This window comes from Pantoea cypripedii (genome assembly GCF_011395035.1).
In the GTDB taxonomy this organism is placed as follows: Bacteria; Pseudomonadota; Gammaproteobacteria; order Enterobacterales; family Enterobacteriaceae; genus Pantoea; species Pantoea cypripedii_A.
Map to the genome: position 1 here is coordinate 564,650 of NZ_CP024769.1, position 57,671 is coordinate 622,320.

The 57,671-nt window shown below is 51.4% G+C and carries 36 protein-coding genes (2 of these 36 running past the window's edge); 17 read left to right on the top strand and 19 right to left on the bottom strand.

Annotated features, from left to right (window positions below):
• The 5 genes from CUN67_RS22940 to glgX all read left to right on the top strand — a co-directional run.
• On the top strand, positions 1-1,178 hold the 3' portion of the coding sequence (locus tag CUN67_RS22940; RefSeq protein WP_208717762.1) for a TonB-dependent siderophore receptor. It extends 952 nt beyond the left edge of the window; only the last 1,178 of its 2,130 coding nucleotides appear in the window; its start codon lies off the left edge, out of view; it ends in the stop codon at positions 1,176-1,178.
• A gap of 16 nt (positions 1,179-1,194) precedes the next feature.
• Positions 1,195-2,283 (top strand): ABC transporter substrate-binding protein, encoded by a 1,089-nt coding sequence (locus CUN67_RS22945; RefSeq protein ID WP_208717763.1) that lies wholly within the window; start codon positions 1,195-1,197, stop codon positions 2,281-2,283.
• A gap of 100 nt (positions 2,284-2,383) precedes the next feature.
• A complete protein-coding gene (gene treZ, locus CUN67_RS22950; protein ID WP_208717764.1) occupies positions 2,384-4,171 on the top strand; it encodes a malto-oligosyltrehalose trehalohydrolase in 1,788 nt (595 codons plus the stop codon).
• Positions 4,168-6,609: a malto-oligosyltrehalose synthase gene (gene treY / locus CUN67_RS22955; protein WP_208717765.1), complete on the top strand. Its 2,442-nt coding sequence runs from the start codon at positions 4,168-4,170 to the stop codon at positions 6,607-6,609. The genes treZ and treY overlap by 4 nt, the downstream gene beginning before the upstream one ends.
• A 101-nt stretch (positions 6,610-6,710) precedes the next feature.
• The gene (glgX, locus tag CUN67_RS22960; RefSeq protein ID WP_208717766.1) at positions 6,711-8,792 is read left to right on the top strand and encodes a glycogen debranching protein GlgX; all 2,082 of its coding nucleotides are present in this window, start codon (positions 6,711-6,713) and stop codon (positions 8,790-8,792) included.
• Here glgX and CUN67_RS22965 read toward each other — a convergent pair.
• Positions 8,779-9,687 carry a LysR family transcriptional regulator gene (locus CUN67_RS22965; protein WP_208717767.1) on the bottom strand — a complete coding sequence of 303 codons (909 nt, stop codon included), beginning with the start codon at positions 9,685-9,687 and terminating at the stop codon, positions 8,779-8,781. The two genes, glgX and CUN67_RS22965, sit on opposite strands and share 14 nt — an antisense overlap.
• Before the next feature lie 139 nt (positions 9,688-9,826).
• Between CUN67_RS22965 and CUN67_RS22970 the strand changes: the two genes are divergently transcribed.
• Positions 9,827-10,576 carry an SDR family NAD(P)-dependent oxidoreductase gene (locus CUN67_RS22970; protein ID WP_208717768.1) on the top strand — a complete coding sequence of 250 codons (750 nt, stop codon included), beginning with the start codon at positions 9,827-9,829 and terminating at the stop codon, positions 10,574-10,576.
• Between the two features lie 6 nt (positions 10,577-10,582).
• Here CUN67_RS22970 and CUN67_RS22975 read toward each other — a convergent pair whose 3' ends face one another.
• Positions 10,583-11,308, bottom strand: a complete 726-nt coding sequence (locus CUN67_RS22975) for an SDR family NAD(P)-dependent oxidoreductase (protein WP_208717862.1) — start codon at positions 11,306-11,308, stop codon at positions 10,583-10,585.
• A gap of 18 nt (positions 11,309-11,326) precedes the next feature.
• Positions 11,327-11,866: a 2,4'-dihydroxyacetophenone dioxygenase family protein gene (locus tag CUN67_RS22980; RefSeq protein WP_208717769.1), complete on the bottom strand. Its 540-nt coding sequence runs from the start codon at positions 11,864-11,866 to the stop codon at positions 11,327-11,329.
• A 283-nt stretch (positions 11,867-12,149) separates the two neighbouring features.
• Here CUN67_RS22980 and CUN67_RS22985 point away from each other — a divergent pair, with 283 nt between their 5' ends.
• Complete coding sequence (locus CUN67_RS22985; RefSeq protein ID WP_208717770.1) at positions 12,150-13,472, top strand: MFS transporter; 1,323 nt, start codon at positions 12,150-12,152, stop codon at positions 13,470-13,472.
• On the opposite strand, the gene CUN67_RS30435 is transcribed toward CUN67_RS22985, so the two are convergent.
• The 11 genes from CUN67_RS30435 to CUN67_RS23035 form a co-directional block, all read right to left on the bottom strand.
• Positions 13,469-13,603, bottom strand: a complete 135-nt coding sequence (locus CUN67_RS30435; RefSeq protein ID WP_439332286.1) for a hypothetical protein — start codon at positions 13,601-13,603, stop codon at positions 13,469-13,471. The two genes, CUN67_RS22985 and CUN67_RS30435, sit on opposite strands and share 4 nt — an antisense overlap.
• A gap of 264 nt (positions 13,604-13,867) precedes the next feature.
• Positions 13,868-14,092, bottom strand: coding sequence for a hypothetical protein (locus tag CUN67_RS22990; protein WP_208717771.1), 225 nt, complete (start codon positions 14,090-14,092; stop codon positions 13,868-13,870).
• A 93-nt stretch (positions 14,093-14,185) separates the two neighbouring features.
• Complete coding sequence (locus tag CUN67_RS22995) at positions 14,186-14,545, bottom strand: hypothetical protein (RefSeq protein WP_208717772.1); 360 nt, start codon at positions 14,543-14,545, stop codon at positions 14,186-14,188.
• 257 nt (positions 14,546-14,802) lie between these two features.
• Positions 14,803-15,582: a MipA/OmpV family protein gene (locus CUN67_RS23000; RefSeq protein WP_208717773.1), complete on the bottom strand. Its 780-nt coding sequence runs from the start codon at positions 15,580-15,582 to the stop codon at positions 14,803-14,805.
• Between the two features lie 71 nt (positions 15,583-15,653).
• Positions 15,654-16,928, bottom strand: coding sequence for a HAMP domain-containing sensor histidine kinase (locus tag CUN67_RS23005; protein WP_208717774.1), 1,275 nt, complete (start codon positions 16,926-16,928; stop codon positions 15,654-15,656).
• 4 nt (positions 16,929-16,932) lie between these two features.
• Positions 16,933-17,634 (bottom strand): response regulator, encoded by a 702-nt coding sequence (locus CUN67_RS23010; protein WP_208717775.1) that lies wholly within the window; start codon positions 17,632-17,634, stop codon positions 16,933-16,935.
• 87 nt (positions 17,635-17,721) lie between these two features.
• The gene (gene fetB / locus CUN67_RS23015) at positions 17,722-18,483 is read right to left on the bottom strand and encodes an iron efflux ABC transporter permease subunit FetB (RefSeq protein ID WP_208717776.1); all 762 of its coding nucleotides are present in this window, start codon (positions 18,481-18,483) and stop codon (positions 17,722-17,724) included.
• Positions 18,470-19,135 (bottom strand): iron efflux ABC transporter ATP-binding subunit FetA, encoded by a 666-nt coding sequence (gene fetA / locus CUN67_RS23020; protein WP_208717777.1) that lies wholly within the window; start codon positions 19,133-19,135, stop codon positions 18,470-18,472. The genes fetB and fetA overlap by 14 nt, the downstream gene beginning before the upstream one ends.
• Positions 19,136-19,222: 87 nt before the next feature.
• Positions 19,223-20,881, bottom strand: coding sequence for a lipid IV(A) 4-amino-4-deoxy-L-arabinosyltransferase (gene arnT, locus CUN67_RS23025; protein ID WP_208717778.1), 1,659 nt, complete (start codon positions 20,879-20,881; stop codon positions 19,223-19,225).
• A gap of 485 nt (positions 20,882-21,366) precedes the next feature.
• Complete coding sequence (gene pmrB, locus CUN67_RS23030; RefSeq protein WP_208717779.1) at positions 21,367-22,446, bottom strand: two-component system sensor histidine kinase PmrB; 1,080 nt, start codon at positions 22,444-22,446, stop codon at positions 21,367-21,369.
• A 278-nt stretch (positions 22,447-22,724) separates the two neighbouring features.
• Positions 22,725-23,657: a formyltransferase family protein gene (locus tag CUN67_RS23035; protein WP_208717780.1), complete on the bottom strand. Its 933-nt coding sequence runs from the start codon at positions 23,655-23,657 to the stop codon at positions 22,725-22,727.
• Positions 23,658-23,891: 234 nt separating this feature from the next.
• On the opposite strand from CUN67_RS23035, the gene CUN67_RS23040 reads away from it, so the two are divergent.
• From CUN67_RS23040 to CUN67_RS23065, 6 genes are all read left to right on the top strand, one after another.
• On the top strand, positions 23,892-25,067 hold the full coding sequence (locus CUN67_RS23040; RefSeq protein ID WP_208717781.1) for an efflux RND transporter periplasmic adaptor subunit: 1,176 nt from the start codon (positions 23,892-23,894) through the stop codon (positions 25,065-25,067).
• Positions 25,064-27,001, top strand: a complete 1,938-nt coding sequence (locus CUN67_RS23045; RefSeq protein ID WP_254711418.1) for a MacB family efflux pump subunit — start codon at positions 25,064-25,066, stop codon at positions 26,999-27,001. Before CUN67_RS23040 ends, CUN67_RS23045 begins: the two co-directional genes overlap by 4 nt.
• 191 nt (positions 27,002-27,192) lie before the next feature.
• Complete coding sequence (locus tag CUN67_RS23050; protein ID WP_208717782.1) at positions 27,193-35,874, top strand: hypothetical protein; 8,682 nt, start codon at positions 27,193-27,195, stop codon at positions 35,872-35,874.
• A gap of 93 nt (positions 35,875-35,967) precedes the next feature.
• Entirely contained in the window at positions 35,968-44,601 is an 8,634-nt protein-coding gene (locus CUN67_RS23055) for a hypothetical protein (protein ID WP_208717783.1), read from the top strand.
• A gap of 233 nt (positions 44,602-44,834) precedes the next feature.
• Positions 44,835-46,208, top strand: a complete 1,374-nt coding sequence (locus tag CUN67_RS23060; RefSeq protein ID WP_208717784.1) for a glycoside-pentoside-hexuronide (GPH):cation symporter — start codon at positions 44,835-44,837, stop codon at positions 46,206-46,208.
• A 2-nt stretch (positions 46,209-46,210) separates the two neighbouring features.
• Positions 46,211-48,241, top strand: a complete 2,031-nt coding sequence (locus CUN67_RS23065; protein ID WP_208717785.1) for a glycoside hydrolase family 31 protein — start codon at positions 46,211-46,213, stop codon at positions 48,239-48,241.
• A 187-nt stretch (positions 48,242-48,428) separates the two neighbouring features.
• Here CUN67_RS23065 and CUN67_RS23070 read toward each other — a convergent pair whose 3' ends face one another.
• From CUN67_RS23070 to galB, 4 genes are read right to left on the bottom strand one after another with little or no spacing between them, the layout of a single operon-like run.
• Positions 48,429-49,313 (bottom strand): NAD(P)-dependent oxidoreductase, encoded by an 885-nt coding sequence (locus tag CUN67_RS23070; protein ID WP_208717786.1) that lies wholly within the window; start codon positions 49,311-49,313, stop codon positions 48,429-48,431.
• A complete protein-coding gene (locus CUN67_RS23075; protein ID WP_208717787.1) occupies positions 49,306-50,397 on the bottom strand; it encodes a 4-oxalomesaconate tautomerase in 1,092 nt (363 codons plus the stop codon). Before CUN67_RS23075 ends, CUN67_RS23070 begins: the two co-directional genes overlap by 8 nt.
• A 2-nt stretch (positions 50,398-50,399) precedes the next feature.
• Entirely contained in the window at positions 50,400-51,116 is a 717-nt protein-coding gene (locus CUN67_RS23080) for a 4-carboxy-4-hydroxy-2-oxoadipate aldolase/oxaloacetate decarboxylase (protein WP_208717788.1), read from the bottom strand.
• Positions 51,113-51,850, bottom strand: coding sequence for a PIG-L deacetylase family protein (gene galB / locus CUN67_RS23085; RefSeq protein WP_208717789.1), 738 nt, complete (start codon positions 51,848-51,850; stop codon positions 51,113-51,115). Before galB ends, CUN67_RS23080 begins: the two co-directional genes overlap by 4 nt.
• 136 nt (positions 51,851-51,986) lie before the next feature.
• Here galB and CUN67_RS23090 point away from each other — a divergent pair, with 136 nt between their 5' ends.
• The 4 genes from CUN67_RS23090 (at position 51,987) to CUN67_RS23105 (ending at position 57,157) form a co-directional block, all read left to right on the top strand.
• Positions 51,987-53,210: a LysR family transcriptional regulator gene (locus CUN67_RS23090; RefSeq protein WP_254711419.1), complete on the top strand. Its 1,224-nt coding sequence runs from the start codon at positions 51,987-51,989 to the stop codon at positions 53,208-53,210.
• A 225-nt stretch (positions 53,211-53,435) separates the two neighbouring features.
• Positions 53,436-54,182, top strand: a complete 747-nt coding sequence (locus CUN67_RS23095) for a gluconate 2-dehydrogenase subunit 3 family protein (protein ID WP_208717791.1) — start codon at positions 53,436-53,438, stop codon at positions 54,180-54,182.
• A gap of 3 nt (positions 54,183-54,185) precedes the next feature.
• Positions 54,186-55,943 (top strand): GMC family oxidoreductase, encoded by a 1,758-nt coding sequence (locus tag CUN67_RS23100; RefSeq protein ID WP_208717792.1) that lies wholly within the window; start codon positions 54,186-54,188, stop codon positions 55,941-55,943.
• Complete coding sequence (locus CUN67_RS23105) at positions 55,940-57,157, top strand: c-type cytochrome (RefSeq protein ID WP_208717793.1); 1,218 nt, start codon at positions 55,940-55,942, stop codon at positions 57,155-57,157. The genes CUN67_RS23100 and CUN67_RS23105 overlap by 4 nt, the downstream gene beginning before the upstream one ends.
• 110 nt (positions 57,158-57,267) lie before the next feature.
• Here CUN67_RS23105 and CUN67_RS23110 read toward each other — a convergent pair whose 3' ends face one another.
• Positions 57,268-57,671: the 3' portion of an IclR family transcriptional regulator gene (locus tag CUN67_RS23110; RefSeq protein WP_208717794.1), read on the bottom strand. Its footprint extends 397 nt past the window's final position; only the last 404 of its 801 coding nucleotides appear in the window; its start codon lies off the right edge, out of view; it ends in the stop codon at positions 57,268-57,270.

The window sequence follows — 57,671 nt, forward strand, 5'->3', positions numbered from 1 at the left end:
ACAACGAAGTCAGGGTGACGGCGATCAACACCACCACCGGTGCCGTAACGCGCCGCGCTGATGCCAACCGTGGTTTCAACCACAAAACCAAATATGTTTCGTGGGATGTGATGGGCACGCCGGAAATCTTCGGCATGACGCACAACCTGGTGGTCGGTACCGATTATGAAATGAACCAGACCTATCGTGCGCATCAGTATCAGGGCAAATCCAACAGCGATTTCAATCTGTACGATCCGCAATACGATTTGATGTCGCCGGTGACCGATAGCAGCACCGAGAAAACCGCCAACGCCAATCTGCTGAACCGTATTCACAGCCGTTCGGTGTACGCCAAGGACAGCATCTCTCTGACCTCAAACTGGATCGCCGTCGTCGGCGGACGTTACCAGCATTATGAGCAACGTGCTTCACAAGGCTGGGACCCGGTTGTCGAGACCATGAACGATGAAGGCAACAAGTTCCTGCCGCAGGCCGGGTTAATCTACAAACTGACGCCAGATGTGTCGCTGTATGGCAGCGTCAGCAAATCCTTCACCCCGTCGACAGATGTGGATGATGATGGCAATGTCGGCAAACCTGAGCAGGGCACCACCTGGGAAGTGGGCAGCAAGTGGCAAATTTCGCCACGCCTGTTCGCCAGCGTGGCGCTGTATCGCATCGATGAACGCGATATGTCGCTCAGCATCAACGGTGAAACCCGCGCCATCGACAAAGCACGTTCCAGTGGTGCCGAATTTGAGTTGAATGGTGAAGTCCTGCCGGGCTGGGATCTGAGCGCCAACTACAGCTACGACAAGGCGGAAATCGTCAATGATGGCGTGAACTCAGCCAATAACGGCAACCGTCTGCAAAATGCGCCGCGTCATTCTGGTGCGCTATATCTGAGCCATAATCTGACGTTTAACGCGATCCCGGGTGATTTCCGCGTCGGTGGCGGTGCACGCTATGTGGGCGCGCGTGCGGGTGATCCCGAGAACAGCTTCACCATGCCGGATTACGTCGTCGCCGATAGCTTTATTGCCTGGAACAATCGTCTGCTGGGCAACAAAACCCAGCTGAAACTGAACCTGAATAACCTGTTTAATAAACATTATTACACCTCAAGCGGCGGCAATCTGCGCGTGCGTGAAGGTGCCACCCGTAACTTTATGCTAGAGGCCAGCGTTGAATTCTAAGGCGATAATTCTCAGGATGGTGGCGCTGCTGCTGCTGACGTTCAGCAGCGCCGCGCTGGCAAAAACTATCACCGATATCGACGGTAACCCGGTGACGATTCCCGATAACCCCCAGCGTATCGTGCTGGGGGAAAGTCGCATGCTGTATACGCTGGCGATGCTGGAACCTGGCGATCCCTTTCAGCGCATCATCGGCTGGCCGCAGGATCTGAAAAGATACGACAGCCAGATGTGGGACATTTTCGCCCGCAAGTTCCCGCAGATGCTGAAGATCCCGGTATTGGGTGCGGGCGGCACCAACGACATAAACCCGGAACAGGTGCTGGCGCTCAAACCGGATGTGGTGATCCTGCCCAGCCTGGCGCGTTATGACGATGGGGATTTACGTCTGGTGGCGATGCTGAAAGCCGCGCACATCCCGGTGGTGAAGATCGATCTGCGTGTGCATTTGCTGAAAAACACCACGCGCAGCGTGCAGATCCTCGGTGAAGTGCTGAACCAGACGGCGCGCGCCGAATCGTTCAACCGATTCTATCAGGCGCATTTACAGGTGATTCAGCAACGGCTGGCGAGTTATCACGGACCAAAACCAACGGTACTGCTGCAACTGCATCTTGGACGACGCAATGAATGCTGTGTCACTGCCGTCAAAGGCAGCCTGGGCGAGTTACTGCATGCCGCAGGCGGCGACAACATTGCCAGCAAAACTGTGCAGGGGGTGTTTGGTCGGCTGAGTGAGGAAACCGTGATCGCCACGCAGCCGGAATATTACTTCGCCACCGGCGCGGGCGATAACGATGCGCAAGGCGTGTTAAAACTGGGTCCGGCGGTTGCGCCCGCAGCGGTACAAAGCAGCTTCAGCGCCATGACAACAAAACAGAATGGTCTGCGCGAATTGCAGGCGTTACATAACGGCCATGCGGCGGTGATCTGGATGAATTTCTATCTCAGCCCGTGGCACATCGCTGCGACTGAATTTATGGCTAAGACGTTATATCCGCAGCTGTTTAACGATGTGCAGCCTGAACAGACGTTAAAGCAAATCTTCCACGATTATCTGCCCATTCCCTACAGCGGAACTTATTTCCTTCAAATGCGCCCGTAGCGGCGCAACTATCCCGCACAGACTGGCTGCCCAGCCAGCTCCCGCTTCGTAGTCTATGCTTGACTGTCACAGGTTATTTCCTGACCCACGAGGCGATAAAATGCAGTCCTGTTTATTTCATAAAAGCTGGGGGGCTGATTACGCACCTGATGGCAGTGTGCATTTCCGTCTCTGGGCCTCCGGCCAGCCCCAGGTGACGTTACAGCTGGCGGGTGTTGACATACCGATGCAACCCCGTGGAGATGGCTGGTTTGAATCGCAGCAGACCCAGGTTGTGCCCGGTACGCCTTATCAATTTCTCCTTGCCGACGGCACCCAGCTAGCCGATCCCGCCTCGCGCGCCCAGCAGGCGGGGGTGAATGGCCCCTCTCTGGTTATTGACCCCACCCGCTATGCCTGGCAGCACCGCAACTGGGCAGGTCGTCCGTGGGAAGAAACCGTGGTGTATGAACTGCATATCGGCACCTTCACGCCTCAAGGCACCTTCCAGGCAGCAATAGAAAAGCTGCCACAGCTGGCGGCCCTGGGTATCACCATGATCGAGGTGTTACCGGTTGCACAGTTCGGCGGCAACCGTGGCTGGGGCTATGATGGCGTACTGTTGTACGCGCCGCACGCTGCCTACGGCACCCCGGATGATTTCCGTGCCTTCGTGGACGCCGCGCACGGCTCTGGTCTGTCGGTGGTACTGGATATCGTGCTCAACCATTTTGGTCCGGAAGGTAACTATCTGCCGTTGCTGTCACCTGACTTCTTCGATCAGGAAAGAAGGACCCCGTGGGGCGCAGGCATTGCTTACGATGTCGATGCTGCCCGACGCTATATCACCGAAGCCCCGCTGTACTGGCTGACAGAGTTTAACCTTGATGGCCTGCGTTTCGATGCCATCGACCAGATCAAGGATCAGACCGAACAACACGTTCTGATTGAAATTGCCGAACGCATCCGTCGCGACATCCCTGACCGGCCTATCCACCTCACGACCGAAGACAGCCGCAACGTCATTTTTCTCCACCCGCGCACCTCAGAGGGTGCCGCACCGCTGTTTACCGGCGAATGGAATGATGATTTTCACAACGCCATTCATGTCTGTGCGACGGGAGAAACCCATGCTTACTATCAGGATTTCGCCAACCAGCCGGAAAAACATCTGGCACGAATCCTGACTGAAGGCTTCGCTTACCAGGGGGAAGTGTCACCCCACAGCGGCAAAAAGCGCGGTGTCGCCAGTACCGGCCAGCCACCGGTCGCCTTTGTCGATTTTATTCAGAATCATGATCAGGTTGGCAACCGCGCTCAGGGGGAAAGGTTGATTACCCTTGCCGGGGCCGGGCGAACCCAGGCATTGCTCGCCACCCTGCTGCTTTCCCCCCACATCCCGCTGCTGTTTATGGGCGAGGAATATGGCGAGACGCATCCGTTTTTGTTCTTCACTGACTTTCACGGCGATCTCGCCAGGGCGGTACGCGAAGGGCGTGCGCGTGAGTTTACTGACCACGCCGGTCATGCGGAGGACAGCGTGCCCGATCCGAATGCACCGGGCACCTTTGAGAGTTCAAAACTCGACTGGTCAAAACCCGGCAGCCACGAGGGCCAGCAATGGCTGGCGCTGACAAAACAGCTGCTGGTTGTGCGTCAGCAATTTATCGCGCCCTTGATCCGTGACGCTGTCACGCATAACGGCAGCGTGATCGCCGCAACCAGTGGCTTTGTCGCGGTCAGCTGGCGCTTCCCTGGCGGCACCCTGTCACTGGCGCTGAATTTAAGCCATAGCGCGCAGCCGCTGCCGGCGCTACCAGGAACAACCCTGTTTGCCTGGCCGCAGGCAGCCAATCCGCTGCCAGCCAATGGCGTTATCGTGCGTTTGTCTGCCGGAGATACGCCATGACTATACCAACCGCGACTTACCGCATTCAGTTCCGCACCGGCATGACCTTTGATCGCGCTGCCGCCCTGGTGCCGTATTTAAAACAGCTCGGCATCAGCCATCTGTATGCCTCGCCCATCTTTACCGCGACCCGCGATTCAACCCATGGCTATGACGTCACACATGCCACACAAATCGATCCCTCACTCGGTGGCCGTGCGGGTTTCGAGCGCATGGTGCAGGCGCTGAAAAGCGCCGGGCTCGGCCTGATACTCGATATCGTCCCTAATCATATGGCGGCCTCGCTGGAAAATCCGTGGTGGCGTGATGTGATTGCCCACGGCGAACACAGCCGCTACGCCCACTATTTTGATATCGACTGGTCACGCCCGCTGACGCTGCCGTTTCTGGGCGATACCTTTACTGAAGCACTGGAAAAAGGGGAGATTAGCGTTCGCCCCGATCCCCATAGCGGCTTACCGGCGCTCGCTTACTACGACAATCTTTACCCGCTGGCGCTCGACAGCTGGCAGGGACTCAATCTTCAGGACAAGGTCGATATTGCCGCCCTGCACGAACGCCAGGCTTATCGTTTGCTGTGCTGGCGTGATGCCGCAACGGACCTTTCATACCGTCGTTTCTTTGAAATCACCGGTCTGGTGGGGGTGCGGGTGGAAGACCCCGAGGTCTTTGCCGCCACACATCGGTTGATTCTGGAGCTGGTACACAGCGGTGCCGTTAATGGCCTGCGCATCGATCACATTGACGGACTTGCCGATCCACAGGGATATCTGGAGCGTCTGCGCCAGCAGGCCGGGCCAGACTGCTATATCACGGTGGAAAAAATCCTCGGCGCGGAGGAGACGCTGCCCGCAGACTGGCCCGTTTCCGGCACCACTGGCTATGAATTTATCGTCGCCCTGACGGATGCGTTGGTTGCCAGTGATGGCATCAACGCCCTGCGCCAGGCCTATCCTGCCAGGAACAATATGGCCGCTGAATTACGTGCGGCAAAAGCGTTAATGGTTGATCGAAACTTTGCCGGAGAATTCACCCGCCTGCTGGCGCTGGCAAAGGAAATCGCTCAGGAGACGATCGCTGATAACGCACTCCGCAGCACGCTACGTGAACTGTTGCTGGCTTTTCCGGTTTACCGCACTTACGCCACTGCTGAGGGCTTACCGGCTGCCGATGAGGCACGCCTGCAAGCTGTGGCGGCAACTATTGGCGCAGAAACATCCCGCGAGGCCCTTGCCTTTCTCACCGGTCTTTTTCATGGCAAAGCCGGTGACAGCCAGACCGCGCTGTTCCGCAGCCGTTTTCAACAATTAAGCGGGCCGTTAATGGCAAAGTCGGTGGAAGATACCCTGTTCTTTCGCCAATGTGCGGCGCTGGCGTTAAATGAAGTCGGCGGCGAACCCATGCCGCAACGCTATTCTCTGGCGGGTTTCCACGCCGCGATGCAGGCACGGCAGCAGCAGCAACCACAAGGACTTTCCAGCACGTCAACCCATGATACCAAGCGCGGTGAGGACGCCCGTGCGCGGTTGTATACCCTGAGCGAAGCCCCCGAACGCTGGTCGGCAGCCATCAGCCGCTGGCGGCAGATGCATCAGGAGCATGTCAGGCCACTGCCGTCGGGTCCGGCACCCGGACCCGCGGTGGAATGGATGCTGTATCAGGCACTGGCGGGTGTCTGGCCGGTGTCGCTACAGCCGGATGATTGTGGCGGATTGCAGGCGCTGGAAACGCGTTTTGTTGCCTTTGTGGAAAAAGCGCTGCGTGAGGCAAAGCTGCGTACTGATTGGGCTGAGAACAATGAATCCTATGAAGAGGCGGTACTGGCCTATGCCCGCCAGCTACTTTCGCCCGCCAGCCAGGCTTTTTTGCAGGATTTTACTGCCACGCTACGCCCGTTTATCCATGCCGGGCTGGCGAACAGCTTGAGCCAAACCATCATTAAACTGCTGGCACCGGGCGTGCCGGATATTTATCAGGGCAGTGAGACGCTGAATTTCAGCCTTGTCGATCCTGACAATCGGCAACCCACGGATTTTGCCCAGCTGGCACAGCTGCTGACCCGCCACCCGCCGCAGCCCGACAACTGGCTAAGCGGCCAATTGAAGCAGCAGATGATCGCGACCCTGCTGCCGCTACGTCAGCAGCATCCGGGGTTGTTTCATGACGGCGATTATCTGCCACTGGCGGCCAGCAGCGAACATCTGATTGCCTTTGCGCGGGTGGACGCACAAGCGGCGTTGATCGTGGTGGTGCCTCGCCTGCCGTTAACCGCCTTTGACGGTAACCTGCCGCAGCCGTTGCCGTCGTGGCAAATTGCCCTGCCTGCGCCACTTGCCGATCGGCGATATGACGACGTTATCAACCATAAAGAGTTGGCCCTCGCCGATGTTCTCACCAGCGTTCAGCCGTACCTGGTGTTAATCAGCAGAGGAAAATAATTGCGCGATAAATCGCGCCGCTACAACCCATGCATAACCCGTAGCGGCGCGATTTATCGCGCAGGTTTTTAAAAAGTGCTTATTTAAAGGAGTGGGGAAAAATGTCGCACGCTAAGCCTTTAGTGATTACCGCCGGTTACAGCTACCCGCTGGGGGCCAATTTCGATGGTGAAGGAGTCAACTTCGCCCTCTTTTCAGCCCACGCCGAACGCGTTGAACTGTGCCTGTACGATGACAGTGGCCGCCATGAAATCGCCAGATTTGATTTGCCCGAATTCACCCACGAAGTCTGGCATGGCTATATCCCCGGCCTGCGCCCTGGTGCGCTGTATGGCTATCGGGTACATGGCCCCTTCGATCCGGAAAATGGGCACCGCTTTAATCCGCACAAGTTGTTGCTTGACCCCTATGCGCGCGACCTCTCGGGAGATATTGCCTGGAACGAAGCGCATTTCGCCTACGATTTACAGCACGACGGCGAAGACAAAGACCTGACCTTTGATACCCACGACAGTGCCGATTTCACCCCTAAATGTCGGGTGATCGATACCAACGAATTTGACTGGCACGACCAGAATCGCCCGGTTATCCCCTGGGCCAATACCATCATTTATGAAACCCATGTTAAAGGCTTTACCCAGCTTAACAGCGCGATCCCCCAGCCCCTGCGTGGGACTTATGAAGGCATGGCGCATAAGTCCACGGTCGATTATCTCAAAAGCTTAGGGATTACCTCCGTCGAGTTGCTGCCGGTGCATTGGTTCCCCGATGATCAGCACCTGCTGGATAAAGGGCTGAAAAATTTCTGGGGCTACAACACGCTCAACTTTTTCGCCCCCGCCGCGCGCTATTTCGGTCCGCGAGGTATTCAGGGCTTTCGTGACATGGTGCGCGCACTGCATGATGCGGGGATCGAAGTGATTCTCGATGTGGTCTACAACCACACCGCAGAGGGCAATGAACTGGGACCCACGCTGTCGTTTAAAGGCATCGACAACTATTCCTACTATCGCACCCTGGCTGACCAGCATCGTTACTACGTTAATGACACCGGCACTGGCAACACTGTCAACACCTCACATCCCCGCGTACTACAGATGATCATGGATTCCCTGCGTTACTGGGCCGAATCGATGCATATCGACGGTTTTCGCTTCGATCTGGGCACGATTCTGGGCCGGGAACCGGGCGGCTTCGATCCGCGCGGCGGCTTTTTTGACGCCATGACGCAGGACCCGGTATTAGGAAAACTGAAACTGATCGGTGAACCCTGGGACATCGGTCCGGGCGGTTATCAGGTCGGTGCGTTCCCGCCGGGATGGGCGGAATGGAACGACAAATATCGCGATACGGTGCGGGAATACTGGAAAGGCGACAATGTCTCCAGTGATTTTGCCGCCCGTCTGCTGGGTTCTGGCGATCTCTATGATCAGCGCGGACGCCGCCCCTGGGCCAGCATCAACTTTATTACCGCCCATGACGGTTTCACCCTTAATGACCTGGTGTCCTACAACGAGAAGCATAACGAGGCTAACGGCGAGGATAACAACGACGGTCACAACGACAACCGCTCCTGTAATTACGGCGCGGAAGGTCCGACCGATGATCCGCAAATCATTGATATCCGCGAACGGCAGAAACGTAATTTCCTCGCCACCCTGCTGTTTTCCCACGGCACACCGATGATGCTGGCCGGTGATGAGTTTGGCCGCAGCCAGATGGGCAACAATAACGGTTATTGTCAGGACAGCGAGATTTCGTGGTTCCACTGGGATGAGCTGCCTGCCAGTGCCGAAGCGCTGCGTGAATTCACCCGCCAGATTATCCACCTGCGTGCCAGTCAGCCGTTGCTGCATCGGGAGAACTGGCGTGATGGCATGGAGATTGAATGGTTCAATGCCGGTGGCGGTTTGCAACAGCCCGAACATTGGGATGACGGCACCACACTGGGCATGTACATTGGCCGCCCGGACTTACAAGAGACCGAGGGGGTCTGGCATGACGTGCTGATGCTGTTTAACCCGTTTGAAGGCGAAGTGCCCTTCCGCATCCCACAATTTGGCGAAGGTGGCTGGGTACTGGAACTCACCACCAGCGATGGCAGCAAAAAGGGGCTGGTGATCACCAAAGAAAAAGACTTTACGCTGGAGGGCCGTAGCATCGCCTTGTTCAGACGGCCCTGAGCCGTTGCGGGAACACTTCCATCAGCCAGCTGATAAACACCCGCAGCCGTTGCGTAACGTGGCGGTTCTGCGGGTACACCACATGAAACGGATAGGGTGCGGGCCGCCATCCGGCGAGGATCTCCACCAGCGCCCCGCGTTGCTGGGCTTCAAAGGTGGCATAGGTGAAGGTCTGAATAATCCCCAGCCCGGCCAGCGCTGCCGCCAGATGCGCGTTGCTTTCGTTAATCCCGATACGGTGTTCGGTTTTGATCTCGGTCTTTTCGCCGTTGCGCGCGAAGCGGAACGGAAACGGACGGCCGGTTTGCGGTGACAGATAACTCACCAGCCGGTGGCCATTTTTTAATTCGTCAGGATAAGCAGGGACACCAAAGGCTTTCAGATAACCCGGTGTTGCACAGGTGATCAGGGTGGCATCACCAATATGACGCGCGATCAGGGAAGAATCACTGAGCGGCCCGCCACGAATCACGCAATCGACGTTGTCACTGATCAGATCAACTGGCCGGTCCGAAACCCCAAGATCGAGACGAATATCCGGGTAGCGCGCCATAAAATCAGGCAGTGCCGGTATCAGCACATCACGCGCTGTTGAACCACCGACATCAACGCGCAGATAGCCACGTAACCGACCACTGACCACGTTAAACGACGCGTCGATATCCTCCAGGTCACGCACGATGCGCAAGGCTTTTTCGTAGTAATCCCGCCCCTCTGCCGTCACCGTCACGCGCCGGGTGGTGCGTTGCAGCAAACGAATCCCCAGATGGGCCTCCAGCTCCTGCACCATCTTACTGAGCGTGGCGTTGGGCATATCGAGCGAATCCGCCGCACGGGTAAAATTTCCGGCCTCCACCACACGCGCAAAAGCCTTGATTGCCATCAGTTGGTCCATCGTTCCTTACCTATTATCCACACACATGAATAGTTATTTCCATTTTACACAATTTATCGATAAACGTCGCCACGTTACATTGCGTCCATGCACTACGCAGCAGTTGAAAATCACTTAATCACTTACTGGAGAGACAAACATGAACGCATCACTGAAAGGTAAAATTGCTTTGGTTACCGGCGGCACCACCGGTATTGGCCTGGCTGCGGCGCAGACGCTGGCGGCACGAGGCGCGCAGGTGTTTATTACTGGCCGTCGCCAGGCAGAATTGGACGCCGCCGTCGCCAGCATCGGCGCAGCGGCAACCGGGATTCGCGCCGATGCGGCGCAGCTGAGCGACCTCGACGCCGTTTATGCGCAGATCGCCCGTCAGGCAGGTCGTCTTGATGTCCTGTTTGCTAACGCCGGTGGCGGCGATATGCAGCCGTTGGGTAGCATCACCGAAGAACATTTTGATCGTATCTTTGGTACCAACGTGCGTGGCGTGTTGTTTACCGTACAAAAGGCGCTGCCGCTGCTGAGTGACAAGGCTTCAGTGATCCTCACCGCTTCGACCACCTCGGTTAAGGGCACCGCTGGCTTTAGCGTCTACAGCGCCAGTAAAGCAGCCGTGCGTAACTTTGCCCGTTCCTGGGCGCTGGATGTGAAAGATCGCGGTATCCGTATCAACGTCGTCAGCCCTGGTCCGATTCGTACCCCAGGTTTAGGCGGTCTGGTCAGCGAAGAACAACGTCAGGGATTGTTTGACGCGCTGGCAGCGCAGGTGCCGCTCGGTCGTCTGGGTGAACCTGAAGAGATTGGTAAAGTGGTGGCATTCCTCGCTTCTGATGATTCCAGCTTTATCAACGCCACCGAGTTGTTTGTCGATGGCGGTATGGCGCAGATTTAATCGTACTCAGGCGATTAAGTACCCCCCGTCTACCGGCAAAATAACGCCGGTAATAAAAGAGGCGGCCGGGCTGCACAGAAAAGCGACCGCCTGTGCCACATCATCCGGCTGTCCCCAGCGCTGCAACGGCGTGCGGGACAGAATCGGTTGCGCACGTTGCGGATCGTCCTGTAACGCCTGAGTTAATGCCGTGGCAATCCATCCCGGTGCGACGGCATTAACGCGAATTCCCTGATCTGCCCAGGCAATCGCCAGCGATTTAGTCAGCTGCATAATGCCCCCCTTACTGGCGCTATAGCCCGGTACTAATCCACCACCGAAAAAACTCAGCATTGATGCAGTATTCACAATGCAACCCTGGCTTTGCGCCAGTTTTTCTTTGGCCGCACGGCAGCAACGCAGGGTGCCGGTGAGGTTAATATCCACCACCTGCTCAAACACTTCGACTTCATGCTCCTTCCCCCGGCTGATAATTCCGGCGCAGTTCACCAGCAGATCCAGCTGTGGTAATGCCGCGAAAAGGGCAATAATCGCCTGATTATCACGTACATCCAGTTCCTGGATCCGAATGTCGGGATTTTCAGCGAGCTGATGATTGGCACTCCCCACCCCGGCGGCAATCACGTTGGCACCGAGGCTCGCCAGACAACGCGCGATACCTGCGCCAATGCCACTGGTGCCACCGGTGACCAGCGCCGTTTTGCCTTTGAACAACGCCGCATTAAAAGTCATCATTCTGGCTCTCCCTGTCTAGCGAATAAACTGATCGACAAAATCACTGCCCAGCCCTGTCGCGGCATAATGCTTACGGCACATTTCGATCTTGGTAAACACATCCTCAAAACCAATGTGTTCGCCCCAGGGATCGACGTAATACATGCAGCCATGCACCTGAAACAAGGTGATCATCTCTTCTACATCCGGGTCAACCACCAGCGTGTGCGTTTCGCCCGGCGGTTCAAACACGTAACCGCCCTCTACCGCTTCCCAGTCATGTTCGAGGTAACGCCAGCGTCCCTTAATCACATAGGCATGCACCGGTGCCGGATGACGATGGCGGCTCAGCACCCCGGATTTACGCACTTTCAGCAGGTTCATCCAGTACCCGGCAGAGCGATTCAGGCACAACGGGCGAAACCAGACGTTTTCTGCCTGTGGCACCCAGATGCGGTCGTCGAGCGGCACCGCGTGCGGCACCACCAGATCCGGCACCATCTCCGCAGGTTGATTGAATTGATAAGGCATGCGGCGCAGGGTTTCTGCGTCGGGTGGGTTGTCACGCTGACTCATAACTGGCTCCCGTTTTTAAATAACAATCCCGTAACAGGGTTGATTTAGTCCCGACTGACCACCGCTGACAACATTCCAATGCTTATTATGTGGCCGTCATCACGAAAACTGACATGTTATAAATTTCAGGATGATTTACAACCATCGGGTAAACCCTCATCTAAATCGCCTCATATTGGGCATTTGTGATCGATATCTAAACAATAAACTTTGCCACTTGCTGACATGTCAGTCGTGATGACTAATATTCTGACATGTCAGTTAATCATAACGGGAACCTTCTATGTCATCGCACCAGGTTGTGGGTAAAAAACGCTGGTTTGTTGCCTTTGTGTTACTTATTGGCGGCTTCATCAACTATCTCGACCGTGCCAGCCTGGCGGTGGCTGCACCCTCGATGATGAGCGACCTTCATCTCAGCAACACGGATATCGGCCTGATGGGATCGGTATTTTCGCTGTTCTTTGCCTTTAGCCAGTTCCCTGCCGGCTGGCTGGCGGATCGCTTTGGTCCACGCAAGGTTTATGCTTCCGCCGCGTCACTGTGGGGGTTATCGACCATGATCACCGGGTTATGCAGCACCCTGCCCGCACTGCTCTGCGCACGCGCCCTGCTCGGTATGACAGAAGCGCCCGGCTGGCCAACATCCGCCAAAATCACCTCGATCTGGTTTCCACGTAAAGAGCGGGCGCTGGCCAGTTCAATCTGGGATGCCTCTTCCCGCTGGGGGCTGGCCTTCGCCCCACCGTTGCTGGTACTGATGAGCATCCATTTTGGCTGGGGAGCCTTGTTTTATCTGGCGGGAAGCCTCGGGGTCATTTTCGGCCTGATCTTCTTCTTTATCTATCGCCACCCGGAACAGCATCAGGGACTTAGCCGTGCGGAGAAGCAGTACATTCTGACAGGCGGAGGCGGCAGCGTTTCGGCGATTCCCGCCGGGCAACGCGTGAAGTGGCGTGAGTTATTTCGCTACCAATCGATGTGGGGCATGATGCTGGGCTGGTTTTGCTACATCTGGTTATTCAATATCTTCGTCACCTTTTTGCCGCTCTATCTGATGAAAACCCAGCATTTGTCCCTGAGTAGCATGGGTGTGTACGCCAGTATCCCTTATCTGGCCGGGATTATCGGCGCGGCGCTGGGTGGCTATGCGGTGAAATGGCTGATCGACCAGCGTAAAGTGGCGGAACCGCTCAAAGCAAAGAAAGTGGTGATTATGGTCGCCGCATTGATCAGCGGTGCCACCACTATCGCTGTCCCGTTCTGTGATTCGCTGGTGGCCGCGCTCAGCATGATGACGATAGCGATGTTTTTCCTGTCAGCGGTTTCCTGTACCTGCTGGGCGATCCCGGGAGATGTCGCACCTAACGATATTGTGGGTTCGGTGTGTGGTATCCAAAACTTCGGCGGCTTCTTCGCCGGAGCGTTATCGCCGCTGGTGACGGGTTATATCGCCGATATCACCGGATCTTATGCCCTGGCGTTTATCAGTGGCGGGGGGATCGCCGCCCTGACTGGGTTGTGTTACTGGTTTCTGGTGCGTAAACCCATCGAGCATCGTGACGCGACGACGGTCCGCAATCCCCTGCCCGCCAGCGACCTCTAAGCCGGCAGACAACCGAGCGAACGCTGCGTCATCTCAACCGCACGATCCAACGGCGTATGCGGTTCGTCGCCCAGCAATGACAGCAGCCTGGTGTTCAACAAACGCACCGGCTGTTGCCAGAGATATTGCATCTCCTTTAGCTCGCGAAATATTGGCAGGTATGTAAGTCTGATATCCCTGTGTGTGCATCTTCCTTATCTATTTCCAGTATTTTCTGATAACAATAAAATCAACGATTGCAATTACCACGATAAAAGAAGCAGTGCCCCCCCATTCGCGACCGGGCCAAAACTTATTAACAAAAATACAGAACAGAAATGTAAGGATAATTGGAATCCACACAGTCAAAGTAATCCAAATCAGGTCCCTTATTCGAGCCTTAAAAAACTCCTTCATTAATCCCCCAGCAAAGAACGTAGCTCGTAAATAGCTCCATCTACATCACCTTTCCAGGGATGACGAATCCTTTTGAAAGCCGGTTCAATCAGAAAGTACATCATTTCAAGCCGCTGCTGGTGAAGTAACTTGTAATAAAAAGGCGCTGAGTTTCTAAGCCTGTTTGCAGCGTCTGCAGCTTCCTGAACAATGCCATAGTTACTCAGCACAAAGGCGGCTGTCATGCTGGTTTTTCCAATGATTGGGCTACTGATATGGAAGCTAACGGATATAGATCTGGAAATAGCCATGGCTAATGAGAATCTGGTTGCCTGATTTTAAGAAAAGCGCGAACCACCTTTTGATAAGATTGCAGCGATCTTTTCAAGATCCTGCTCAGTGAAACCAGATAGCCGCCTATCCACATAGATTTTAATCATGTCGAATATGATATCCCGCCGCTTTATCAGCTCATATACTCCAAACCAAAACCTTACGTCTTCATCCTTTAATTTCGAACATACATCCTGATAATTTTCGGTGACGCAAGAAGAATACCAGGTGAGACGAGTTAGCCCATCATCCATCTGTTTCAACTGTGTCTCCATGTTTTCAACAACATCCTTGAGGGCACTATCCAGGCGCTGCGCTAACGATTTGTCAGACTGGACTTTGGTGATTATCCTGTGGTTATACATGCCATATCCTTTTGCACGCTTGAGGTAATTAATCCCTATATCTCGTTAATTATATTCCGCGATGGAGAACCCGTCGTCAACCATAACCAGGCTACCACTCTCTCATTTTGCAACAATACTTCAGTAGCGGCGCGATTTATCGCGCGTCTTTTGCATCTATGCACCGGAAAATACGCGCGATAAATCGCGCCGCTACGGATCCATGCGGTTATTGGCCTGGTCGGCAAAAAGGTACAAACCGGGCACATGGGTAACAGTTAAAAACGCCAGGCGAGGAACAGGGCGTAGCTCAGCTGATCCTTCTGCTGGGTCAGGGGGCTGTCAGCTGCATCACCTTCCAGGCGCTGGGCCATCACACGCGCCCCCACCTGCCATGCGGCTGTCATGTCATAATCCATCCCCACTTCCCAGCCAATTTTTTCCAGCCCGGACCCGGCATCATAGCGGGCAAAACCGCTGCGGGAAGATTGCTGCGCCGAAACGCCATACTGGGTCTGCATATAATCGCTATTGGCCCAGCTCAGGCTCGGACCGGTAAACAAACGCAGATCTTCCCAGGGACGCCATGACAGATTCGCGTAGGACGTCAGCCGAAACCCCTGCTGATTGCCGCCTATATCCTGGGTCAGGATCACCCCGGCGTTGAACAGGTCGTTGCGGTAAATAGCTGAAGTAAACGCGTGCGGCGAGCGTTTGATATCACCCATGCCGCGCAGGTAGTCATCATCTGACTCCTCGCGGGGGAAGAGGTCCAACCCTGCGCCAACAGATAAAGTCCAGTGTTCGGTTCTGGCAAATTGCCAGCCCAGCGCGGTCAGAGTGTCGATACCACCGAGGAAAAAGGGTCCATAGTTCAGCCTTGCCACCGGCAGAAACCGGGTCTCATTGTGCTTCGACCCGGCGTATTTGGGTTGAACACTGACACCTGCGCCAAGCAAGCCGTTGAAGTTTTGATCGGATTGATCAGCAAAAACAGGTAATGCGACGGCGGAAAACAGCAATATCAGCGGAAGGGATTTCGCTGGAGTGAAACGCATGTGACTTCTTCCTTATGGTGACGGTTGACCGCCAGCCATTACACCAGCCTCCTGTAACGCCTCTTTTTACCTCAGGTAAAGTTATGTAACAGCGGGATGCGTACCCTAAAGCTGGCTCCGCCGCCAGAACGGTTCTGTACGCTAACATCGCCGCCGTGATATTGGCTAATGGAGCGCACCAGCGCCAGGCCAAGCCCGGAGCCGTTGCCGGTTCGCGTCAGGCGATAAAAAGGTTCAAAAATACGCGCCATTTCCGATTCGGGGATCCCCGGACCTCGGTCGTTCACCGTGAGCAAAAAACCATGATCTGGCGTGCGCTTAAGCTTGACCGTCACGTCTCGCCCCGCATAACGCAACGCGTTTTCAATCAGGTTACGCATCAGGCGACGCATCAGACGGGCATCGACCTGCGCCACAATGTGCTCGGCATGCAGCTCCACCTCAACGCTGGCGCATTCCTCAGCCGCCAGTGCCGTGATATCGGTGGCAAGTAACTCACCCACGATAACGTTATCCGCCATCTCCAGCCGACTCAGGGTGAGGATTTCCTCCACCAACGCGTCCAGTTCCCTGACGCTGCGTTGCAATTCATTGCTCGCCTGTGAATGTTCAGCACTGAGCAACGCCGACGCCATCTGAATTCGCATCAGTGGTGAACGCAGTTCATGTGAAGCATTGGCCAGCATGCTTTTCTGTGACTGAACCAGGGCCTCGATTTGTGTCGCGGAACGATTAAAACTGGCGGCCAGCTGGCCAACTTCATCGCGGCCCGTCACCTGCACCCGCGCCGCCAGGTTGCCTTTGCCCAGCGATTCCACACTATGTTGCAGTGATTCCAGCCGCGCGGTGAGTCGACGAATCACCGGGAAAGAAATAACCACCACCGCTGTCGCCAGAGCCAGCAGCATCAGGATAAAGGTCCACGGACGTTCAATGCGATCGACACTGAATTGAATCACCAGCAAGCGTTTATCCTGTAACTGCCAGACAAAGCGCGAGCTATACCAGTCATCAAAGAAACCGCCTGCCTTCGCCTGGTGCGGGAACGGGATCGCTGGCGAAAGCTGGCGACTTAGCAGCACACCATTAGCGGTAAACAACGCGAAACGGGCATTGGTTCGCTGCATCCAGCTATCAATTGCCGCCGATTGCGCATCAACCGGGGCCGATGCGGAAGGCAGCGTTTGTTCTACCATGCCGCTAAAAGTGGCAAAGGCGTTGAGGTGGCGGTTTTCATCATCAGTCCACAACCACAGTACGATGGTGCAGAGCACCACCAGCGAAATAGCGCTGATCACCGCAAGGAAAATCTGCAAATGCATCGGAAGATCGGTGATGCGTTTCATGCGCTTAGCGATCCGTCTGAGCGGAAAACACGTAACCCACACCGCGTACCGTGATGATACGCTTCGGGCTACGGGGGTCGTCTTCAATCACCTGACGGATACGCCCGATATGCACATCAATGGCCCGGTCAAAACTTTCATAACTTTCACCGCGTACCGTCTGCCAGATTTGTTCGCGATTCAGCACGCGTCCAGCCTGGCGTGCCAGCGAAACCAGCAAATCGAATTGCAATGAGGTCAGCGCACAGGGCTGCTGATGCAGCGTTACCGTGCGCGCAGCAATATCAATCTCCAGTTCACCAGAACGGATCAGACCGGTATCAATGGCTCGGGTGCCCGGCCGCATACGGCGCAGTACCGCGCGCATACGCGCCAGCAGCTCACGCGGCTCAAAAGGTTTTGGCAGGTAATCATCCGCGCCCACTTCCAGCCCAATAATGCGATCCGCAGGGTCGCCGCGCCCGGTGACCATAATGATGGCGGGATCGTCGTGGCTTTCGGCACGGATCTGCCGACACAGCGCCAGCCCGTCGGCATCCCCCAGCATCAGGTCCAGCAGTACCACATCAAAGCGGTGCAGCTTCATACGGGCCTGAGCGTCAGTGGCACTGGCGCTATGCATCACATCAAATTCGTGTTGTGCCAGATAAGGCGCAATCATCTGCGCCAGGCGGATATCGTCCTCAATCAGCAGTACAGAAGTCATGACTTTTATCTTCCAAAACAATGATGACTAACAGACAGCTGCGTCGACGATTTAGTTTCGTCAACGTCGCAGGAGACGATCAGATGGTCAAAATCTCAGCTGCGACCGCTCATTATAAAAACGACGATACGCGAGATAGACCGCAATAATAGTGGACAGGCTGGCCGTGCCAATCAACATAAAAGTCACCATGATCTGGTATTTGATGGCTTTAACCGGATCAATACCGGCAAAGATTAATCCTGACATCATCCCCGGTAAACTCACCAGCCCGACGGTTTTCGCTGCATCTATCGTTGGAATCATTGAGGCACGAATACTGTCACGAATAAGCGTGCCTGATGCCAGTTTGATAGAAGCTCCCAGACTGAGCATTTCCTGAATTTTCTGACGATTATCCGCGAAACGCTGGTTGAGATTGCTGTAACACAGCCCCACCGCCACCATGGCATTCCCGGCAATCATCCCGGAAATCGGGATCACCTGCATCGGCATAAATTCGATCGCGCCACTCAACACCAAAATGACCAATGTCAGCGTTGTGCCGCTGGTAATGGCGATAAACGAAATCAGGAAGGCATGATCAATATTGCGGCTGCGTTTACGCGCATTGAGCGCGGCATTGACGCAGATAAACAACACCATCAGCACCGTAAGCCAGTCATTATTGATGTCGAAAATCGACTTCAGCACATAGCCGACAATGATCAGCTGCACTATGGCGCGACACACGCTCCAGATGATGTCTTTGCCCAGTCCCAGCTTCTCTTTCTGGCTAATCAGCAACGCGATCATCACCAGAACCAACGCCAGTACCAGCGAGGTGTTAGTGATATTATGCTGGCTCATGGTTTTTCCTCTCGGGAGTTTCCAGTTGCAGCACCCGCTGCGCCTGGTGAATTTCCGCCGGGTCATGGCTGATCCACACCACGGCCACGCCATTGTCCTGGACAATCCCTTTGATCAGGTGATTAATCAGGGTCTTATTGTCTTCATCGAGCGCGCTGGTTACCTCATCGAGCAGCAGTACGTCCGGCAGAAACTGCAAATTACGCAACAAACCGACGCGCTGTTTTTCACCGCCGGAAAGCTGGTCGATTTTTTTATCCAGCATGTCAGCAGGCAAATTCACTTTGACTAAATCGGCCTCCAGTTTACTGCGCGTGGGTGTCTGCTGCCGGATTTGCCACGGCAGCGCCAGGTTGTCGTAAACCGTGTGGCCAAACAGCACCGGGGTTTGAAAGCAGTAGGAAACCTGTTGCCGGTACTCTTCCGCCTTGAGTTGTGAAATGTCCTGGTTACGGAAAAGGAGATGTCCAGCAGTGGGATCCAGCAGTGAAGCCATAATTTTCAGCAACGTGCTTTTGCCACTGCCCGAGGGACCGGTCAGTAATACAAAATCACCTGGGTTAAGCGTTAATGAGACCGGAGCCAATAACTCGCGGTCCTCCAGTGAGAACGTCACCCCTTGCACATCCAGCAAAGGAAAATCGGCGGCCATATTCATCCATCCACAAAAATGAGCAATTGCGTTAACGGGCCGCATTGCGGCCCTGCGCATGTTAGCAGAATTGTGAAGCCTCTGAGTTTAGGGTTCAGGGCCGTATTGCAGTAAAAGCATGCGATCGCGGCGGTAAACCAGATCGGCGGGAGGGATATCGGTTGGCGTGGCCTCACCACGACTCAGCATCAGCACCACGGAAACCGTGCCTTGTTTGCGGTGCGTCGCCAGCCATTGCGGGAAGTCAGCTTTGCTGACGAAGCGCGACTGAGAATCGGGATAGCTCAGGCCATAGCGAACTTCGCCTTGCTTATCATAGAAATACATATCACTACGTTGTAATGTCCAGGCGATGGTCGATGCGATGCCGGGGTCATCACTCAGGATATAGCGGCTTTCTGCCAGTTTATCCGTCACACTCGCCACAAAGACCTGAGGTTGTTTGGTGTTCTGTACGCTTTCCGGGATGGCATTGCCCACGCAAAGCGCCAGAGCCAGCGGGCAAAGTGCGGCAAGTTGCCAGCCTTTACCTTTCGCCTTGAGGCTGACAATACCTGCCAGGCCCCAGCCAGCAAAAGCCACTGCCGCCATGATCACGGCGGTCGTTTCGTGCTGCTGATACAGCAGACGATGGCTGATGCCCCAGGGCGCGAACACCACCAGTAATGCGAACAGGCTCAGTGCGCCAAACAGGATATTAATCCAGGCATTAACCTGCAAAACACGGTTCGCCTGCCCCACCAGCCGATGCCCATAACCGGCCATCAGAATCGCCAGCGGCGCAAAGCATGGCAGGATGTAGGTCAGTAATTTGCCTTTAGCAATGCTGAAGAACACCAGTGGGATGAGGATCCAGCATAATAAATAAAACCCACCAGGGGCGCTTTTGCGCTCCTGCCAGCCCTGACGCAAGGCACCGGGCAGCAGCGCCAGCCACGGCAGGGAACCGGCGATTAAGATCGGTATGTAGTACCAGAGCGGCGCTTTGTGCTGAGCATCCGAATCAGCAAAGCGCTGAATATGCTCTATCCAGAAAAAGTAGTGCCAGAAATCCGGTTGTTGCTGATTAATCGCCAGCGCCCAGGGTGCGCTGAGCAGAGCGGCGCAAAGCACGGTAAGCGGGCCAAACGTCAGTAACTCACGGAAACGCTGGTTGCAGATGGCCCAGGGAACAATCACCAGCACCGGTACCGCCAGCGCCAGAAATCCCTTGGTCATAAACCCCATACCACAGGCGAGTCCAAACAGGATATAACCCCCGAGCCGCTGGCGCGGTGTCACCGCCCCGGCGGCATACCAGTAACTGCACATGGCGGCGACTAACCACAGCGACAGGATCGGGTCGAGCACGGCATAGGTGCCCACACCATACACCAGCAATGAGGTGAGAAAGATAACGCTGGCAGTCAGTGCGATAGCCCTGTCCGCATAGAGGCGACGAGCGAGCCAGAAAACCAGTACCGCGCTAAGTAGCGTGGAGAAAACTGCGCCAATACGTACGGCGAAGTTATTATGGCCAAATAGCCACTGACCGATGTTATTGAACCAATAACCGGCAATGGGTTTTTCGAAATAGCGTAAATCAAAGAAGTGCGGCGTGATCCAGTTGCCGTTTTGTAGCATCTCGCGGCTGATCTCCGCGTAGCGCGTTTCATCCGGCTGCCAGAGATGGCGAAACTCAAGTGGCACCAGATAATAAAGGAACAGTAGCGCCAGCAGGAGCAGCGTTTTGGTTGTTGCGGTCATGCGCGATTCCCTGTGAGTTTTCCACACCACACCGATTGTTCCAGCCAGTACATGTTGTCCGGCCTGAAATACAGTAGATTCATTAAACTATCCAGCCATGCAAATTTAGCATAAAGTGCTAAATATGAAACCCTGGCACAGAGAAATTTAAAAATTTATTTCCCCGCAGCGTGAATACTCTCTTCCTCATGTTATTAACATCGGGATGAAGAAAGTTTTGCATCCATTAATTTATGCAGATTGAGATCATAGCGCCGGATTCTTAACGGAACATTAAACGAAGAATCTTCATGTTTGTTCCGTTAGCGAAAGAGTGGCTTAAGGTTAACTTAATCTTTGGCAGTAAAAATTGTCGGGTCTGATAATGAGGTTCTCTATGAAATCCATTTTTTCCCGTCCTGCCAGCGAATATGCTGCGGTTATTCTCAGTGCGGTAAGCATTGTTAGTTTTTTGATCATCTGGTTTTCACTTTAAGTCTGCGGGATTATTGGCCGGTAAAGATGACTCTGGCCCGGCAACCCGGAACGCTGCCCCGATTCTCCAGTAAAAACTGCCCTTTATGCAGCTGAACAATACGGGTGACGATACTCAGCCCCAGCCCTATGCCACCAAAACGACGATCCATGCGTACAAACGCCTGACTCAGCTCGCCAATTTTGCTTTCATCAATTCCCACTCCCTCATCTTCTACCACCAGCACCGGAGACGGCAGCTTGCTGATACGGATGGTGATACAGGTATCGTGCGGGCTGTAACGATGGGCATTTTCCACCAGATTTCGCAGCATCACCTTCAGCAGAGTCGCATCACCACGCACGATAACCTCCTGCGGCATAGTGAGAATTAAGACCTGTTGATGCTGTGCCAGCATGGCTTCGAATTCATGTTTCATCGGCTCGACAACATCCTGGATCAACCTGACATTCTGGTAGCTTCCGGTTGAAAAAGATTGCCCGGCCCGCGCCAGCTGTAACAGCTGGGTCACGCTGCTGGTCATCTGATCGAGTCGCTGCATCAGGGGCTTCACATCGCATTGATGTGTTCTTTCCAGCAGTTCCAGATGGAGCCTGAGACCGGCCAGCGGGGTGCGCAGTTCGTGCGCAACGTCGGAGGTAAACATGCGCTCCCGCTCAAGACTGGCGCTCAGGCGGGATACCAGGCGATTGATGGCCTGAGTCACCGCATCAATCTCCTGCAAAGAACTGTGATAGTCCACCGGTGTCAGTTTTTCCTCACCGCGTTCCTCCAGGCGTTTTTGCAGCTCTGATAAAGGCCGGGTCAGGCTGGTTATCGCCTGAAAACAGAGGAATAACGCCACGAGAATCATGACGATGCTGGGAAGCGCCAGGCTGATGATGGCTTCATGGATTTCTTTTTCCAGATGCTGGTGTGGATTGTGATTATCCAGTGCAGCATTCACCAGTAACGCGATCTGTTCTTTGCTCTCATGCCATACCCCCCACACACTGATGGTCTGACAAACAATCAGAATCAAGCCAATGACCAGCAATAACCGCCAGCGCAGGGTGCTGTTTTTACGGGGACGTAACAAAGGCCAGAACATGGTCAGCCCCTCGCTTCACAGGCTTTGATTAAAATAGCGTTAATCCAGGGTGTGAATAATCTTCTCATTACCCTATGAGAGAAAATCCGGGCAGGAAAAATTGCAAATTGAATTAAAATTGACGGGGAAAAAACAAATAATAACGGATTCCTTACCATCCGATTAAATAAAGAAAAGGGCATTATTAACTGGCCTCCTCTAATGATGAAGAGACCAGTTTCTCACCGCTACATTAGGTGATCCTTAAGTTGCCAAATGACAATTTTAACTTATGTTTTTCAGGGCATCGTCTTAGCGCAGATCGTTTCCCCCACGCGCAGCCCTAAGTTGCGCGCCAGTTCAGCCCCGCTAACCCTGGCCCCCTCACCGATTTGCCCGGCCACTACCTCAAGTTGTCCTGTACCGCAGGCAATCACCAGCGGTTCAAGGCTTAACACCGTGCCGGGTTGGTCAGTGGATTTATCCGGACGGCTATGACTTTGCCAGACAACAAAGCGCTGTCCATAGGCCGCACTGTACGCTCCCGGCCAGGGGCTGGCGAGCCCACGTACCAGATTGTGTATATCCTGCGCCGCGGCCTGCCAGTTGATCTCCCCATCCTGCGGTGTGCGGCGGCCGAATCGGCTTGCCTGGGACTCATCCTGCTCCCGCTCTTCCAGTTGACCTGCGCACAGCGCGGGTAGCCAAACGGCCAGCATTTTAGCGCTGGTGCTGACCAGTTTGTTGTGCAGACTATGAGCATCGTCCTCAGGGAGTATCCTGACTTTCTGCTGCGCCAGAATCGGGCCACAATCAGGACGCACGATCAGGCGAAACAGCGTGACACCGGTCTCGGTATCGCCCTTGATTAAAACCCAGTTCAGATGCGCCCTGCCACGATGCGCAGGCAGCAAAGAAGCTTGCACGCCAAACGCTCCACGACGAGGGATCGCCAGAATTTCACGGCTGAGTATCTGCCTGAATGACAGGCTAAACAGCATATCGGGTGCCAGCGTTTGCAACAGCGCTATCCATTGCGGCTGGTTGACGTCTTCCGGCATATACAGCGGAATGTTGCGGGCCTGCGCCATCCGGGCCACCGAGCCATGAAAGTGATTTTCGCCCGGCGCATCAGCATGCGTGAACACCGCACAGATCTCAAAACCGGCGTTTTCCAGCGCTTCCAGGCCAGCGCAACCCATATCGTGGTAGGCAAAAATAACAGCTTTCATTGGTTTCCTTTGCATTGGGGATGGCGGTGATAAGACGAACGTTATGATAGCGGGCGAAAATTAAAAAATGCTTAAACACATGGCTTTTCAACGATGTCATGACAAATCCTGTAATTTCTCACAACTCATTCATTTTACTTACCGGTTATGCGGCTTAATCTGAGCATGGGAAACGAGTTTTCACTTGCCGTAACGGCACGTGATTATTATCCTCTGGCAAAAAAAGGGACTCTCATGCCAACTTCAACGAAAAAATGGTTTTTTCCAGCGTTTGTTATTCTGCTTATCATCCTCGGTGGTTATAAACTCAATGCCTCCCGCAACAAACCTGACAACACGATTACCACCACCGTGCGTCAGGGCAACATCGAAAACGTGATCGCGGCAACGGGCAAAATGGATGCTATCGAACGCGTTAACGTCGGCGCTCAGGTTTCCGGTCAGCTGAAAAAATTGTATATCCGCACCGGTGATAACGTGCGTAAAGGTGAGCTGATCGCCGAAATCGATGACCAGCCACAACGCAGTGGTCTGCACAATGCCGAAGCGGCGCTGAGCGTCGCCAAAGCCGATTTAGAAACCAAAGAAGCCACCCTGGTGCGTCAGGATGCGCAGTTCAAACGCCTGCAACAGATGCTAAAGATGAATTTAGTGTCCCGTCAGGATTTTGACACCGGCGCGGAAGCCTGGCGCATTGCCCGCGCAGAGCAAACGGCCCAGCAGGCACGCGTGGTTCAGGCACAGATTGAAGTGGATAAAAAACAGCTCGACCTGAGTTACACCCGCATCATGGCCCCGATGGATGGCACCGTTATCGCCATCATTACCAAACAAGGGCAGACGGTGAACGCAGCACAAAGTGCCCCGACCATCGCTAAACTGGCCCAGCTGGCGACCATGACCATCAAAGTGCAGATATCTGAAGCCGACATCAATAACATCAAACCCGGCCAGCAAGCCTGGTTCACCACCTTCTCCGACCCGGATAAACGTTACAACGCCACATTACGCAGCATTGAACTGGCACCCGATACGGTGATGAAAGATGACGCGCTGCCGAATAACAGTGAGAGCGGCAGCACCAGTTCCACCAATGCCGCGGTGTATTACAACGCGCTGCTCGATGTCCCGAATCCCGATAACTCTCTGCGCATCGCCATGACCGCTCAGGTCAACCTGTTGCGCGACTCGGCAAACAACGCGTTATTGATTCCGGTTCAGGCGCGGAAAAAAGACGCTGACGGCAAAAGTTATGTTGAAGTCGCGGGTGAAAACCAGCAGCCAATCAAGCGTTACATCACTACCGGCATTACTGACAACGTGGATATCCAGGTATTAAGTGGATTGCAGGCCGGAGAAAAAGTCATTCTGGCCACTCAGCCTACTGGAGCAGACAAGGTGGTGATGTGAATATCATCGAGCTGAAAAATATTACGCGGTCATACCTGTTTGGTTCGCAATCCCTCAGCGTATTGAAAGATATCAACCTGAGCATCGCCAGTGGAGAAATGGTGGCGATCATTGGCCCGTCCGGCTCGGGCAAGTCAACGCTGCTTAATATCCTTGGCTGTCTGGATGCGGCAGACAGTGGTGAATATCGGCTCGGCGGACAAAATATCGCCAGCCTGTCTGCAGATGCACTGGCAAAGGTCCGACGTGAACATATCGGTTTTATTTTCCAGCGTTATCATCTGATGCCGGATCTGAATGCCCTGAGTAATGTTGAAATTCCGTCTATCTACGCGAATGCCGAGGGAAAATCCCGCCGTGCACGAGCGAGTGAGCTGCTGGAACGTCTGGGGCTGCACGGACGGGAACACCATAAACCAGGGGAACTTTCCGGTGGCCAGCAACAACGCGTCAGTATCGCCCGTGCGTTAATCAATGGCGCAGAGATTATTCTGGCGGATGAACCCACCGGTGCGCTGGATTCCCGTTCCGGGGAGGAAGTGTTACGCATACTCAGCGATCTTAACCGTGAAGGTCATACGGTCATCATTGTGACGCATGATATGAAAGTCGCGCAGCACGCTGATCGCATCATAGAAATCCAGGATGGATCGATTGTGGCTGATAGTGGCCGAGCCACTAAGGCGACACATTCCCGTTATCATCCCTCTGCCACGGAAAGCCAGAGCAAATGGCGCGGATTGTACGATCGGTTGCGCGAATCACTGCGCATGGCGCTGCATGCGATGAACGCACATCGTCTGCGCACTTCACTGACCATGACCGGCATCATTTTTGGTATCGCCGCCGTGGTGACGGTTGTCGCGCTGGGGCAAGGTGCGCGGCAAAGTACGCTGGAGAGTATTCAGGGACTGGGTACCAATGTAGTGACGATCTACGCCGGGGGAGATTTCGTTGAGGATGAAACACAACCGACGAAAACACTGGTGATGTCCGATGTGCAGGCGATTGCCCGACAACAATTTGTTGCCGCCGTCAGCCCGGAAATGATGTCCACTCAGCCCATTCGTTATCTTGCCAATGCTTCGAAAGCCACGGTCTATGGCGTAGGTAAGGATTATTTCAGCATTCAGGGAATTAAGATCACGGAAGGCAATAATTTCTCAGATGAGCTTCATGCGAGTCAGGAAATCATCATAGATGAAAATACGCGCAATAAACTGTTTGGCGATAAACCTGACAGCGCGATTGGCAAAATGATCATTCTCGGTTCGGTTCCCGTACGGGTGGTGGGTGTGGCGAAACTTAATGACGGTGCCAATCCTAACCGCCTTAACGTGTGGCTGCCGTGGAGCACCATGATGTATCGCATAACCGGCCAGACTGCACTCACCAGCTTCAGCATCAAACTGCAAGAAGATATCGCCAGTGGCCCGGCGGTAGCCGCGCTAAGTGAAATACTCACCGCACGGCATCGCGTGAAAGATTTCCTGGTGTTTAACCGCGATAAGTATCGCCAGGCAATCGAAAATGCCGCCGCCACGCTGACACTGCTGATTTTGATGGTGGCGGCTATCGCGCTGACCATTGGCAGCATTGGCGTGATGAATATCATGCTGGTGTCCGTGACCGAGAGGATGCATGAAATCGGCGTGCGCATGGCCGTTGGTGCCCGACGGGGTGACATTATGCAGCAATTTATGATCGAAGCGGTGCTGGTATGCCTGGTTGGAGGGGTGTTAGGTGTCGGACTTTCCCTCGCGATCGGTCCACTTGTCAGCCTGCTCGCTGGCGGCTTATTGACGGCCATCTACTCATGGGAATCCGCAGCCACCGCCTTTATCTGTTCCACCGTCATCGGGATGATTTTTGGTTACCTGCCGGCACGTAAAGCCGCGCGTATGGACCCGGTAACAGCCCTGACCAGCGAATAACCTCATTGGCTTTTATATACTGACGAGGCCGCAATGGCCTCTGATTGCATCTCAATTCTCATCTTCTCCCCGAAACCCCTTTCACTGACTTTTGTGCGTTTATAAATTGTGCGACTACAATAATTGAATAACGCGGCCCCTGTTATTCATGCGGGCCTGAAGGATACGTTTAGAAATATGGAAATTTATAAATGAAGCCTGTTATTCAATCCGTTGATATTTCGTGTAATCACTCGTTATTTATGAGAACCCTCTCAACCTGTAATCGGGTATTGGAAAACGTCAAAAAGATCACCAATGTGCCCTGCCTGCCTTTTTCGCAGGCGATATACTGCCGTCTGCATCCGCTGATCACTGGTGTGTCACCAACCGTGGAAAGAAAAACTGAGTATTTTCTTAATAGTGATTATCCATACCAGCATCATATTTATCTCTCTCTGGCGATTAACATTATGAAGAAGCCAGAAAATAAAAAGTTACTGGCGAAGTTATATGAGCAGGAAGCTCATCCAGTCACCAGGTTTCTCGAATTAACGGGAGTCGCATGGGCAATACCGCGTGAAGTGAATCAGGATATTTTTGTGCAGCTGGTCGCTATACTGGAGAAAGGCGGTGCGCTGGGAAAGGCCGGACCGCCGACAGACAGTCCTTTTGCCTCCATTCCGCGCAATATGGTTTTATTGAATTTCTTTTCTGCGTTTATTTCAGCCAAAATCATCACCGTAGCGGAAATTAATGAAGGCGTTAAGTCTCTGTTGATATCGGCAATTACACGCCTGTCGCCAGGTATCGGCGGAGTGATTAATATGATTGATAATTTCAATCCTCTGTTATCGTTATTCCCGCAGAGAACTCTCGATGTCAATCAGCTATTACGCGAGGAGACCTCGCAATATCATGTAAAACACGTTCAGTTTCGCGAAGGAATGGCTTACCTGAAAAGACTTTTTTCAACTGCAGCACCGAATATACTGAAAAAGAACATCGCGAAACCACCCGTATCAGCCAGTTCGACAACGGTAACCACGCCACTACTCGGTATCATGAGCGCTGGCGCAGGCATACTGGTTCAGCGGCCACAAAGAACGCCAGCAATAATAACAGGTATAACAGCGGTAACATTAGGAGGGGCCTATGCCACATATCGTTATTATTCCTCATCGACCATAGCAGAAAATGTTGTTGATAATAATGCGGAAATTGAACACCACGTCTGGCAGGGTGAACAACCTTCCTCATTTAATTTGCTTGACCCGGTAAGATTTAACAGTTCATGCTATAACATCACGAACAAAGTAAGAACACTGCTTCATTCAGATCAGTCGGGTGTAAGACTCGTGGAGGAGTTTAGCGATTTTATATTCGATGGACATAACGATATAATTATAAATAACGCGGAGACATTGCTTAAAAACTGGAATGTGACGGAGTTTACTCATCAGGACAGAGATGAGATGAATATGTTTTTGACCTATATATTTTCAGTTCTTATCACACCCACAGTAAAAATTAAAAGCATTGACTTAAATAAAATCATCACTATTAGTCGCATAAAATTTAATATCATCTGGCATAAAAATGCAGATAAGATTCAACACAACACCATCACCGATGCTTTAAACATCATTCGGCTGGTAATTTCGAGAACATTAGTCAAGTCGTTAGGCATTGTCGATTTAGGCAAATTAAAGAAGCTGCAAAACTTTATTTTAATGCAAAGTACACCGGATTTTATGCAACTGCAAAACCAGGGATTAGGTGATGAAAAAGTAGCATCAAAGAAAATTTATTATTACTGGATATATATGGGGCTGAATTATTTCAAAAACAGATATTTGCGCAATGAAGACACAAAGAACGCATTGATTGAAGGTGAGATAACTTCATATTATCAGGCCAGGATTAGATTTTATGTTAAAAATTTATCACTTCCTTCTGAATTCTCCAGATTTGAGAATTTCACCAGAGACATAAATAATGAATTCTTTGCTTATCATGAAAAGGATGTAGAGCTTGAGCGCTTACCTATTGTAACGTTCGATGATGTTCTTGAAGATGATTTCAGACCCTATGGCATTGATATTTTTAAGCCCTTAAAATTTGACAGGGCGAGTTTACAAATTCACCTTCCACCATTCAAAGGTCTGGCCTTTGATTATTTATATAAATGTAAAAACCTACGTGATGTTTTACGCAGTTTTGATGATGGCATAAAAGAATTGCATAACCTGATGCCCAATATGGTCCCAATGACATTTCGGAGTTACCTGGCAACAGGTACATCTGCATTTACTCTCAGACCGCATCCAACACGTAATGATTCGAAAGCAAAATACGACATCATATCACAAGAAAGAAACGATGAGCATCTGATGTTGTATGAAGCAATCATCGACCTTGCATTGAAAATGATTACAAGCAGTGAAGATGAATTTATTAACAACGAAGAGGTTAAATTATTTTTAATCAAAACTGAGAATAGACGATTTAAACTGATTCGTTCTATATTCATGCCTAAGCCATTAAGACTGGCTCCAAATGTCGCGAAAAGACTCCGTTACAACACCCGGCCTCACTGTGAGAAAGGCCTGTTATTTTCTGCGGTTCATACGCGCACTAAGGAAAAACGAATTTATTCCCTGAATATTGAAGCCAGTCGGGTTCATAGGCAATTACCTGTGGTCCGTCTGCCCATTAACAAAACCGAAGAAATTGCTGGCCTGGGTGATAAATTTCTCGATGAGCACTACGTATTTCTCGATAAAAAATCATTTTGGGACCCGTGTGATAAAATTAAAGAATATGAAACATCAATATCCAGCCCGCCAGAAAAAGCATGGGAGTTTATCAGCGAACGCTATCAAAGGCTCACGACAAACTGGTGTCAACTTACCCGACCCTCAGACTATATTGTGGTTTTTTTTACAGAAAAAGAACTCGGCTTTGCCACGTCTGCTTTGCCTCTGATAAAAAAAGAAGCGATGGAAAACAGGAAAGCATTTTTAGCTGAGCAGAAAGAAAAAATTGAAACGGCAGAGGAAACAGAAAGTGAGAAGGACAAGAGAAAAGGAACCTGGGGAATTATTAAAGAGAATATACCTGGCATATCCTGTATTGACCTGATGAACGATTTAATTATTAACCATGAGGATAACGTTTATACATCAAGGACAGAAAATTTTTTGCAGGCGATGATCTGCGCCTCAGATTCTTTTATGCCTTCTGGTCTTATAAGGTCAACGAAGACATTGAGCAAAGCGGTTCATGGTATATTCATGCTGAAATGGAAGAAAAGACATCAACTGAAGTTATTAAAGGAAAAGATTAAATCTTCCTATAACCTGCCTCAGACCAGTCAACAACGTTATCCATCAGAGGTTGAGCAAAGTATATCCTCCTATGAAGCCGAGTTAGTCCGCCTGGACACAGTGATAAAAGAGACACAGAATAAACTTAGCACCGCATTGATCTCATTAGCGGGAGTGCCTTCCACCATCATATTCCCCATTTTTAATATCCGTAGTGCTGAAACTGCGGCTTCAACTATTTCCATGAGTTTGCTTGGTCTGGCAAAGAAAAAACTCAAACAAGTAAATTCTGATCTAAAGTCACTGCCTTTTCAGCGCTGGGAGGCACCTCGTGCTGAAGATGTTCTTGAGGGAGAAAACTATTCTCCACCTATGCCCCCAACAACCAATCTGACTTGTTATACAGATATAAAACACAACCAAAACTCCACAACTAATATATTTGACATTCATCTTAAAGATCCTGCTCTTTATAAAGAAATATTTTTTTCATCGTTGCACTCTGTGGATACGGATGAAATCATTACTACAGCTAAGCAAGGTGGCTGGGACATTCAATATGATTATGACAAAATGGCGATGTTTTGTTTCAGGTCTTTTGCCATTCCCGTCTGGAGTTATGTTGGCCGAATCCTTGAGCTAGAAAACCATTACCAACTCAATGCCAACAGGACTGAACTCAATGCGAATTTTTTCTACCAACACTTTAAAAATAATCTTCATAAAAAAGGGCCCGTCCCTAATCTCACACTGACAAATGAACAAAATCTACTGATCAATCAGGCGATTGAGACAATTAATCAGACGCTTAAAAGCAATATACAAGCATTTGAATTTAACTATCTTTATATGCTGAGATATCTTTTATTAGAGGGGGATACCAACTTATTACTGCGAATTACCGGTAACGACGATCACGACAAAGAAGCTGCAAAGCGTGAAATACAACAAAACATCAACTACAATCTGCAAAGGATCACTTTATATGCGACACGTTCATCTATTCAGGAAAGATTTCATATCTCAGTGATAGAATATCTATCCAGCTATATTGAGCAATCAATCGCAGATAAACCTTCGGCCATCACCCTGTTTTGTCCAAACCTGAAAACATTTCGTCAACGTTGCATTCAGTATCAACGCCTGCACCCAGATGAATCAATGACAACCCCTGCAGAATACATCAGAACAGAGTTTTATCTCGGAGAAAAAATTAAATACATTTATCAACAGTATGCACGAATAGAATATAGCATTAAAGTATTGGCTGATTATAATATTGATGAATGGTCCGGGACTGCTGCGCAGAATAGCTGGATGGAAGCCTTAATGGAGTATTTATCACCTGAGATGCACTTGCAGGATTTAAAACCATTTCTTGCGGATGTGACAAAACGTTTAATCGACGCCTGGCAGAAGGAACAGCATAACACGTTGAATTCGGCAGGGGCAGATATTATTGTTGGGGATGTGGTAAAATCTGAGTTTATCTCTCTGACCAGCATAGCGTTCCGCGAATGCTGCAATATTCATAAATCCCTTTTATTTTGCCAGTTTTATCTTTCGGATGAAGGGAGCTGGTTTACATTTTTAACCAATGATTTCATCTCTGAAACTCACCGACGCTCCCGGCGCCAGATATTCCGGGAACACCCGTTTTATCCGCTACCCGATGTCAAACAGCGTTCGCTGATAGAATCAATCATTGAACCCGTTAAATTACTGAAACCACAACTCCATCAAAATGATACACACTTATACCACTCTTCCCTGAGCAACCTGGTGCAAAATCTCATCAATTTTTCGTCACGCCCCTATCATGAACAGTTATATGGACATGTGTTCACGCTCCTTACACCGGAGACAATCAGCAGCACTGATGCTGCCACATTTATCAATAACGTCATTGACGACAATGGAATGCTAAACCCTGCCACATTAAAGATTATTCTACGCTATCTTCCAATGGAGAAAATAGCAACTGCAGATCGTGTATTACAACTTTTAAGCGATATTTTCAAAATAGCGCATCCAACTGCACCTGAACTGTATCAGTTTGTCTTTTATGAATTACAATCTGTGATGAATGCTAATTGGGTAACGCTTAAGCATTTATCTGATGAAGCATTTATTACAGAACAATCACTAGACTTTAGCCGTCGTTACCAGCAACTTATTGAAAAAGATGTCGACATTTTAACCCAGGCTATTCGTCGTTATATCAAGGCAGAGGTACGTGACCTCTTAGCATTCTCCTCGTCATTTTCGGAGATGAGTACTGTTATCTCCAGCGATATATTGAGTGAGCTTTCAATTCAGCAATTATGCCTGGGTGGGATCGTGGCCTATCATCTTCAGGTCAGAATTACTCAACTGGACGATTTGCTGGAGCTTTTTAGTATTGCCATACGTGATGCGGGGATTATCCCCTATACTGAATCGGCATTACGCCAACTCGCATTATTGAGCATGTCTGGTAGCCATTACGGTGAAGATACCCTGACGACTCTGGCTTCCTGCATGCAATATGCAGGTAATATACAAACGCTTTTAATAAATTGTATCGTTGAGACTCAGAATCTGACCAATTTTTTATCTGAATTAAATTTTCATAATCGGACCACTGAACCACACCTTAAATTACTCAACCAGGCAATGACAGCAATACAAAGCATACAGCAATTGTTCACACTCGTTATACCTGAAAGAATGGATCGTAAATTACGCCAGGCTCACTCCCGTGGAGACCTTACCTTTACCTGGTATGTTACCCATGTCCCCCACAAGACTCAGGACGTTACGGTAGCTGGCATTGGGTTTGATATTGTTAGCCAGAATGAAGGCTTAGTGTTTCCCTTCACCCTTCCTTTACCTCTTTGCGGATCATTTCACCCCGTACCGCAAAAATTGACAAATGAAACATTAACCCGACTTTGCTTTGGTAAAGATGCCAAACGTGCCATTCCCTTTAATTCTTTCAGCCAGACTCCACCAGCACATCACTATCAATATAATGAAAGTTTTATATCTGAATGGGCAAGTCATGTAGAATCTGAGATACGTGTTCACTTACATCAACTGGCAACAGTCGCCAGCGAAGAAGATTTTAATGCCACAAAAGAGCAGACCCAGACATGGCTCAAACGCCATTTACCCTTCAATAAAGTTGACGTTCCATTTATCGATAAAATAAATTCAGAACGTATTATTTCTTTAGCAAAACATCCCGATATTCAGCAGTGGAAAACGCGTCAACGTCCTAATCCGACAAACCGTTCATCTGTCACCTGGGTTGAAGAGGCGATTGCGGCAGTCATGGGAAGATTTACAGATTGGCCAGACGACGCTTCATACTTACGTAATCCTCCTGAAATAAGGAATCCCCTTAAACCTGACGCACTGCCTATGACGGGTTTCAGGGGAATATGGTGGGATCCCATGAGCCTTGCCTGCTATCTGGGGTTCATCAATGAAAATGAAAGAATACTTTATGTCAGCCTGGCGGAAGACCGTGAAGTTTTATTCGTTTTGACTAACCATGCCGCCCATGCCCGCATCTGGGCAGCATTGAGCCTGCAAGAGACATTAGGTGAAGACATAGCTGCTTTACGGCGTGGCGAAATTTCTGCCGTGCTTTTTTTTGAAAACACGGTTCCCGCTGCATGCTTAAAGCATTCTGGCAATCCTATGTCTGACTGGCAACTGATGGAGACTCAGGTCGCGCGTAACATGATTGGTCGGGGGGTGTTATCCCCTGCTTCATATTTAATACAACAGCGTTCAAATACACCTTCGGTAAAGTTAACGCCTTACATATTGCAATATCACAATGGCGAATTTGTCTTTATCTTTAACGAAAATAGTTACCAGAAAGTAAACTATGGCATTTTAAATCCTGAAGGAATAGTTCAACCCTTCCCGACTGCGCTGATTGACTGGCCACAGGACATGAAACCATCAGGTATGACATCTTCAAAAAAATTATTCAGTGCAGGAATGGAATTTTTCCTTGCACAGGAGAAAAACAAACCACTACCTGAATTTTTTCCACTGCTCAATGCCACCGAACAGCAGGATATAATCTCTTCATGGCTGAGCGAGCAAAAATCACATTTGGCATACATCCATACTCTCAGTAATTATACAGCGGGCATTCCGTTTAAACTGGGTTTCAGCACAACTCTACTAACAGATCTGAATCACTTTATGAGAGCCGCCGGTACCAGTCTGAATACCGAGTTGCAAAAACGCTCAGGCGAGAACAACCCGCTTAATGATGAAACCTGGGATATATTTTCCTGGCGTGATGCGGATCTTCACAATGAAATGATTTGCAACGCCACATTAAATAACTTACGTAAAAAAAGAAAAATCTTTTATGCTCTTGACTTCTATCTTAAAAAAAACATTCTGGTTCAGAAATTTCCTCATGTTAATTCTTTCGGCTGGGTAAAAAAAGGGGCAGACATTCTGTCGAAAGTCATTACAGCAATTGAATGGTTTAAATCCCCTGCCAACAAATTTTCTTCATCTCCAGAACAGGTGACACGATTATATCAAAACCGTCTGGCACTCAATCAATTTTTCGCTCACTATAACGAGCATCCCTTTATCACACCCAACGTTTTCCTGCAAACCTGGCAGCACCAGGTCGACCAAAACTGGGTGTCCTACGATTATCAACAATGGCAGCAGGCCTTTGACCAGTTGCTGCTTATCACCACTGTTTTTACTAATGACAATCGAGCCATTGACAGGTTTTTGAATTTATCTGAACAGTCATGGAAAAAGGCGAAGATTGCCAAATACGCACAACTTTTTCAGCATAACATTAATGGGACCTTACGTTACTGGCGCACCGCACATCAGGCCGACCAGTTAATGTTAATCCGCCCGGCAGCGTCTTCTCAGGGATTATCACTGACCTCGGCAGCTCATAATCGCCCTGTGCGTCTGATACTCTCTGCCGGTATTGGCAATCCGCGTAACGGCGGAACATCTCCAGCTATGCTCTTCGCGCCGGAGCAAAGTGCTGACTTATTACTCGCCGACACGACTCCAGCTGATCAAAGCACCACCAGAGAACACCTTGCTGGTATTCATAACGAGCCACATACCGCCAGGGAATTTACCACATGGGCCAAAAATCGATTTTCAGCACCAATTTTCATGATTGAGCTTTCAGGTTGTGGGTTTATGTATCGCTTGCAGAACAGAATTAATGATGTGATAGATACGGAAGAAAAGGAATGGCATGAAGAAGAGCGTAAATTCTATACTTCACCAGAAACCACGCGTTTTTTGCGAACTTCTGACTTCTCCGCCAATAACAAACGTTTTCATATGGATTTTTTTAATGCATTGTTTTCCAGTGACATCCTCGTTATTCGATTAATTATGCCTGATCCTGAGATAGTCTTTGGATTATTGTGTGATGATTTTACCCGTCAGCACCCTGAACGTGCGGGGGAAGATTTTTCTACGGCATGGTTTTTATTTAAGGAGACCTTTGAGATAACGGCGAACGTAGACTGTACCGTTCCTCCTTATCTGATTGGTGTCTGACATGTAACGTCGTTGTGGTCTGGCATAACATATTAATTCATTTTGCCTGTCTCATTCTTGCTCTGGAATGCATTACAAGTAAGGAAATTTACCATGAAAAATGACATCCATACTGAAACGCTCATTGGTAATCACTCCATATTTACTCAAACCGTATCCCGTTGCAATTTTGTGATGGAAACAATCAGAAAAATCACCAATGTTCCTTGCCAGCCCTTTTCGCAGAAAATATATACCTATCTGAATCCGTTGCTGGAATACATCACACCAGAAGCAGAATTAGATGCAGATTATTTTCGTAATGATGATTTCCCCTACCGACATCATATCTATATTGATATCGCCCTGAAGATAATGAAACAACCCGAGGTTAACACTTTGCTCAAAAAACTCTATTGCGGAGAAAGCCATTGTGTTGAGAAGTTTCTCATGCTCTCAGGGCTTGAGCAGGGACAACCTGCTCCGGTGAATCTGGCTGTTTTTGCAAAATTAGTCGCGACGCTGGAGCGTGGGGGTGCGCTGGGAAAGCCAGGAGCACCAGCCGGTAGTCCATTTTCTGCTGTCCCCCGTGATAAGGTGTTGCTGAATTTTTTCTCAGCATTTATACCCGCTCAATTAATCACTCTTCCTGTCATTAATCAGGGCATTAAATCGGTACTGATTGCTGCAATCTCGCAAATATATCCCGGAGTTGGCCGCTTCATTCAGGCGATTGATAGTTTCAATCCGGTGGCCACACTCTTCCCGCATCGGACAAACAATATTGCCCGGCAAATACGCGAAGAGATGATGGGCCATCATATTAAGAAGCAGGCCGTTCAGCAAAAAATGCCTTCCCTGCATAACCTGCTCCCCTGGAAAGTTTACGATGAGAAATATAACGCAAAACAGAACAGTGTCTCTTCATCCAGCCTGACCAACGCAAACACGCCACTTATGGTTGGGGCTACAGTGGTCACGTTGATGCAACAGCCGCAGTCCTATGGAAAAAGCTTAACTGCCCTGACTCTTCTCAGCCTGACGGGTGGCGTGATAATTTATCGCTATATATTTCCCTCCCAGGAGGTAGATTATGCTGTTAATGAATATCCTGGCGAAACTCACCACAACAATACCAATATTACCCATGACGTCTCCTCTGGAGATAAATTTATTAGCCTTGGGCTGGTCAGGACTGTTGGAGGGAATCGTACCTGTTATGATATCGTTAGTGATATGAAGGAAATGATGCAGTCTGATGAGACAGGGCTACGACTGGTCAATAAATTTTGCCATTACTTTTTCGATGAGCATTGCGATCTGAATATCAGGCATACCGACGCGTTACTTAAGAAGTGGAATATTCAGTCTTTTAGCTCAACCGACCGTACTGAAATGTCAGTGCTAATGACGCACATTCTCTCTGTGCTGTTAACCCGCCCGGGTGAAAAGCGTATTTTTGATATCAACGATCTCATTTTTTCCACCTCGGTAGAGGTTAACCAAATCTGGCTAAAAAATATTGGCAAAGTAAACCAGGAGACAATCCATGACGCCCTGAAACAACTTCGACAGTTTATATCAAAGAGTCTGGTTAAAGCCTTCGGTACAATCGATTTATCCAAAACTGAGAAGCTGAGCGATTTCATCATATTAGTGTGCGCACCCGATCTGATACAATTTGAAAATCATAATAAATCCGATCTGGCAATCGTTTCAAAAGAAATATATTATTACTGGAATTATCTGGGGAAACAATATTCTGATAATAAATATGTCAGGCATGAAGATTTTGACACCGCTCTTAGTGAAGGAAAGCTGGATGGATTCTATCTGCGCCGGAGGAAATTCTACGATAACATTTCAAAAATAGCCCCACTGAGAGAGTTATTTGAAAACTTCACCAGTAACATTAATCAGGAATTCATTGCTTATCATGAAAAAGATGTCGAACTGGAAAGGCTTATATTTCTGACATTTAATGATATCATTGAGTCCGCTTATCAGGACAAAGGAATTAATGTTGCGCTGCCGATTGATTTCGACAGTGAAAGTCTCAGAATTCATTTACCACCGCACAGAGATCCCTATTACGAGTATCTGCGTGGCTGCAAAAATTTACGTGATGTCATTCGTAGTTTCCCTGATGGCCTATATATACTGTGGGAACGTTTACCGCACCTTATCCCTGAAGCCTTGCGCAACTATATTTCAGATGACACTTCCGCATTTGTGCTTAAGTCTTACCCCAAACGAGACGAGCTAAAGAGTAAGTATGAAACAATTTATCTGCGCACACATAATAAGCATATGGATTTATACAAGCCGATTGTCTCTATGGCGTTTGATATTTTATCCACTGATGAAAAGAATTTCCTCAATAGTTCTTTGGTCGAGATTAGTACGGTCAGGCTTGAAAATAAGCGCATTCAGCTCTTTCGCTATATGTTTATGCCAAAATCGTTCAGGTTTGATGCTAACACGGTATTAAAAGTTGCCTATAACCTAAGAAAACACAGTGAAAAAGGTAAAATATTTTGTGCAACCCATACTCAGACAAAAGAAAAGCGTTTTTTCGCCATCAATATTGAAGCCAGCCGCATAAACCGACAGCTCCCTATCATACGCCTGGCAATTAATAAAACCGAAGAAATCATCGGCTTATCTAATGAATTTCTTGAGGCACATTTTGTATTCCACGATGGAAAACCCTTTTGGGACCCTTGTGATGCAGAACCGGATTTTAAGGAGTCATGGCTTAGTCCTCCTGAAAAAGCACGGGAATTTATCGATGAACGCGCTCTTTATACCAAAGTGAAATGGTGTGAGTTCACCAGACCACCCAAAAAAATCGTTGCATTTTTTACCGAGGAAAAATTAGGGCGTTCTGCTCAGGCGATAACCTCTTTGCAAAAAGAGGTTATCGAGGCCCGAATAGAATTTCTTGACTATGAAAGGGAAAGGATAAATAACACCACGGCAACGGAAAGAGAACGTGATATGGAAAAAGGTAACTGGCAGCTTTTTGTTGAAAAACTTCCCGGTTATAACTGCCTTGAATTACTTGATGATTTGATCATAAAGAAAGAGGATGTTGTCCTGACGTCTGTGCTGGAATCGCTTTTCCAGGGAATGATCTGCGCATCAGATGTCTATCTGATGTCTTCAATGATAAAAACCCTGAAAGGGCTGGAAGTTTCAATCAAAAAAGTATTCATTCAAAAAATGAATAAGAAATTACACCTTGAATTGTTAAGAGATAGCCTACACCAGGCAAGCCGGGAGCAATCTTCAGCACTCGAAAAGACGATTAGAGAGATTGCTAATGAACTTACCAACATTGATGCGGAGCTGAAAGTAACTTACAACAAAATTGCCACCACTTTAACAGGACTGGCCGGAAAACCCTCAGAGATTTTATTCCCTATCTTTGGCTTTAAAAACAGCAAAACCTTCTTATTCCCCTGGGGGGCTGGGATGGCAAAAAAAGAAATCAGGACACTTGCGTCTAATCTAAAACATCATGTTTTCTATCCATGGATAAAACCACAGGCAAAGGAATTATTAGAAAATGAAAGCCATTTACTTGCCACCCCCGAGAAAATGAATATCACCTGTCACTCGGCGGACTATCTTGCTTTAAATTCAACAGCAAATATTTTTGATATCCATGCTAATGCCCCTGATTTGTATCAAAAAATCTTCTTCGCAACGCTCAAAAAACCTGAAGTCCAGGTTGTTATTGATTCCGCCGAAAGTGGCGGATGGAAGCTTTTCCATGACTATGACAAAATGGCGATGTTCTGCTTTATGAGTTTTATCATTCCCGTCTGGAGTTATGTCGGTAAAATCATAGAACTGGATGATTATTATAATCTTAGTCCCAATCGTACTGCCTTAAGTGCCGAAATGTTGTTTGATTACCTGAGTGAAAACATCAACCAGGCAAACGTTATCCCTGGACGCCTGACAACTTCCGATCAGAATCTGCTGCTTGGTCAGGCCAAAAAAGCAATAAACAATATTCTTGACAGCAATATTCAGGCGTTTGAGTTTAACTACCTTTTCACCCTCAAACACATTCTGATGAGTGAAAACGCTGAACTATTATTACAAAGCATAAAAAAAACAGGTAAGGTCAAAAGGGATACACATGATAAGATTCTGGAGAATATAAAATACCTTCTCGATAAAGCAACATTATACGCCACTCACTCATCGATACAGGATAAATTCCACCGCGCAATTATCAACCACCTCACCCATTATATTGAACAACAAATACATACCCAGCCTGCGGCTATTGCGCTGTTCAGCCCGGATATCGAAACTTTCCGTCGTCGCAGCAGTGAATATAGCCACCTTCATCCCGATGCCGTGTTGCCCTCTCTGGCAGAGTTTATCAGAACCGACTTCCGCTTAGAGAATGACATAGCACACATCTATCAATCTTTCGCACGTATCGAATACAGTGCCAAAGTGCTGTCTCATTATGCTGTTGATGAATGGTTAAGCGTCCAGGCACAGAATGACTGGCTTTCTGCTATTCAGGAATATTTGTCACCGCAGATGCGGAGTCAGAACCTTAAACCCTGGCTGTCTGAAGTAACGAACAAAGTAAAGGCGGGTTGGCAGCAGGAACTCCGTGCTACCACTTTAACGGGTGGGTTAAAAATTATCATTAATAGCGTCATCAATCCGGTATTTATTTCTTTGGTAAAAGAAGCGATGCGTGAATGTTGTCGTTCTTACCCGCATCTGCTGTTTAGTCAGTATTACCAGCTGGATGAGGGGCGTTGGTTTACTTTTCTCACTAATGATTTCATTTCCGAAGCGCATCATCGTTCCCGGCGGCAGGTTTACCGTGATCATCCTTTTTATGCTTTGCCGGATGCAGGAGAGCCCGCTCTGATAAACGCTATCACTGCACCATATATGCACCAACAGCCGCAACTCGCGCAGAATATGACCCAGTTATACCAACTGAATTTAGCCTCAGTTCTGCAAAACTTTGTCTATTTTTCATCTTTACCTTTTCATGATCGTATCTCTGGCTACATCTTTTTCACCCCTTCAACAAACGAAGTGGATCGCAATGATGCCCTGCTGATGATCAATACGCTGATTAATGACAATGGCACACTATTGACAGACCAGTTAACCGTCTTGCAACGTTATTTACCTGACGAGGTGACACTGGATGCGGACCGTACCCTTCGGCTATTAAGTGACATATTTGGCATATGCTGGCCTGCTGCTCCTGATTTATATGACTTTACGTTCCGCCAAATACAAACCGTTCTGAACGGTCCATTAATAACGCTGAAAAATCTCACTGATAAAGACTTTATCAACACGCTGACTGTTGATGCCACGCGGCGTTACCAGCAAATACTTAACATCGGCCAGGGTTTGTCGTCCCTGGCCCTCCGGCGTTATATGACGGCAGCTATTCGCCATCAACTCGCTTTTACCAACATGTTAACCCACGTCGATCGCTGTCTGGCTGAGGCAACATTAAAAGATGCTTTGCCACAACAACTCTGTCTTGGGGCGGTCATTGCCCACCAGCTGCAACTTAACGATAACAGTCAGCAAAAGCTGCTGAAACTTGCCAGTCTTGCTCTGCATGATGCCGGTCTGATTCCTTCGCCACGCCAGATAGGTTTACTGAATGTACCAGGTCGTCACGCTGCGGAAGACGCCCTGAGTTACCTGGCTGGTTGTCTCGAACATGCAGCTAAGATGCAGACACATCTGCGCGCCTGCATCAATGACAGCCAGCAGCTGGCAGTATTTGTCACCGACCTCAGCTTCGATGACCTATCCCCTGCACAGCACCAGCAATTACTCTCTCTGGCTGTAAGCGCAGTGCAAAGTCACCATCGATTACTAAACTTCACCCTGCCCAACCATCTCGATCAACGCTTTAAACAGGCCCGTAATCAGGGCAAGTTACAATTTACCTGGTATCTTTCCACAAGGAAAAACAACCGTCAGACTGTGTCAGTAGCTGGGGTGGGTTTTGATATTTTGCATCAGGATGAAGGTCTGATCTTCCCCTATGGTTTACCGCTTGCCACTACCGGAATAGTTCGGCAAAAACCGACGTCACTGACGGATGAAACATTAACCGCGATTTGTTTCGCCTCTGAGGGAACAGGCCATTTTACCCTTAAGCACAGCAAGGTCACCGCTCAGGCCGGTTATCGCGATGATGAAAGCACGGTGACCACCTTTTCCAACTGGATGACCGCAGCAGCACGTAATCAGTTACAACAAATCAGCCAGGCGAAAAATGAAACCGATTTTGTCAGGCAAAAAAATCTGATTGAACAATGGCTGCGCCAACACCTGCCATTCTATGATGTGGATATTGATCCGCTGGAACAGTTACAGTCGGAACGTATTAATGCACTGGCAGCACATCCAGAGGTCAGTCAGTGGAAAACGCGCAATTTGCTGAAGCCGAAGCGTCTCTCATCAGTCGATCATTTCAGGCAAGCCATTATCCGCGTGCTGGGTAATTATACTGACTGGCCCGCCGATGCGATGACATTAATAACCCGCAGAGCAATTAACCCAACTGTCCCTGCCAATGAACTCCCGCAACAGGGATTCCGTGGAGTCTGGTGGGATCCGATGAGTGACACTTATTATCTCGGGTTCAGTCATGCCAGGAACCCGATCCTTTATGCCAGCCTGGCAGCAAACCGGGACGTTTTTTATCCTCTGACCGTCCACTCTGCTCATACCAAAATCTGGGCATCACTCAGCTTGCGGGAAACGCTCCAGGATGATGTCGCTGCGCTGCGTTCCGGGCAACAACCGTCACACAGATTCTTTTCTCAATCCGTTCCTGCTGCCTGGCAGCAAAAGAGTCGAAATACAACTTCGCTCTGGCGTCGGACCAATAAGCAAGTCGCCGCTCAACTTATTCACAACGGGACTTTCTCTCCTGTGTCATATTTGCAGCATGACACCACGCAAACCACCCCCTCGTCACAATTAACCCCCTACATGCTGCAATTTCATAACGGGAATATGGTGTTTATTTTCAGCGAGGATAATTATCAAAAAGCCAGCTTCCACATTATCGATGCAAAGGGTGAGTTATTACGACTCCCTGACGGGTTCAATGATTGGCCATACCGGATTCACGCCCCTGACCAGCATTCTTCAGCATCGTTATTCAATTCCACCATCGAAAGTTTTCTGGCACATGAGCAGGATAAATTGCTGCCGACATTCACGCCGCTTTTAAACGAACAACAGCAGCAACAAAAAAGATCTGCATTACTCCGTGGACAGACATCCCGACGCGAACATATTCGCCTGTTAAGTAACATCACGATGGGAATTCCGTTCCGTTCTGTCGCGATCCCTGATGGATTGATTGACATCGAAGTTCATCTGAAGCGCCACGGCCGCTCGCTCAAAGACGAACTGCAAAAACGTACCGGTAATGAAGTGGAGCTGAATGACCAAAACTGGGCTATTTTTTCCTGGCGGGAGGACGATCTTTATGATGAAAGTATCTGTAACCGCACCTTGAAAAAACTGAGGGATAAACAGGCCCTTTTTAACGCCCTCAATCTTTTGCTGACTCAGGACCCCTTCCTGTCGCTCAACAGAACACCGGCTTTAACGACCTGGCTTGAAGTCAGCATGACTTACCTGAAGCGCACGATTGATGCCATCATGTGGTTAATGTCACCCGGACATCGGCTGCTACCGTCTGAAGTTGAGTCAACACAACTACATCAGGATCATCTGGCGATAAATCATTTCCTCAGCTATTACGACGCACAACCTTATGTCACGCCGGAATTCTTCAGCCAACCCTGGAAATACCGTTTTGACCTGCGCCCTTCTGCGATCAAATACCGCGACTGGCAACGTGCGATCAATCAGCTCAATGTGCTGACAAGACAGTTTCCTGATGACTATCGTGTGCCAGACCGGTTCTTATCATTGCCTGAACACTTATGGCAGGTGAAGCAAATGCAAACCTATGCCAGGGAGTTCAGAAAACATCTTAATGGCACCTTAAATTACTGGCAGCAGGCACGTCAGGCGAATCAGTTTGTGATAATCAGGCCGGGAATATCTTCCCTTCCTGATCGCCCCATTAGCCTTATTTTGACCGCCGGGACAGGCCCGCTGTCGAACAGTGAAAAAGCGTCACCGATGCTGCTCAGCCCGGAACAATTTATCGACCTCATGTTGGTTAATCCGTGTTCACCATGCAATAACAGCGCGGAGATTCGTCTGGCGGGTGTTAACAGTGAACCGCAAACCCCACAGGATTTTGCTGCCTGGGCTAAAAATCGCTTTGCCGGCCCGGTATTTATGAACGAACTTTCAGGACCGGCATTTTTAATTCGTTTACAGCAAAGAATAAATAGCGTGATGGCAACCGAAGCCCATCGCTGGACAGCCGAGGAGCGTAACTTTTATGCCCTCCCCAGTACCGGACAGTTTTTGCTGATGAATGACGTTGCTGGCCCGAATAAAAACCACTGTCTGGCATTCTTTAAATCACTGTTTGCCAGTGATTTGCTGGTCACCCGATTGATCATGCCAGACCCCGAAATGGTTTTTGGTCTGCTATGCGAACATTTTATTACCGTTCACCCGGAACGGGCTGAAGAGAACATCACGATGGCATGGTTTTTGTTCAAAGAGACATTTAAAGCCACCCTCGATGCAGATATCACGCAATCGCCCTGGCTTATTGGTGTTTAGCCATGCCGGGTTTGACTGAGGTAACTCCTTGATAAGCCGCGGGCTATTGCAGATTCTTTGCCATGTTAATTTTTTGTTGTCATTCTTGTTACCCGTATCACATAAAGTAAAAAACATAAAACTCTAAACAAATCCCGCAATTGTTTCGCCGCCCCTCGCTTCCTATAACTAACCGTCGGAACCAGGGAGGGTGTCATTGACCCTTAGCGATTCAAAGACAGGCGGGAATCTTTATGCAAGCAAGCTTAACGATTAAAGAGAAAATCAGTTATGGACTGGGTGACATGGCCAGCCATATCGCCATCGATAACGTCATTATTTTCCTCACTTTTTATTACACCGATGTGGTGGGTCTGCCTGCGGTATTTGTCGGCACCCTGTTCCTGCTGGCGCGTGTTGCCGACGCAGTGATCGATCCGGCAATGGGCATGGTGGCCGACCGCACCCGTTCACGCTGGGGTAAATTCCGCCCCTGGTTGCTGATGCTCGCCGTGCCTTTTGGCGTCAGTTGCATGTTGATCTATGCCGTGCCGGAAAGCCTGTCGCTCAGCGGCAAAATGGTTTACGCCGCCGTCACCTATAGCCTGATGATGCTGATGTATACCGCGATCAATATCCCCTATTGTTCCATGGGCGCGATTATCACTGCCGATGATACGCAGCGTATTTCATTGCAGTCGTGGCGCTTTTTTCTCGCGACCCTGGGTGGGGCGATGTCGACCTTTCTGATGATTCCGCTGGCCACCTGGCTGGGTGGCGGTAATAAGCTGGAGGGTTACTTTGCCGCGATGTCGATTATGGCGACGCTGGCGACACTGATGTTTTTTGTCTGTTTTCTCAATACCCGTGAGCGTGTCAATGCTCCCGCCAGCCATGGCCATTTTCTCGCCGACCTGCGTGACCTGCTGCGTAACGATCAATGGCGCGTCGTGGCGCTACTGGTGTTCTGCAACATCTCCTTCGGTGTGGTGCGTCTGGGCGCCATGATGTACTACGTGACCTATTTTCTCGGCAATGCCAGCCTGTTTATGTGGTTGCTGGCCGCACATATTGTCGGGAAAAGCGTCGGCAGCGTGCTGGCAAAATTGCTTACGCGGCGCTTGAGCAAAATCACCGCCTTTACCCTCAGCGCCATCGTGTGTGGCGTGCTGAGTATCAGCATCGTATTTCTCCCTGCCACCCTGGTATTACTGGTCGGTATGACGTTTATCGTCTCAAGTTTCTACCAGGTCACCACCACCCTGATGTGGGTGATGATGTCTGACGTGGTGGATTATGGCGAATATCGTCAGGGGAAACGTATGGATGGCACCGTGTTCTCCACCTTACTGGCGGTACTGAAAATGGGGATGGCCATCAGCGGTGCCATTGTCGGCTGGACCCTGGGCTTGAGCGGGTATGTCGCTCAGGCCGCACATCAGCAATCCTCCGCGATGATCGCCATTGTCGCATTATTTTCCGTTATCCCCGGCCTGCTGGCCTTACTTAGCGCGCTGGCGATGCGCGGCTACAAACTGAATGATGCCGTTATGCGCAGCATCAACCAGAACAAAGTGTCGACACAACCCGCCACAACCGTCGCTGGCGTTTTACAACCACAGGAGTAGTCATGAGCGAATTACGCGCCGAATCCCAGCGTATTGTCTGGACATTTGATCGTCAGACGTTGGTTATTGAACCCTGGGGCGCAAACAGCCTGCGAGTACGCGCCACCTGCCAGCCTGATCTGATCGACAGTGACTGGGCGCTGTTACCCGCCCAACCTTGCGAGGTGGAAATCCAGCGCCAACCAGAATCACTCAGCCTGCGCAATGGTAACATCACTGCCACCCTGAACATTCGCGGCCAGCTGGCTTTCTATAACCAGCATGGGGAACTGCTGCTGGAAGAATTCTGGCGGCAACGCAGCACCGTCGGCATCGGCGCGACCGAGAAAAGCCAGGATAAATACATCAGCGCCCTGAAACTGGATGGCCGCAGCTTTCGCCCGATTCCCGGCGGCAAATATCAGCTGAGCGTGCGTTTCGAAGCGCGCGCGGAAGAAAAAATCTACGGTATGGGGCAATACCAGCAGGATTGTCTCGACCTGAAAGGCTGCACACTGGAACTGGCACAACGTAACTCCCAGGCGAGCGTCCCTTTTATGGTTTCCAGCCTCGGTTATGGCCTGCTGTGGCACAACCCGGCGATTGGTGAAGTGACTTTTGGTAAGAACGGCACGCGCTGGCAGGCTGAGGTGACCGACCAGATGGATTACTGGATCACGGCAGGTGATACCCCGGCAGCCATTGTCCGTCAATATGGTCGAGCCACGGGCACTGCCCCGCTGATGCCAGGCTTTGCCACCGGTTTCTGGCAATGCAAATTACGCTACCGTACCCAACAGGAAGTGCTGGAGGTGGCCCGCGAATACCGTCGATTACAGCTGCCGCTCTCGGTCATCGTTATCGACTTTTTCCACTGGCCGAATCAGGGCACCTGGTGCTTTGATGCCCGCGACTGGCCGGACCCGCGCGCCATGGTGCAGGAACTGAAGGAGATGGGCATTGAAACCATGGTGTCGGTGTGGCCAACGGTAGACAGTCGCAGCGATAACTATCGGCTGATGAAGTCAAAAGGTCTGCTGGTTAACAGTGAGCGTGGCGTGTCGGTAAACCTTGATTTTATGGGCAATACCACCTTCTTCGATGCGACCCACCCCGCTGCGCGTGAGTTTGTCTGGCAGGAGGTGAAACGTAATTACTATGACCACGGCATCCGCACCTTCTGGCTGGATGAGGCGGAACCCGAGTATCGCGCCTACGATTTTGATAATTATCGCTACCATCTTGGCCCGGTGCAGGAAGTGGGCAATATCTACCCACAGCTGTTTGCCCGCGGATTTTATGAAGGGCTGCAACAACAGGGTGAAACGGAGATCGTCAATCTGGTGCGTTGCGCCTGGGCGGGCAGCCAGCGTTATGGGGTGCTGGCCTGGTCCGGTGATGTCCACTCCTCATTCCATGCGCTGCGTAACCAGTTCACCGCCGGATTGAATATGGCGATGGCCGGGATTCCGTGGTGGACCACCGATATCGGCGGTTTTCAGGGCGGCAATATTCACGACCCGGCGTTTCATGAGCTATTGATTCGCTGGTTCCAGTGGGCGGTGTTCTGCCCGGTCATGCGTTTGCATGGTTATCGTGAGCCGCAGATTGAACCGGCAGAAGCCTGGCGCGATGGCATCGCGCAATGTAACAGCGGCTCGCCGAATGAGGTGTGGAGCTATGGCGAAGAGAATTTCACCCTGATGAAAAGTTGCCTGCTGCAACGCGAGCGTCTGCGCCCCTATATCGATCAGTTGATGCGGGAAGCGCATGAGCTGGGCGATCCGGTGATGCGTCCGTTGTTCTATCACTATCCGCAGCAAGCGGAGAGCTGGCAGGTGGAAGATCAGTATCTGCTGGGAAAAGACTTGCTGGTCGCGCCGGTGTTGCACGCCGGACAGCGTGAACGGGACGTCTGGTTGCCTGCCGGTGAACAATGGATTGCACGCGATGGTCAGCGTTATCAGGGTGGACAGCGTATCAGCGTCGCCGCACCGCTTAGTGCTATACCGGTATTCCTGCGCGAGGGAGGGTGCGCTGATGTACTGATCTAAGCCACACTTGTAGCGGCGCAATTTATTGCGCGGGTTTTTCCCGCAACGCACGAAGAATTGCGCGATAAATCGCGCCGCTACGAAAACGTGCGGTTATTGGCCTGGTCGGCATGAATGCCGACCCTACGTCTGTAGGGTGCGAATTTATTCGCACCGGGGATTGACGCTCAAGACGGTAGCTACAGTGTTACGGCTTTTTCATTAGTCGCGCCAGTACGGCACGCCAGCTGAATGGCACCAGGTCCTGATATTGCAGCTGATGTGTTTTGAGCTGTGCCGGTAACGCCGCCTGAACCTGACAAATGGCCTGGCTGAGCGGCGCGTCCAGCCCCACATCCTGCAACGTCTTCACCACCTCCTGCATCTCTTCCGCCCGCCTGACGCCGTGCTCTGCGACCCGGCTGATAAGATAATCGGGTAGCGCATCATTCCAGCCCAGCGAGGGAAAGCTGGCATGCAGCGAATTCAGCACCGCCTCCTCAACCCCATAACGTTGAGCGGCAGCCAGACATTCGGTAGTCAGCGCCTCCAGACCTTTGATCATCACGCTGCGGCACATTTTGATCGCTGAAACCGTACCAATCTCCTCGCTGGCGGCGCGCGCCTGACAGCCAAGCCCGGCTAACAATGCCGCTGCACTGCTGGCCTGGCTGCCGCCGATTAATAACGGCGTGCCCAGTCGTTTGGGCGGCACCGGGGCCATGACAGCCACATCCAGATAGCCTCCCTCGCCCTGGGCCACCGCCTGCGCCGCCGCCCGTTTGGTGTCAGGCGCGACTGAATTGAAATCCAGTAACACTTGTCCCTGCCTGAGGAGCGGTGCGACCTGCTGCGCAACCTGCAAGGCATTCCCGGCTGTCACCAGAGAGAGCACCAGCGTGGCACCTTCCAGTGCCAGCGCCAGGCTGGGCGCGGCACGTACCCGCCACTGCCCCGCCAAATCTTTAAGTTGATCTGCCTCGCCACTGAGGAATTTTTTATCCCAGACCGTCACCTGCGCACCCTGCGCCGCCAGGTCCTGGGCGTAAATCCGTCCGGCCTCACCAAAACCAATGATGGCGATATTAGTCATTTGTCTCTCCCTGCCACAGTGAACCCGGTACCGCTACCGCTCCGATAAACAACAACCGTGCGGTGCGTATCAGGCCACTCCGGGTAATATTCCCTGCACTGTCACGCTGCAACATCACGCTGAACTCCCCGCTCGGATGTTCAACCGCCAGACGCTGATCCGCACCGGGATGCAGTTGCGCTATCCCTTCCGTCACCGAACCGGGAATCAGGCAGGCAGTCGCCACGCTGACCGCGCCCAGCACGCCGATGGAGGCATGGCAGCGATGCGGAATAAAAGTGCGGGTCGAAAGCGTCCCGCCCAGGGTCGGTTCCGCAATCAGAGTCATTTTGGGCACGGTACGTTGCGCGACATCGCCCAGATTCATACGCGGCCCGGCCTGTAAACGGATTGATTCCAGTCGCGCTTTCAACTCATCATCATTATCGAGCTGTTCACGGCTCTCCAGCCCGGTACGCCCGAGATCGGCAGCGCGCAGCAAGACCACCGGCATCCCGTTATCGATGCAGGTCACCGCCACGCCATCAAACTGGTCTCTTGCCTGCCCGGTGGGCAGCAATGCGCCGCAGCTGGAACCGGCGATATCGGCAAAGTTCAGGACCTGCTGGGCCGCGTAACCGGGCACTCCATCGATGCGCGTATCCCCTTCATACTCCACCACGCCATCGGGCGTTGGCAGTTGCGCCTCGGCGATTTGCCCGGTATTGACCATAAAGATACGTACCCGGGTCTGCGGGCCTTGTACCGCCACCATCCCTTTTTCGATAGCAAAAGGCGCGACCGCGGCCAGAATGTTGCCGCAGTTCTGGCCGTAATCGACCAGTGCTTTGTCCACATTCACCTGCGCAAACAGATAATCCACATCCGCATCAGGGCGGGTCGAGGGGGAGATGATCGCCACTTTGCTGGTCAGCGGGTCGGCCCCGCCGATGCCGTCGATTTGCCGTGCATCGGGCGATCCCATCACCGCCAGCAGCACCCGATCGCGCAACGCGGGATTGGCGGGCAGATCCTGCGCCAGAAAACAGGCAGCCTTTGAGGTGCCACCACGCATCAGTACACAGGGGATGAGCGTCTGTTTCATCGTCAAAGGCTCTTCAGTTCTGCCAGCGAATCGACGTAACGCAATCCTTTCGCGGCCAGTTTTTGTCGCATCTGGTAAATATCCAGCCCCAGTTCTCCCGCCGCCAGACGCTGGCGTTTACTCTCTTCGATCTCCACCCGCTGCGCTGCCGCCTGCGCCACCGTCCTGACGTCTGCACGCGGTACAATCACCACGCCATCATCATCCGCCACCACCAGATCACCTGGGTTGACTAACTGACCCGCGCAAATCACCGGCACATTCACCGAACCCAGCGTCTCTTTCACCGTACCCTGCGCGTACACCGCCCGTGACCACACCGGAAAATGCATCTCACGCAGCGTCTGGCTATCGCGAATGCCGATATCGCCCACCAGCGCCACCACACCGCGCGCCTGTAACGAGGTGGCCAGCAAATCTCCAAAGAAGCCGTCATGGCAATCTGAAGTCGGGGCCACCAGCAATACATCTCCTGGCTGGCATTGTTCCACCGCAACATGGAACATCCAGTTATCGCCGGGGGTAACCAGCACCGTCACGGCGCTGCCTGCGATGGCCGTGCCTTGCTGCACCGGGCGAATACGTGCATCGAGTAATCCCTGACGCTGCTGCGCCTCATGTACCGTCGCCACCCCAAAAGTGGCAAACTGCGCCACCAGCTCCGGTTCTGCTCGCTCGATATTACGCACCACCACGCCTTTCTGGTTCACATGGCTCATGACAGGTCCTCCGTCACGCGCGGGAACAGACTTTGATAGCCTTCGCCGTGGCTGATAACACGCGATGAGGTGATACCCACATTGCGTTTCGCCTGCACACCGCGCTGTAAAGCGACACGCGTGTAGTATTCCCACAGATGTTCCTGACCCGCCATGCACTGAATCGCCGCGTATTTCTTTTCCCATACCGAAGTGATATCCAGCAGGACATCAGGTTTCCAGTTGCATTGTTCCGGTTGGTGCGGCTCGAAGCAGTACACCGGCGGCGCACCGATGATCGGCTCGCCCGGACGATAGCCTTCGGCCTGGGCGATGATGCGCGCTTCCTGGGTAAGATTGGCAGCCAGCGGATGATCGTAGTTGTAGGGATCAGCAACAGAATGGGTCAGGACAAAATGCGGCTGTATCCTGCGGAACACGTCAGCCAGACGAAAAAGTGTTTCTTTATCGGCACGCAGCGGGTAATCACCGAGGTCGAAAAACTCAATCGACGCACCGAGAATCTCCGCCGCTGACTGTGCTTCGCTGCGGCGATTCGCTTTGACAATCTCTTCGGTCATATTGCCTTTGCGCCACAGTTTGGCGGACTCGCCCCGTTCACCGAATGACAGGCAAACCACATGGACGTCATAGCCGCGCTCGGCATGTAAGGCGATAGCGCCACCCGCGCGCCAGACAAAATCGGCAGAATGGGCACTGACAACGAGGGCACTTTTTTTAGCGGTGTTTTCCATCTTTCTTTCCTGCTGTTGCGGTTTTTTTCATCCTGACATGCCACTTACTGGCCGGATAATGCCTTTCATTGCGCGAGCTATGATTTTTATTTATGTTGTGATTTCGATCGCCAGAGCAACCAGGGAAATGTCCGCAATGAAAGCCGAAGATAATGATATTAAAATCATGCAACTACGCGCCTTCTGTATGATTGCGGAACGCGGTACGGTATCGGAAGCTGCGGAGAAATTATTTCGCACGCAATCGGCGATCACCCGATCCATTCGTGATCTTGAGCACACTTTAGCTACGCCGTTGTTTGAACGTCACGCCAGCGGCATGTTGTTGACCGAAATGGGGAAATGCGTGCTGCCGCGTGCACAGCGCGCCATCAACGAGTTGCAACAAATCCCGGCGACCCTGAGTCGACTCAAACAACGCGATCATCACCGTGAAGAGGCCGAGCCAATCTGGTTATTTAACGTTCGTCGCCTGCAAGTCTTCCTGCGGTTGTATCGCCTGCACCATACGCAAAGCGTGGCTAACTCACTCGGTATCAGTCAGCCTGCGGTCAGTGCCGCGTTAAAAGTGCTGGAGAAAGGTGCCGGAATTTCCCTGTTCCAGCGCACACCAAAAGGAATGATGCCCTCCGCAGCCGCGCGGGAAATGTCACCCTTTATTAGCCGCGCCCTGAATGAGATTCGTCATATTCCGGAGGATCTGGCAGCCGCGACCGGTATTTTCCGTGGCACGGTGCATGTGGGCGCGCTGCCGTTATGCCGCAGCACCCTGCTGCCGCTGGCGATTACCCAATTGGTGGCAATCCATCCCGGCATCAAAATCGTCACCAATGAAAGTGCTTTCGACGCGTTGGTCACCGAACTGCGTGCCGGAGATATTGATTTTATCCTCGGGGCATTGCGTCAGGATGAGAACGTACTGGATATTCAAAATCAGGTGCTGTTTGCCGAATCGCTGGTGTTGCTGGTGCGACCGCAACATCCGCTGGCCGGACGCCAGCTCAGCGCGTCGGATTTAACCCATGTGCAGTGGATTTTACCTCGCGTGAACTCGCCCGCTCGTCACCTGCTGGATGCCGCTTTCCAGGCGTTGGGGATGAACGCCCCCGCCCCCATCGTTGAAAGCGGTGATCTCGCCATTGTGCGTGGGTTGTTGCTGAATTCTGATATGGTTGCGGCGGTTTCATCCCATCAACTGGAGTACGAACTGACCGCAGGCATCCTGCGCCCGTTACAGTTTGCCTTACCTGATACACGACGCGAGATTGGCTTGACCCTGCGTCAGGGCGCGTTACATGCACCCGCTGCCGAAGCACTGATCCGCTGCATCAGTGACATCGCGACTCAGCAGATTGAGTAAATAAAACTTAACTAAACACCCATCTGAACCTCGTTCATTCCCCTCTTTTTGAACAAAAAATGCATTTTCTCCCCCGCTGACTGGCTCTCTCGGCGAAAGCCCCTACATTTAACATTTGTACAATGTTAATCACACATAAACACAACACGCAGAGTCTGTGGCGGTATTTTTGAATCCAGAAACACCTTTGTAGCAAATTTGTTCAACTTACAATTAGGAAGCAAAATGAAAAAAAGAGCCAAAACGCTGCCGGGCGTCACGCGACGGCAGGTGTTGACGTGGACGACGCTGGGCGTCGCCGCCACGGTTACCCAAGCGGCAGATGCCGTCTCTCTCAAAGGTTCTCCGGGCTGGACGCCCTTCTCCGACAATCCCCCCGAGTCGTTTGACCAGCAAGGCTGGCTGTTTTTTACCCCGGAAGAAGCCCAAACCGTTGAAGCCATCGTGGACCGCCTGATCCCTGCTGATGAACTCAGCATCGGCGGAAAAGAGGCTGGCTGCGCGGTGTTTATTGATCGCCAGTTGCATGGCTTTTACGGCACCTTTGAACGGCTGTATATGGAAGGCCCCTTCCAGCAGGGAACGCCGGAGCAAGGTGACCAATCCCCGCTGGTGCCGCAGCAACGTTACCGCCATGGCCTCGCCGCATTGAATCGTTATGTGCAGCAGACCACGAAAAAGAACTTTGCCGAACTGACCACGGAACAGCAGGACCAGCTGCTTGAGGCGATGGAAGCAGGCAAGGTGCAGTTCGAGGGCTACGACGCAAAATCATTCTTCCTCGACGTGTTGAATAACACCATGGAAGGCTTCTTTGCCGATCCGATTTATGGCGGCAACAAAGAGATGGTTTCCTGGAAGATGCTCGGCTTTCCTGGCGCACGTTACGACTATCGCGACTACATCGAACGCCATAACGAGAATCTGGGATTAGCACCCATCAGCATTGCGCAATGGAAAGCCAGGGGATAACGCATGAAAAAATTACCAAAAACCGATGTCGTGGTCATTGGCCTCGGCTGGGCCGGGTCGATCATTGCCAAAGAACTGGCCGATGAAGGGCTGGAGGTGATCGGGATTGAACGTGGCCCCTGGCGCGACACCGCGCGTGACTTTAATGTCGCCACGGTAACCGATGAACTGCGCTACGTGATGCGGGAAGAACTGATGCTGCGTACCCGCCAGAACACCTGCACCATGCGTAATAACCCATCACAAACCGCGCTGCCGATGCGCACCTGGGGTTCCTTTCATCCCGGTAACGGTACGGGCGGTGCAGGCAACCACTGGGCCGGTATCACCTTCCGTTTTCAACCAGAAGAGTTTCGCCTGAAAAGCCATCTCACCGAACGCTACGGTGCCATCCCTGATGAGCTGGTACTGCAGGACTGGGGCACCACCTGGGAAGAGATGGAACCTCACTATATGCAATTCGAGCGCGTCGCCGGAACGTCGGGTTATGCCGCTAACGTCAACGGTGAAAAACGTGAGGGCGGCAACCCGTTCGAAGGTATGCGTTCAGGCGATTACCCGACAGCACCCTTGCGCCAGCCTTACGGACCCACCCTGTTTGCCGAAGCGGCTAAGAATATGGGGTATAAAGCCTTCCCGGTTCCTTCATCGCTGGTTTCCGAAGCCTATACCAACCCCTATGGCGTCACCATGGGTCCGTGCACCTTCTGCGGCTTCTGTACCAACTACGGTTGCGCCAACTATTCCAAAGCCAGCGCCATTACCACGGTACTGCCGGCGTTAATGCGTAAAGAGAATTTCACCGCTTACACCAACTGCGAAGTGCTGGAAGTGCTGACCGATTCGACCGGGAAAAAAGCCACCGGCGTCACCTATGTCGACTCCTCGGGTGACACATGGGAACAGCCCGCCGATCTGGTGATCGTCGCCGCCTTCACCTTCGAGAACGTGCGCCTGATGCTGCTTTCCAATATTGGCGAAGCCTACGATCCGGTGAGCAATCGCGGCACCACGGGTCGCAACTATGCCTATCAAACCGCGAACGGCGTGACGTTGTTTTTCGATGGTAAAAACTTCAATCCTTTTATCGGTGCGGGTGCCGTCGGCATGGGCATTGATGAGTTTAATAACGACAACTTTGACCACAGTGGCCTCGGCTTCTTCGGCGGTGGCAGTATCCGCGTGACGCCGATCGGTTCCGCGCCGATTGGTTACCGCCCGGTACCGCCCAATACGCCGAAATGGGGTTCGAAATGGAAACGTGCGGTAAAAGATAATTACCTGAGCACCATGTCTATCGGCTGTGAAGCCAGCAGCTACACCACACGCACCAACTATCTGTCGCTCGATCCCAATTACAAGGATCCGCATGGTCGTCCGTTGCTGCGCATCACCTTCGACTTCGCAGAGAATGACCTGAAGATGGCGCAATACTGTACCGGCAAAGTGGCAGAAATCGCTAAATCGATGAATCCCCGTGAAATTGTTGCCAAACCGATGACCGGCCACTGGAACAGTGTCCCCTACCAATCCTCCCATGTGGTGGGCGGCTTTGTGATGGGTGCCGATCCCAGCACCAGCTCTGTGAATAAACATTTGCAGGTATGGAACGTGCCGAATCTGTTTGTGGTGGGTGCCTCGGCCTTTCCGCAGAACCCAGGTTACAACCCGACCGGCACCGTCGGCGCACTGGCATTTAAGGCAGCGCATGCCATCCGTACTTATTATCTGAAACGCCCTGGGGAGATGATCACAGCATGAAGACTCTCATTTCTCTTTCAGCCGCGGCGTTGCTGGTCGCGGCGAGTTTTAGCGCGCAGGCACAGCCCGAATATGACCAGTACAGCCGTGGCAGCTACATCGCCACCCTCGGTGACTGTACCGCATGCCACACCACCGATGCGCAAAGACCTTTTGCCGGTGGCGTAAAGCTGCAGACACCTTTCGGTACCCTGGTGGGAGCCAATATCACGCCGGATCGCGAAACGGGCATTGGTAACTGGAGCTATGACGACTTCAAACGCGCCATGACCGAAGGGATAGGGCACGGCGATAAACGGCTGTACGGTGCGATGCCGTTTACCGCCTACACCAAAATGTCCGATCAGGATTTGCAGGATTTGTGGGCATGGATGCAGACATTGCAGCCGGTACACAACGAAGTGGAAACTAACCAGTTACCCTTCCCCTTCAACATCCGTACCAGCCTGATGGTGTGGAACTGGATCAACTTTGACCAGGGCGAATTTCAACCCAATCCACAGAAATCAGCCGAATGGAATCGCGGTGCGTATCTGGTTGAAGGCCTCGGTCACTGCGGTACCTGCCACACGCCGAAAAACCTGATCGGGGGCGATAAAAACGGCCAGTTCCTCGGTGGTGAAGTGGTGGAAGGCTGGTATGCCCCCAACCTGGGTGGCAGCGACCACACCGGGCTGGGCAAATGGACGAAGGAAGATATCGTCAGCTATCTGCGCACCGGCGTGAATCGCTTTGATATCGCCTCCGGGCCAATGGCGGATGCCGTGCGCCATTCAACCCAGCACTGGCGCGATGAAGATTTAAAGGCCGTCGCCACTTACCTGAAAGAAGGTGACAAAACCAGTGAGAAAGTGCCGCAACCCCTGCCCGCCAGCGATGATCGTATGAAGCTTGGCGCGCAAATTTATGAGTCAAAATGTTCGGCCTGCCACAGCCCCGGCGGGCGTGGTGAACAGAACATCTTCCCGCAGCTGAAAGATAACCCGCTGCTCAACCAGCCAGATGCCACCTCTTTAATCCGCGTGGTGGCGGCCGGTAGTCGCGGCGTGGATACCGATACGCGTCCCACCGCCCCTGCCATGCCGTCATTTGCCGGGACGTTGGGTGACGATCAGATTGCGGCGGTAGTGACTTACATCCGCAATAGCTGGGGCAACGCCGCTGAACCGGTGGATGCCAGTACGGTGAAGAAAGTGAAAGAAAGCCTGCAATAAAGGAACATTTGGGGCACATGCCGTAGCGGCGTGCAGTTATTGGCCTGGTCGGCATAAATGCCGACCCTACAGGCGTAGGGGGCGAATTTATTCGCCCCAGGTATTAATGATCACCCCTGATAACCGCACTGTCTGGAAAGCGCCAGTGCGGCATTGCGCATCTTTTCTCCCAGAATGTCAATCAGACCCGCCCCGGCCTCGCTGCTAAGAAAGCTGGTCGCAATCCCTGCGACTGCCCTGCCGGAATGATCGTAAATCGCCGCCCCTACGCAGGTCATCGCCGCATGAATCTGCCCGTTATCAATGGAAAAATGCCGCTCGCGAATGGTCGCCAGTTCCTGTTTAAGTTCAGCAAGATTCTGCACGCTGGCCGCCGTCATCGGCGCGGGAAAATGCGCGTTAAAAAGCGCGTTCAGTTGATCATCGTTTAGCCGCGAAAGCAGCATCTTGCCGGTGGCGGTAAAGGGAGCAGGCAGGCGCATACCAATGCGGAACGTATGCCCCAGGGGTTTAT

Coding starts and splice junctions, on each gene's coding strand:
- CUN67_RS23050 (WP_208717782.1), top strand. CDS start 27,193: ATGAAGCCTGTTATTCAATCCGTTGATATTTCGTGTAATCACTCGTTA.
- glgX (WP_208717766.1), top strand. CDS start 6,711: ATGTCGCACGCTAAGCCTTTAGTGATTACCGCCGGTTACAGCTACCCG.
- CUN67_RS23070 (WP_208717786.1), bottom strand. CDS start 49,313: ATGACTAATATCGCCATCATTGGTTTTGGTGAGGCCGGACGGATTTAC.
- CUN67_RS23055 (WP_208717783.1), top strand. CDS start 35,968: ATGAAAAATGACATCCATACTGAAACGCTCATTGGTAATCACTCCATA.
- CUN67_RS22945 (WP_208717763.1), top strand. CDS start 1,195: ATGGTGGCGCTGCTGCTGCTGACGTTCAGCAGCGCCGCGCTGGCAAAA.
- CUN67_RS22970 (WP_208717768.1), top strand. CDS start 9,827: ATGAACGCATCACTGAAAGGTAAAATTGCTTTGGTTACCGGCGGCACC.
- CUN67_RS23095 (WP_208717791.1), top strand. CDS start 53,436: ATGAAAAAAAGAGCCAAAACGCTGCCGGGCGTCACGCGACGGCAGGTG.
- CUN67_RS30435 (WP_439332286.1), bottom strand. CDS start 13,603: ATGCAATATCTCTGGCAACAGCCGGTGCGTTTGTTGAACACCAGGCTG.
- CUN67_RS23100 (WP_208717792.1), top strand. CDS start 54,186: ATGAAAAAATTACCAAAAACCGATGTCGTGGTCATTGGCCTCGGCTGG.
- arnT (WP_208717778.1), bottom strand. CDS start 20,881: ATGACCGCAACAACCAAAACGCTGCTCCTGCTGGCGCTACTGTTCCTT.
- CUN67_RS23090 (WP_254711419.1), top strand. CDS start 51,987: ATGAAAGCCGAAGATAATGATATTAAAATCATGCAACTACGCGCCTTC.
- CUN67_RS23035 (WP_208717780.1), bottom strand. CDS start 23,657: ATGAAAGCTGTTATTTTTGCCTACCACGATATGGGTTGCGCTGGCCTG.
- CUN67_RS23065 (WP_208717785.1), top strand. CDS start 46,211: ATGAGCGAATTACGCGCCGAATCCCAGCGTATTGTCTGGACATTTGAT.
- CUN67_RS22995 (WP_208717772.1), bottom strand. CDS start 14,545: ATGTATAACCACAGGATAATCACCAAAGTCCAGTCTGACAAATCGTTA.
- CUN67_RS23040 (WP_208717781.1), top strand. CDS start 23,892: ATGCCAACTTCAACGAAAAAATGGTTTTTTCCAGCGTTTGTTATTCTG.
- CUN67_RS22975 (WP_208717862.1), bottom strand. CDS start 11,308: ATGACTTTTAATGCGGCGTTGTTCAAAGGCAAAACGGCGCTGGTCACC.
- CUN67_RS23060 (WP_208717784.1), top strand. CDS start 44,835: ATGCAAGCAAGCTTAACGATTAAAGAGAAAATCAGTTATGGACTGGGT.
- CUN67_RS23105 (WP_208717793.1), top strand. CDS start 55,940: ATGAAGACTCTCATTTCTCTTTCAGCCGCGGCGTTGCTGGTCGCGGCG.
- CUN67_RS23010 (WP_208717775.1), bottom strand. CDS start 17,634: ATGACTTCTGTACTGCTGATTGAGGACGATATCCGCCTGGCGCAGATG.
- CUN67_RS23000 (WP_208717773.1), bottom strand. CDS start 15,582: ATGCGTTTCACTCCAGCGAAATCCCTTCCGCTGATATTGCTGTTTTCC.
- CUN67_RS23080 (WP_208717788.1), bottom strand. CDS start 51,116: ATGAGCCATGTGAACCAGAAAGGCGTGGTGGTGCGTAATATCGAGCGA.
- CUN67_RS22990 (WP_208717771.1), bottom strand. CDS start 14,092: ATGACAGCCGCCTTTGTGCTGAGTAACTATGGCATTGTTCAGGAAGCT.
- treY (WP_208717765.1), top strand. CDS start 4,168: ATGACTATACCAACCGCGACTTACCGCATTCAGTTCCGCACCGGCATG.
- CUN67_RS22980 (WP_208717769.1), bottom strand. CDS start 11,866: ATGAGTCAGCGTGACAACCCACCCGACGCAGAAACCCTGCGCCGCATG.
- fetB (WP_208717776.1), bottom strand. CDS start 18,483: ATGAGCCAGCATAATATCACTAACACCTCGCTGGTACTGGCGTTGGTT.
- CUN67_RS22985 (WP_208717770.1), top strand. CDS start 12,150: ATGTCATCGCACCAGGTTGTGGGTAAAAAACGCTGGTTTGTTGCCTTT.
- pmrB (WP_208717779.1), bottom strand. CDS start 22,446: ATGTTCTGGCCTTTGTTACGTCCCCGTAAAAACAGCACCCTGCGCTGG.
- CUN67_RS22965 (WP_208717767.1), bottom strand. CDS start 9,687: ATGGACCAACTGATGGCAATCAAGGCTTTTGCGCGTGTGGTGGAGGCC.
- CUN67_RS23075 (WP_208717787.1), bottom strand. CDS start 50,397: ATGAAACAGACGCTCATCCCCTGTGTACTGATGCGTGGTGGCACCTCA.
- galB (WP_208717789.1), bottom strand. CDS start 51,850: ATGGAAAACACCGCTAAAAAAAGTGCCCTCGTTGTCAGTGCCCATTCT.
- CUN67_RS23005 (WP_208717774.1), bottom strand. CDS start 16,928: ATGAAACGCATCACCGATCTTCCGATGCATTTGCAGATTTTCCTTGCG.
- fetA (WP_208717777.1), bottom strand. CDS start 19,135: ATGGCCGCCGATTTTCCTTTGCTGGATGTGCAAGGGGTGACGTTCTCA.
- treZ (WP_208717764.1), top strand. CDS start 2,384: ATGCAGTCCTGTTTATTTCATAAAAGCTGGGGGGCTGATTACGCACCT.